The organism is Tigheibacillus halophilus (assembly GCF_042683165.1).
GTDB lineage: Bacteria > Bacillota > Bacilli > Bacillales > Amphibacillaceae > Tigheibacillus > Tigheibacillus halophilus.
In genome coordinates, this window is the sequence record NZ_JBHUIZ010000003.1 from 1 (window position 1) to 57671 (window position 57671).

Consider the following 57671-nt stretch of genomic DNA (forward strand, 5'->3'; position numbering starts at 1 on the left):
GATACTAATGGATCGAGGACTTAACTATAGTTTGCATGTCGGTTATCTCTTATTTAGTTTTCAGGGTACAAAGTTTAAATTTACACTTGATTTTTTATCAAAAACGATTATAATATATATTGTTGCGTTAAAAGATCACTTGGTTGAAACTAAATATTCATTCCATTCCACAGTAGCTCAGTGGTAGAGCAATCGGCTGTTAACCGATCGGTCGTAGGTTCGAATCCTACCTGTGGAGCCATGGAGAGCTGTCCGAGTGGTCGAAGGAGCACGATTGGAAATCGTGTAGGCTGCGACAGCGGTCTCGAGGGTTCGAATCCCTCGCTCTCCGCCATTCATATTCAGAATGGCCCGTTGGTCAAGCGGTTAAGACACCGCCCTTTCACGGCGGTAACACGGGTTCGAATCCCGTACGGGTCACCAATTTCTATTTAAAATATTAACTACTCAGTGCTGGAGGATTAGCTCAGCTGGGAGAGCACCTGCCTTACAAGCAGGGGGTCGCAGGTTCGAGCCCTGCATCCTCCACCATAAACAATTTTATTTTAATATTATCGCGGGGTGGAGCAGTCTGGTAGCTCGTCGGGCTCATAACCCGAAGGTCGTAGGTTCAAATCCTGCCCCCGCAACCAAAAAATCAATAGTATACATATATGTAATAGATTTATAAAATGGTCCGGTAGTTCAGTTGGTTAGAATGCCTGCCTGTCACGCAGGAGGTCGCGGGTTCGAGTCCCGTCCGGACCGCCATCAATCATTTGCATATTTCCTGGCTCGGTAGCTCAGTCGGTAGAGCAAAGGACTGAAAATCCTTGTGTCGGCGGTTCGATTCCGTCCCGAGCCACCATTTAAGGAATTCTCTCATGGAGGGGTAGCGAAGTGGCTAAACGCGGCGGACTGTAAATCCGCTCCCTCAGGGTTCGGCAGTTCGAATCTGCCCCCCTCCACCATTAAATGTTCTTTAAATAGGGGTATAGTTTAATGGTAAAACGAAGGTCTCCAAAACCTTTGATGTGGGTTCGATTCCTACTACCCCTGTCAGTTTTATGGCGGCCGTGGCGAAGGGGTTAACGCACCGGATTGTGGCTCCGGCATTCGTGGGTTCGATTCCCACCGGTCGCCCCATTATTGGGCTATAGCCAAGCGGTAAGGCAACGGGTTTTGGTCCCGTCATTCCCAGGTTCGAATCCTGGTAGCCCAGCCATTTCGCGGAAGTAGTTCAGTGGTAGAACACCACCTTGCCAAGGTGGGGGTCGCGGGTTCGAATCCCGTCTTCCGCTCCAATCTCAAAATGGCGGCTGGCGGCATAGCCAAGTGGTAAGGCAGAGGTCTGCAAAACCTTAATCACCGGTTCGAATCCGGTTGCCGCCTCCAAGAAAATTATTTGCCGGTGTGGCGGAATTGGCAGACGCGCGGGACTCAAAATCCCGTGTCCGTTAAGGACGTGTCGGTTCGACCCCGACCACCGGTATCTACTTATTCTAAAACATTTAGACAGGACATAGCCTGTCTTTTTTGTTATTGAATAATATGGATAAGTAGACGTATGTTGCCCTGGTAATTCCCTTAGTTTTTCCTCCCTCTCAACTTTAAACCAACTATCGTAGATTAGCATCCCATGTCATTTTCTTATACCTTTCAAGATAATCAATGCGCTTGTTACGTATTGTTTTTATTTTCTTGGTTAGGGGTAATACTAATTTGAAGCGGAAAGTAGGTGAAATATATGATCCGTCAATGGAACTTTATTATTAACAATAAATTAATCACTGTGCATGCTAAAAATTTAAAAGGTGCCCAGAAAAAAGCTCAGCAAATATATAATGATTTACAAAAAGAAGCTGTCTAATAAAAGTACTGGCTGTTTGAAAGCCAGTGCTTTTATTGTAGATGGAAATTAATGGTCTTTCTATATACCATCGTCAGACAGGTTAATTGCTTGTCTATTTTTGTTTATATAAATAATGGATCGTAGCACTCTTGAAGGTATTCATATTAGCAGCAATATTTTTACCCCGCTACAGCTTATCGCAGAGGCAGGTCAGGTAAAAGAGGGATGCAATGGGAAGTATTGCTTTCAAAATACACTACGTGTGGCCGTCTAAAGGGCCGGGAAGAATGGAGAAGAAATTGGTGTTCTTTCAAGTTTTTTGGCTATGGGTTTACTCTTCCAGATAAAAGGAAATATAAGAAGAGATTAAGAAAGAAGGTGAAACATTGATACGTCAGTGGAATTTTATAATCAATAATAAATTGATAACTGTACAGGCGAAAAATCTGAAGCATGCTAAAAGAAAAGCATGTCAGATATATGATGAATTGCAAAAAGAAGCTGTTTAACAAAGCACTGGCTGACGTAAGGCCTGTGCTTTTGTTATTTGTATGAAGGAAAGGAAGATTATACATACATCATCTGTTGTCCAGTGTGTGACCGATATCTGAGCTCCTCCTATGTAACAAGAATTATTTATATTTATGACTTGACGTAGATAGGAGATAGTAGGATAATAATTACTGGTTTTAAAAACATTTCTTTCACCTTGCCGGTGTGGCGGAATTGGCAGACGCGCGGGACTCAAAATCCCGTGTCCGTTGAGGACGTGTCGGTTCGACCCCGACCACCGGTACTAATAATGAGGTTACCCCCTTACGACAAGGCTTTCATCGTTTCTGCTGAAGGTCTTTTTTGTTACTTTTATTGCAAATTCAGAATTGCTGGAGCTAGCTGATTCTCCATTTAAAAATTATTCATTGGCTCCCATATTAATATTTGCCATTGCTTTGATCGTCATAGTACTCTCTATTTGATTCCTTCTCTTATTTAGCCGTATGATGGATACAGTGATGATCATACATATGAGGTATAAGGAGTGGCACAGATTGAAGCTTATCTTTTCTTCCCTGCAATGGGCATTATTTATATTGATGAGCAGCGTGGTAATCCCTGTTGCTATTGCTTCCGACTATGGACTTCATTCGTTTGATACGATTGAATTTGTCCAACGGTCGTTATTTGTACTGGGATTAGCAGGACTTTTACAGACATTTTTGGGACACCATCTACCTATTCAGGAAGGTCCGGCTGGTCTGTGGTGGGGTGTCTTTTCCCTTTACGCGGGATTAGGTGCCATTTTGTTTGGTTCCCATATCGAAACATTGCGGGTCTTGCAATATGCCTTTTTGTTAAGTGGAGTTATCTTTATTCTCTTAAGCGTATTTGGTTTGGTTGAAAAAATAGCAAAACTGTTTACCCCTGCTGTTACAGGTATATATCTGATACTCATGGTCATTCAGTTAAGCGGTTCATTTGTTCAAGGGATGTTTGGACTCGAAGGGCCGGATGATATGATACATACCAACGTGCTTTTGCTATCATTCATCATTATTATCACATCTTATGGGTTTAGGAAAATCCCGAAAATCGGTCATTATACCGTGTTATTTAGTATTTCTTTTGGATGGGTGTTATTTTACATATTTGGCTTATCCCAACAGGTTACCAAAGTCGATACATTCATTAACCTGCCAAAAATCTTCGCATTTGGTTTGCCGCGATTAGAGCCTAGTATAATCATTATGGTTATCTTTATCACTTTGTTGTTGCTTGCCAATATGCTTGCTACCGTCAGGGTGGTCCAGCAGGTGTTAAAACGCCATGAGGTCGCCTGTGAAACAAACAGATGGAAACAAACCGGCATTGTTTCCGGAGTGAATCAATTGTTGGCTGGTTTTTTCTCGGCAATTGGCGCTGTCCCTGTATCCGGTTCGGCAGGGTTTATTGCTACGACCAAAATAACCAGTAAGCTGCCCTTTATCATTGGATCCTTTATCATTATTTTTATCAGTCTGTTTCCGCCCTTTACTGCGTTTGTTGCGGCCATACCCAAGGCTGTCGGTTATGCAGCAATATTTCCGATTTTTGCCAGTATCATCGGCTTGGCCCTGCAGGAATTTGAGGCTGCAGAAAATAAGCGTATTCTATTTCACGTTGCCGGTATATCGCTATTTGCTGGTATTGGTACCATGTTTATTCCTTCAGACGCATTTTCTGACATGCCACCAACGCTTGCATCGATACTAAGTAATGGACTGGTATTTGGCGCCATTGTTGCTGTGGTTACAGAGACCATTTTAATGAAAAGGGGAAAGGAATTTAAAGAAAAAAACACTTCATCTCTTTGAGATATAAGTTTCACTGTATGATAAAATAAAAGGATAAACGGGTGGCAGGACAATCAATAGAGTGCAAGATTTACCTTTCAAAATTTAGCCCTAGCTTTCCAGACTAACACCGACTAAGGATGGGACACTTATGAATAAAAAAGACATAGCAAATATTCGCAAACAATTCAAACCAGATAATGATTTATTGAAAATCACTGATATTTTTAATGTGTATATTCTAAAGGAATCAAGTGAGATTTATCATGCGCAAAACCAACCATTTGAGATGTTGGAACAGGAGCAGCAAGAGCTATTCATGAATAACTTCAAAAAGGTACTTACTGGACAGGTGGATCAAAGGTTGTTTGAATTGAAATTTCAGCGTGACATAGAACGCAGCAGCCAGCTTATTCTTCACCAAGGTCTGCTGAGCAGCGATACGCAGGAATGGAACGAGCAAATGCTTCTTATTGTAGAAAAAATGCTGCAGGAAAAAGAATACGAAATGGATATCGTGGTGACTTTTATTCGCGGCGAGTATCTGAAGCCAATGAAACCGCGTAATGATGAGGCGGAGGAGAGCGAGCGGGATGCCGTTTATTCCCATTCATTTATTCTTTGCAGTATCAATAAAACGCAGGATCCCAAAAAAGAATTGCTTTTCGACTATGTGGAGAAGGAGTTCAAATATAATATTGTCGTTGATCCGATTATCAACCTCAATGCACCATTAAAAGGTTTTTTATTTCCTTGTTTCACAGATAACGCAGCAGATGTCAATCATATTTTGTATTCAGCAGGGAAAGAGAAAGAGCTGGATTTCGAGTTCATTGAAAATGTTTTGAATGCACAAGATGTGATTACAGCGGAAGAGGATAAATTCGTTTTTGAAGAAGTTGTCAAAGATGTAACTGGTAACCAGCTAAATACATCCACGCTTGCCAATGTATATGAGGAGATCAACCGGGTTATTGAAGAAAACGAGGACGAAGAAGAGCCGCCAAAACTGGGTCACAAAGAAGTGGAACGTGTTTTAAAGATGAGTGGTTTGGAAGAAGTAAACCCTGAAAAGGTAGAAGCGGCTTTCCATAAAGTTACAGATGATGGAAAATATGAATTGAAGGCAAACAATATTATGCCAAAATACAATTCTAAATCTATCAAAATTGACACGAAGGTAGCGAAGATTTCCGTCAGCCCGGAAGATTTAAGGTATGTTAAACAAGTCAATTATGGCGGCAAACGCTGTATATTGATCGAGGTGGAAGAAGATACGGTGATAGAGGGCTTTACAATGATTCCCGAGTCTTTAACTAGTGAGCGGACCACTAGCTGATAGGAGAACGGAATTTGATTGTTTTTTCTTCCTCTTTTTCGTCGCCTTTTTGGTGAAAGTAAGAAGAAAATGGATATCGTTTTCCAATTAAATCAGAACCCCCGGTAAATGGGGTTTACCGGGGGTTCTGTTGTATACATAACCTATCTGAAGGTTGGCATTCGCAGCATCAATTATTAATCGGTATAATGGTTACATAGCAACCGCAAGAAGGAGTGGATATTATGGGCAAGATCAACTGGATGGAAGAAGTATCAAAAAGAAAAGATGCTTTCATCAAGGATTTACAAGGTCTTTTACAAATCAAGAGTGTCTTGGATGAAGAACATGCGACAGCAGATGCCCCGCTTGGACAAGGTGTGAAAGACGCTTTGCAATATATGCTTGATCTTGGTGAGAAAGACGGCTTTGAATCCAAGAATGTCGGAAATTTGGCCGGACATCTTGAAATGGGGGAAGGGAAAGAATTACTTGGGATTTTAGGACATGTCGATGTCGTTCCAGAAGGGGATGGATGGAGCGTTGATCCCTACAGTGCGACCATCAAGGATGGTAAAATTTACGCACGTGGTTCGAGTGATGATAAAGGACCAACAATCGCTGCTTATTACGGCATGAAAATTGTGAAAGAACTTGGGGTCCCGCTTGCTAAAAGAATTCGTCTGATCATCGGTACAGATGAAGAAAGTGACTGGCGTTGTGTAGAACACTATTTTGCCAATGAGGAAATGCCGGATACGGGGTTTGTCCCGGATGCTGACTTTCCGATTATCTATGCAGAAAAAGGGATATGTGATTTCGACATGGTGCTGGAGCCGGCTACTGCAGAAGGAACAGCTGATGTGGAATTGTTATCATTTCAATCGGGCCGACGATACAATATGGTACCGGATTTTGCCAAGGTACGTATAAAAGCTGCTAACACGGGTAACTTGATTCAAGGTTATCAAGGATTTCTGCATCATTCAAATATGGAGGGCGATGCTTCCATTGCGGATGGGGAACTGATATTGACATTAGCTGGTGTGAGTGCGCACGGTGCCGAACCGAATGATGGGAAAAATGCTGGTGTTTTAATGGCACAATTCCTAAAAGACGTTGATCTGGATGTGGCTGGAAAGCAATTTGTAGATATCATTGCGCAATTTTATCAGCAAACACGCGGCGAAGTATTTGACATTGCCTATAAAGACGAATCTGGTGATTTGACCATCAATGTTGGGGTGATGAGCTATAGCAGTGAGAAAGGCGGCCGCATCGGGATGAATATGCGTTATCCGGTAACATTCGATAAGAACAGAGGGGAGGAAAAAATAAAAGAGGTTTTAGCTGCTAAACAATTGCTGCTGGAAAATTTCTCGGATTCCACCCCGACTTTTGTGAAAAAGGATGATCCGCTCATTCAAACGCTGCAAAAAGTCTATGAAGAACAAACCGGAGAAAAGGCTGAGCTGCTGGCAATCGGCGGTGGGACGTATGCCCGTGCATTGGACCATGCTGTTGCATTTGGCGCACTCTTCCCTGGAAGCGAAGATGTAATGCATCAGAAAGATGAATACGCTCCTGTCGAAGATCTATTGAAAGCAACCGCAATTTACGCTCAGACTATTTATGAATTAGCAAAGGCAGACTGATGTAAGCCGCTGTCTGTACGGAAACATAAAGCAGACAGCGGACTAAGTATAGAATACGCTTCATCCATAAATGGAGGAAAGCTTACGATTTTTCAAATCCATATAAAACGGTTACAATAAAAAGAAAAGAGGGGGAGTTGCAAGAATGAAATATAACGATACTTGGGATTTGGACAGCATTTTTCCTAGTGGTACGAAATCGGAAGAATTACAGTCCAAACTGGAAATGGTTAAAGAGGAAATCAAGAATTATAAGCAAGTACTGAAAAATACAGATTTAGAAAATAAAGCATCCGCTGAGAATTTACAGGATATTTTGCGGAAACAGGAAACAATCGGCAAGGGATTGGGACAATCAGCGACTTTCATACAGATGTGGCATGATGCATATATGGACGATGAGCACGCAAATGTGGTTATGGGCCAGGTTATGGACTTGTACAGTGATATGCAAAAGCTTTCTAACACATTCACGAAAAAGCTGGTGGCTATTTCAGATGCCGATTGGGAAAAGTTGCTTGCAAGTGAGGAACTACAGGTAATTTCCTTTGCACTAAACGAAATTCGCGATCAGGGGAAACGCCTTTTGTCAGAGGAAGAAGAAAAATTGATCGCTGAACTGAATAAAGACGGATTGGCAGCATGGAGCAATCTGTATGATACAGTAGTTTCCATCATGACTATACCGTTCACTGATAAAGAAGGTAAAACAACTGAACTGTCAGTAGGCCAGGCAATGAACCGGATGTATGCAGATCCGGATCCTGAAGTGCGCAAACAAATTTTTGGAAATTGGGAAGCAGCATGGAACAAATATGCCCCAGTTTTCGCTGATACGATAAATCATTTGGACGGCTATCGGCTAACGTTACAAAAAGCACACAAGCGAAATGGTCATTTGGAAGAGCCACTGGAATACAACAGGATGTCTGAAGAGACATTGCATGCGATGTGGAGCGCTGTTGCCGCTAATAAACAGCCATTCCTGGACTTTTTGAATCAAAAAGCCAAGCTGTTGGGGATGGAAAAACTCGGCTGGCAGGATGTAGATGCACCTGTAGCACTGGAGGACGTGAAGCCGACGGAATTTACATATGATGAAGCATGTGATTTCGTTATTGATCACTTTGCATCTTTTGGACCAAAGTTATCGGGCTTTGCTAAGCATGCGTTGGAGAACCGCTGGGTAGAAGCTGAAAACCGGTCTAACAAACGTCCAGGCGGTTATTGCACAGGCCTTCCGGAATTCAAGGAATCCCGCATTTTCATGACTTTCACTGGTTCACCGAGTGACACGAGCACATTGGCACATGAATTGGGGCATGCCTTCCATAGTCATGTGTTGAATGATTTGCCTGAGTTGAACCAAGAATACGCAATGAATGTAGCTGAAACGGCAAGTACATTTGCAGAAACGATCATTTCCAATGCGACGGTGGCTAATGCAGCTTCCAAGGGAGAAAAAATTGCACTGTTGAATACCAAGTTAGAAAATGCAACCGCGATGTTTTTGAACATCCATTCCCGCTTCCTTTTTGAAAATGCTTTTTATACGGAACGCGCAAAAGGTATTGTTTCGGAAAAAAGATTGAATGAATTGATGGTCGAAGCGCAGAAAGAAGCATATGGTGACAGTTTAAGCAGTTATCATCCACATTTCTGGTGCAGTAAATTGCATTTCTTTATCGACAGTGTTCCGTTTTACAATTTTCCATATACATTCGGATATTTATTCAGCTTGGGTATTTACGCAGAATATCTTAAAAATCCAGAGGAATTTGAAGATAAATACATTGCATTGCTGCGAGACACAGGCAGCATGAAGGTAGAAGACCTTGCCCAAAAACATCTGGATGCCGATATTACCAAGCAAGATTTTTGGACTGCTGGCATCCGTTTGATGGCAAAGGATGCAGAAGAGTTCATTTCGTTGACCAAATAACGAAAAACGGAGAGAGGGTGGGACAGAACTATCCAAAAACAGCTATAAAGTGCCATTTCACATCTAGTTGATTGGAGCGAAAGGCGGCTGACTCCTTGAAAAAGAAATTCGCTTTTTCTGCGTGCGATGTGAATGCTGCCGAAGCGTTCCTTGTCCTGCGGAAACAATGGTTTTCGATGGGAAGCGTAATCGCAGTCCCAGCACGAGTCTGAAGCCCCCGCAGGAAGTGATTTTCTTAGAAAGTCATGAGGGAAGGCAAGCTGCATACGGCCTTTGCGGCCAACGCTTGCACACCCCTTGTCGGGGCGCCTGGCGTGCAAATCAACGAAATTACGAAGCTAGATAAAAAAAGTTGGGCGGTTCCATGTCAAGATGGTACCGCTCAACATTTTACATTTCCTGGGGTTTTGTCTCCCCCTCTTTTTTTCATCCGATACATTTCTGCTGCTAGCGATGCGATTTATTTTTCTCCAGTTTAGCTGATAACCAAAGATAGATTACAACTCCGCCAAAGGTAATAAGTGTACTGATTAGTAACTGTTGCCCCTGCTGTAAATGTGTCAGTTGCAAGAAATAATCCGGCAGTGTTAACAAGGATATGATGATGAGGAGGGTCCATGTTTTTGCCCAGAAGGACATGCCGATAATGAGCAAGGCGGTAATTACTCCGATTATAATGCTTCCAGCGGCTCCAAACTGAATGACTGGCGTATCGATGACTCTGTTCAGGTAAATCAAGCCAATGAACAGGGCGATTGGCAGCAGCATAACTAGAGTAAGTGTGATTGTTTGTTTTTTTACGGATTGAGGCGTTGTGGCGGTCAATTTGAATCCTGTAAGTACTGCAGCGATAAATATAATGCCAATGAGAATGTGACCAAAGATCTCCAAGATAGAGTAGGAAAGGTTTCCATTTAATAAATCAGGAAAAATAGTGAAAGAAAAGGACCCGAAAATGATCAGACAAATGTATTTCATCCATGTACGATAGTCGATGACCATTTCATTGGAAAGCATCTCCATATATTCTTTTGGAGATTTTCCAATGATTTTTTCAATCGATTTCCCATCTTTTTCTGCTTCTAATAGATGAATTTCCAATTCTTCTGTAATTTCTTCGATTTCTTTTGGATTTTTTCCATTAGAAAATAGATAGACTCGTAAATTTTCTAAAAATGTTTTGCTCTCATGAGAAAGCTGCCATCCATTATTCAACCACTTCATCTCCTTTTGTTTCTGATTCATACTCCAAGACCCTGTTTACATTGGCTTGCAGATGAGCCCAACGTTTCAGGAACATCACCAATTCGGCTTCTCCCTTTGCGGTAAGCGAATAATATTTCCTTCTGGGTCCCGCTGTCGATTTTTTTAGTGTGGAACTGACTAGTTCTTCTTTTTGCATCCGCATTAACAATGGATAAATGGTACCTTCACTGAAGGAGTGAAATCCGTAACTTTCCAGTTTCTCTGCCAGTTCGTAACCGTATACTGCTTTATTTTTGATAATTGCCAGTAAGCACCCATCAAGAATTCCCTTCAGCATCTGTGTTGTAGACAAATTCCGATCACCTCTTTCAATGCCTTGCTTTGCAAGGGTTATACCTATAGAAAATACCTTGCATTACATGATATATAAAAGTATAACTGACGCTGCCTTGCTATGCAAGGTAAATTTTATGAGGAAAAAAAGCCATCCTGTAATGCAGGATGACTCAATGGGCATCAAGATGTTATTAGAATATTTTTGTTGTCCAATTTTCACCATTCCATATATCCGTCACGATGTCTTTATAAAAGGCAGGTTCATGGGATATAAGAAGGACACTTCCTTGATAAGCTTTAAGGGAGCGACTCAATTTTTCCTTTGCTTCATGGTCCAAGTGGTTGGTAGGCTCATCCAGAACAAGTAAATTGGTTTCCTTGTTCATTAACTTACAAAGGCGGACCTTTGCTTTCTCTCCACCGCTTAATACCTTTACTTTGCTTTCTATATGTTTGGTGGTCAGACCGCATCTTGCTAGTGCGGCGCGGACTTCATACTGATTCATGTATGGAAATTCTCCCCAGATTTCTTCAAGACAGGTATTATTGCTGTCTGTTTTCAATTCTTGTTCAAAATAGCCGATCTCCAGATGTTCTCCAAGCTCAACAACACCTCCTATAGCAGGGATTTCGCCAAGTATGCTTTTTAGCAATGTTGTTTTCCCGATACCGTTTGCCCCGGACAGGGCAATTTTCCGACCGCGTTCCATTACCAAGTTTAAGGGTTTCGAGAGAGGTTCATCATAGCCAATCACCAAGTCTGTCGTTTCAAACAAATATCTGCCAGGGGTGCGCGCCTCTTTAAAGCTAAATTGCGGCCTTGGTTTTTCTGCTTCCAATTCGATGATATCCATTTTATCCAGTTTCTTCTGTCTGGACATCGCCATCCTGCTTGTTGCGGCATTTGCCTTGTTTCTTGCAACAAAGTCTTTTAAATTGGCAATTTCTTTTTGCTGTTTTTTATAAGCTGCTTCGATTTGCTGTTTTTTCATTTCATGGACACGCAGGAATTCATCATAATCACCTGGATAGCGCGTGATTTGCTGGTTTTCCATATGGTAGATTAAATTGACCACACTATTTAAAAATGGAATGTCATGGGATATAAGAATGAAAGCATGTTCGTAAACCTGCAAATAGTTACGCAGCCATTCGATATGGGCGACATCCAAATAGTTTGTGGGTTCGTCCAGCAGCAGTATATCCGGTTTCTCAAGAAGAAGCTTGGCTAGCAATACCTTAGTTCGCTGGCCACCGCTCAAATCATTTACATCCCGTTCCAATCCAAACTCGTCCAGACCAAGTCCGTTGGCCACTTCCTCTACTTTGGCATCAATAATGTAAAAGTCATTGTTCGTGAGGATATCTTGCATTTGTCCGGTTTCCTCTAAGATCAATCCCAGCTCGTCAGCATCCACCTCTGCCATTTTGGCAAAGAGCCCATTCATTTCTGTTTCCATATCATACAGGTATTGAAAAGCAGTACGCAGCACATCACGGATTGTCATACCTTGTTTTAGAACGGCATGCTGATCCAAATAGCCAACTCGTATTTTCTTTGCCCAATTTATTGTTCCTGCATCTGGCTCCAGTTTATTCGTAATCATGTTCATGAAAGTCGACTTGCCCTCACCATTGGCACCAATCAGGCCGATATGTTCCCCTTGAAGCAGCCGGAAGGACACATTGTCGAATATGGACCGATCTCCGAATCCGTGACTCAAATTTTTTACTGTTAGTAAACTCATGCTTGAAAACACCTTTTCTCTTATTAATTCATTCTTGTTTTTATTATAAAGGGCAGGGTTCAAAAAGGATAGTGCAGAAAAGAGGACACACTGCTTTGTGTCTATTGGCGATCCAGCAGAGATCCCTCAGATATTTTTATGCGGCCTTTTGAAGCCTTCCTGCTCCAAATAATCCCTTGCTGCATCATATGTGGCAAACGTTGCTTCAAGCATATCTCCGGTATACACATTCCAAGAGTCAAAGTCATGCCTAAGCAATAGTTCTTCGTTTTCGCTATTCCTCCATACCTCTATGAAAGTTTCCTGCTTTGATAGCGATGAAATGGACGACGCTATGACTTCTTGCAGCTCCTCTTTCGTGAATTCACGAATGTTGACCATTCCTTTTTCATCAACAGGGTACGTGCCATCTAGCTGTTCTGCATAAACAAATCCATTGCCGTTTGGATGAAGCCGATATACAACGATTTTTTTATCCAGGACACTATCTTCAAAATGATAATTCACACGGCCCATAGAAATATCATGTCGTGTCAACTCAGGAAAGGTTTCTATAATAGCCAGTTTTTCTTTGAATGTTAGCATATTGCCTCCAAATAGAAATTTTAATTTGATACGAAGCCTATTATAGCATTGCTTACAGTATGTTTCTAGCAGAGGAAGAGTGTACAAGGAATATGTAGTGGAATATGACAAAACTGTAAGTTGTTTTACTGAAACTGTAAGAGAAATCGATTTTTGCTGCCAAGTTTTTTCCCTATAATAGAGTTATCGTTAGAGAAGAGCCAAACAAATAAAGAGCATGTTTGTCTTGATGAGTATCTGGAAAAGAAGATTTACCCAATTCCGGTTACTGAATAAATACCCAATCTATATTAGGAAAGGTTGTGTGCATGATGAAACAATTGCTTGGCATATACATGATTCTCATTCTGGGTTTGCTGCTCGCTGCTTGTAACCCGGAGTCAATCAAAACAATTGGGGCGACTAAATATTATGTGGAAATCGATCATAGCGGGGAGAAATATAAGGAACAGGGGAATACCAGATATAAGTATGAACTTGCAGGTTTCAATGAAGATGGTAAAGGGAAAAATCTTACCTTTACAGCGAACCATTCATTAAAAAAAGATGCCTATTTACAGATTGATTATAAAAAAGATGAGGTAATCACCTATGAGGAAGTCAAATACGAGGATATTCCCAAAAAAGCCCGAAAGCAGCTGGATGACAATCATGACAATTCTTAACATATCATCAGGAGGTGTGTTGTATGAAAGCAGATAAGATTTTGTCGTCCCTATGCTATTTCAGTGTGTTATTTGCACCATTTTTATTTCCAATCATTATGTATATTCTGGCATCAGGGGATGTGAGAAGCCACGCTGGAAAAGCATTATGGACACACTTGGTTCCTTATCTTGCTTTATTTTTTTGTTTGGGAGCCTTGGTGCTTAACACCAGAGTAAGCACCGGCAATGGAACAATAGCGTGGATCATCATTGGTGTTGGTGTAGCGATTGGCGTTTATTATTTTATTTTAAACTATGTAAGAGGAATTAAGTTATTACTAGAAGCCTAAAATATGAAGCCAGAGGGCCGTTGTGAAGTGACCCCCTGGCTTTTCCTTAACTAAATAAATACAATCACTGACGCAAGAATGCATTGATTATCCGCAAGTATTCTTGTGGTTCCTCTACATAAGCCATGTGTGCGCTTTCTTCGAACACATGAAACTTGCTGCCGGGTGTAATGCTTGAAAAAAATTCAGTCGACTCTGGCGTGGCCTCATCATATCTGCCACAAGTGAATAATGTCGGGATACCAATACGTTTAAGACGAGAGGTGAAATCTATTTCCTTTAAATTTCCCTTTACATGAAATTCGGAGGGCCCCCACATAAAATTGTAGACTTCTGGATTGGCATATTGCTTCCCTTTATTCAAAAAATCAGGTTTTGGATCAAGACGACAAACAAAGTGTTTGTTGAATACCTCGGTTGCATTTTTATATTCCTGGGTAGATGTTGTCCCGAATTTTTCTCCGGTTTTCAATGCGATGCGGACATCTATTGGCAGTTTTGCAATATTTTTTTCCTGGTCATTGGCCCAAATCGGAGCGCTTAAGCATGGACTGGAAAAGATGATTTTCCTGACGCCTGCTGGTGATGCAAAATAGTATGCAGCGGCAAGCGTGGTGCCCCAGGAGTGCCCTAGGATATCGAATTCTTTCAGGCCGATTGCGTCTTTTACCTGGCCTAGTTCTTGCACGAAGCGATCGATATGCCAAAGAGATGTATCAGCAGGACGGGCGGATTTACCGCAACCAAGCTGATCGTAAAAAATGACAGTACGTTCAGCTGCCAATGTTTTCAGCCCCTGCATTGAATAGTGGGATGAGCCTGGGCCACCATGCAAAATGATTACGGGGGTTTTTCCAGAATCATTTTCATGCAGCTCATACCATACCCTACCACCAGTTACCTCTATGTAACCTTCTTGTACGGGCATTTTATTTCCCTCCTCGTGCCATTTTTCAGTAATTCGTATGTTCATTATAACACGTATGTGATTATTGTGATGGAAGCTGACCATCTATGCGGTACTATCCCCAAGTTTGATAGCTTTTCTATTCCTTTTTTGGATAGCGGGTATCTTCCATGCGGTGTGCGCTCCCGCAGAATTAAGCTGCCAATAAACAAAAAAGCCATGGGCCTGTCCCATGGCAGCTGTTTCAATACTATTGTTTATTTTTCTTTATTTCCCATAAAGCGCTTTTATAGAAGGAACCCATCATGAATAAAATAACCACCGAAAAAGGTAAGGCAGCGATGATGAGCATATTCTGCAGACCTTGGGCGCCTCCGAAATAAACGATGATGGCTGCTACCGCGGATTGTACAAGCCCCCATGTGATTTTCACCGAATTTTTCGGGTTGAGCAAACCGTTTGTGCTAAGCATACCCAATACGAATGTTGCCGAATCTGCTGATGTGACAAAAAATATGGCTACCACAAAAATGGTCAGAATAGACATCAATGTACCTAAAGGATATTCCGCTAGGACACCGAATGTGGATGTCTCCAAAGAAAAATCAGATATTTTTGCGATACCTTGTTGTTCAAGATTCAATGCTGATACACCGAATACGGCGAAAAAAATAAAACAAACAATTGCCGGGACGAATAACACGCCTAGCATGAATTCTTTTACGGTACGTCCCTTTGATATTCTTGCTATGAAAATTCCGACAAACGGGGACCAAGATATCCACCAGGCCCAGTAGAATAATGTCCAGTTGTTGATCCAGGAGCGATTCTCACTATTGAGAGGCTCCAATCGAAGACTCATATCAAAGAAGTTAGATATATATGAACCAAGTGTGTCCGTGAACATATTCAATATATATAATGTTGGACCAGCAATAAATAGCATAATCAAAAGTACAAATGCGAGTCCCATATTGATGTTACTCAGATATTTGATGCCGCGTCCAATTCCTGACCATGCTGACCAAATAAACAGCGCGGAGGCAACCAATAGCACAATAATCTGTACGGGAAAGGTATCTGGGGTATGGAATAAGAAGGCTAATCCCCCAGTAATCTGACCGGAGCCGAAGCCTAATGTGGCAGCCACACCTATTACTGTGGCAAAAACAGCCAATGTATCAATTAGTTTCCCTGGAAGGCCAGCCATGCTCTTCTTTCCAAATATGGGGATCAATGTGGCACTGATAAGGCCTGGTGCATCTTTGTAGAATTTAAAATATGCTAACACTAAGGCGACAACACCGTACACCGCCCAAGCATGGATTCCCCAATGGAAAAAGGAATAACGCATTGCTTCGCTAATAGCGGTATCCGATCCAGGTTTGGCACCAGGCGTTTGGGTAAAAGCATGTGAAATTGGTTCGGCCGTGGTCCAGAAAACAAGCCCCATACCCATTCCCGCACTAAATAGCATGGCAAACCATGTAGGCAAGCTGAATTCAGGCTTATCATCTTCTTTTCCTAGCTTGATTTTTCCGAACCTGGAAAAAATCAAGTATACACAAAAGATCAGCATAAGGAATACGATCAGTAAATAGTACCATCCAAATCGGCTTGATATAAACGAAGTGACCGTTTCAGTAAGTAATGCCAGTCGTTTAGGCATGAGTGCTCCCCATATCACCACAACTGTGCAAATTGCAAGTGAATACCAGAACACTCTAGTTACACTTTTCATTATTTCACCTTCTCTATGTATTTTCATTACCTTAAGGTATACCCATTACGAAAGAGACTCAATCCTGAAATGGAATCGATTAATCGGTAACAATATATACTGACCATATAAATATGAATCATGCAGGAATTCTCAAAAAATATTTTTTATATTTGGCCCTCCAGGCGTACGATGATTTGGTTGCAAGTCAACGCAGTAAAGGAAATACATGATGAAATGAATAATTTTATGGAAAAAGAAGAAAAATAATGGTAGTTCGATACATTAAGGAGGTATTATACATGGGATTCATTTGGTCTATCATTATTGGTGGAATTCTTGGTTGGTTAGCCAGCCTGATTGTAGGTAGGGACATACCTGGAGGAGTGATAGGGAATATTATAGCCGGATTCATTGGTGCATGGCTAGGCTCCGTTTTGTTAGGTAAGTGGGGGCCTGTAATAGGGGGCTTTCATATTATTCCAGCTTTAATCGGAGCCATTGTTTTGATTGTCATCGTAAGCGCAATCCTGAAAAGTATGCGGGGCAGAAACAGAGATTGATTTTTTGATACAGCCAACTAATCAACGTGCCTTAAAGGATATTTATAAAATTTAATTGCCAATTTACACTATTTGGGCGGAAACATTGGTATAAAAATAATCCCCTGGCTTGGGATGACTCTGAGCCAGGGGAATTCTGTTCATTCACGCTTGCTTTGTGATTCAATCCATCGAAATACTTAATCAACTGTCACTGCCAGGCTTCCAATCCTCAGGGAGGGGGATCCAATGTATCCGGCTATAGTCATCGGTGTGAATTCAAGATCAGATGCAACTTCCTTTACGTCCTTTAGCAAATCGAAAAAGTTGCCGGCAACTGTCATTTGATTGGTGGGTCCAGCTATTTTGCCATCCTTAACAAAAAAACCATCCGCAGCCAGTGAAAAGTCTCCTGATATCGGATTGGCCCCTGAATGCAACCCGGCTAATCCGGTGATGATGACACCTTCATCCATGTCTCCATATAACTGTTCGTAGGCAATCTTCGACGGCACGATAAAGAAATTGGAAGGGCTGACCTCCAGCGTACCTTTATAGGTTTGCTTGGTACCATGGCCAGTCGACTTTATCCCGTCTTTCTCCGCAGTCTTCTGGTTATGAAAAAAGGTTTGTAGTTTGCCGTTCTTCACAATGGAACATTTTTTTGTCGGAACACCTTCTGCGTCGAAGGTAGCACTGCATAGACCATCTGACAGAAAAGGATTGTCTTCCAAATCTATTATTTCAGAAGCAATTTGCTCACCCAGCTTTCCTTTAAGCATGGATTGCTCATACTGCACCGTTTCTGCTGAGAACGAGGAGACAAACGTTGCCAGAAGTGAAGCAGCCGCAGTGTGTTTTAGAATGACTGGATACGTTTTGTTCGGATAACTTTTCGCTCCCAGATAGCTCAACGCTTTCTCGACAGCTTTTTTGGCGATTCGGTCAGCATCCAGCGAGGTGAAATCCTTGGTTGTCTCATAATGATACGCTGATTTCACTTCACCGTTCTCTTTGACAAGCACGGAAACAAACACAGACAAGAAGTTATTGTGTTCATTCAATGCCAGTCCTTTACTGTTAAATAATGCTTTTTCAGTTGTTTCATTCCGGATGGCTGCATAATCTGCTTGGATGACCCGGGTATCAGCGTCGTAAACCTTTTTTTCTACTTCTTTGATAAAGGCGATTTTTTCAGCTATCGTTACTTCATCCAAGAGCGGGGAATATAATTCCACTTTTTCATAGGAAGCTGCTCCAGAAAATAAAGTTTCAGGCTCAGTTTCGCTGAGAGATGCATTTTCCTTGGCATTTTCCAGCAGGAATTCAATGGAATCAGCGGTGATTTTTTCCGTGTAAGCATATCCTGTCCTGCCATCATACATCCCTCGAATGGATACACCCTGAACGGAAGAAGACTGATAGCCATCTACTTCACCTTTAAAAACCTCACAGGAAAAGTTATCCTGTTTTTCATACGAAAGTTCCAGATTGGAAAATCCCATTTTTTCACCTTCCGTAAATAAAGCATTGCGAAATTGTGTTAACTCCATTATTATGCCTCCCTTCCGCCGACAGTTATTTCACTGACCCGTACCATTGGCTGACCGACGTTAACCGGCAAACTCCCGCTGGAGGCGCCGCACATTCCAGCACCATGACCGAGATTATTGCCAACCATATCGATATTTTGAATGGTTTTGGCACCATTTCCAATCAAGGTCGCTCCTCTAAGTGGTTTATCCAATTTACCGTTTTTGACTAAAAACGCCTCATTGATGGCAAAGTTATAATCTCCTGTTCCAGGATTCACTGAGCCGCCGCCCATGTATTTCGCATAAATACCATGTTCTGTGTTAGAAATGATCTCTTCAGGAGTTGACTTTCCTGGCGCAATGTACGTGTTGGTCATGCGCGAGGTCGGTGCAAATTGATAGGACTCGCGTCTGCTGGATCCAGTGGTGGCCATGCCCATGCGTTTTCCATTCAGTTTGTCGATCAAATATCCTTTCAGGATGCCATTCTCAATTAGAACATTTTTGCGGGAAAGTTCTCCTTCATCATCGATGTTCATGGACCCCCATTCATTCTTTAGTGTGCCATCATCAATATATGTGACAAGGTCTGAAGCGACTTTTTCACCGAGTTTATTAGCAAATACAGAGCTATCCTTAGCGACAGCTGTTGCTTCCAGTCCATGTCCGCAAGCTTCATGGAAAATGACGCCGCCAAATTCATTGTCAATGATAACCGGAAATTTTCCACTGGGCGCCGGATCAGCGTGCAGCATATTGAGAGCCATACGGGAGGCTTCCTTTGCATAAAATTCCAGATCGAGATTTTCCAGAAATTCAAAGCCTTGATGCGCGCCAGGGCCATAGTGTCCCGTTTGCATATCTGATCCATCCGAGGCAACGGATACAATCGCTAATCTCGTTCTTACCCGTTTGTCTTCTGCTAAAGTCCCTTCCGAATTGGCAATCAGCACATGCTGTTCCTCATCCATCAGGCGAACCATCACCTGGGAAATGGCTGGATCATAATTTTTGGCGATTTCATTTGCTTTTTTCAACAGAGCGAGCTTGCGTATTTTTTCCACTTGATTTGGCATTTGTTCAATCGGATTAACAGTTTGAATCGTTTTTCGCATTAGCGGCAAGATGGCCGTTACGCTATTCTTTTGTTGCTGAATAGCCAGCGCGGCTTTTTTTGCCGCTTTGAGCAATCCTTCCTTGGTAAAATCATTCGTATAGGCATACACACTTTTCAGGCCGTGGAAAACACGGATGCCAACCCCGAAGTCGCGGCCTGACAGGTTTTTTTCCAGGCGTCCGCTTTGCAAAGTCATGTGGTTAGAAAGTCGGTCTTCCACGAATACTTCTGAAAAGTCGCCGCCTGTTTCTAATGCAGCATGCAATACATCTTCAATGAGTGATTGATTTAGCATATCGTTCCCCCTACTGATAATATGTAACTCTTTTACTGCAACTTCATTATACTCTTATTTTTCTAAAAATAAATCGGCATTTAAAAGGAGCTGTTCTCAGTCTAAAGTCTTAGAAGGTGCATTGTCCCAGATATGGCTGGTCATACTCATCCTTGCATTGACGAATCAGATTAACTACAATGTTTATAAATGATGCAAGCGCTGGTGTACACAGCCGGAATCTGTGGTATAGTATAGATAGAAGCATCATAAAATAGAAAAACCGCTCCATGCTGTAACATGGAACGGCTCCAATAGACCAACCCCAAACAAGAGGGGTTCGGCACCAAGAGATATAATCCCTCAGGTAACCTAAGCCAAGTTAGCATGAGGGGTTATTTTTTGTCGTTGATTGCCGACATAATGATTGCAATCAGCGTACCGAAAGAAATCATGATTGTCAGCGCACTTTCAACGTCCATAGGCAACACCTCCTTCGTGGGACGTATCCCTGGCGAAGGTACAGATTAACTAAAAGGTGAGCCGAACCCCTCATGTGAAGCTTGTCTATTGTGACTCCAGTTTAACATAATTAACTGCTTATTTTACATTTTAACTGTCAATCCATATTTATTTGAAAGGTAGCCGCTGCATCAGAAACAGGAATGGCAATATCACATAGGGGTGTTTTTTTGTTCCTCATTACTTAGGGATATGAAAAATAAAATGTACTCTAAATGGGTAATCTATTTTTAACTGGGTAAGAAGGTGAGGGAAATGATGGATAAATTATTTACTGTTCTTGTTTTGATCGGTGTGCCAATTTCTATCATTGGATCCATCTTTCATTGGCCCGCTGTCATCATGTTCATTGTATACTGTTTGACAATTGTTGCTTTGGCCAGCTTTATCGGTAAAGCGACTGAAAGTTTGGCAATCGTAATGGGACCGAGAATTGGCGGGTTGCTTAATGCAACTTTTGGCAACGCTGTGGAACTTATCATTTCTATTTTTGCACTTAAAGCAGGACTAGTCAGTATTGTGCTCGCATCGTTGACTGGCTCGGTGCTTGGGAATTTGCTTCTTGTAGCAGGACTTTCTTTTTTTGTCGGCGGATTGAAATTCAAACGCCAATCATTTGATATCAATGAAGCACGGCATAATGCAGGACTCCTGATTTTTGCAGTGATTGTGGCCTTCGTCATACCCGAAGTGTTTACCCGTACCATGAACGATCGGGAAACGATGATTCTTAGTATAGGTATTTCGATTACTTTGATCGTATTGTATTTGGCGGCACTTCTATTCAAATTTGTTACACATCGGGGAGTTTATCAGAGCGAGCATCATGCGGATCTAACCAAACAAGATGAAGAACCAGAGTGGGGAAAGGGAAAAGCATTACTTGTACTGACAGCAGCTACAGTTGCTGTTGCTTATGTCTCTGAACACTTGGTCGATACCTTTGATGTAGTTGGAAAAACATTTGGCTGGTCTGAGTTATTTATCGGGATTATCATTGTTGCAATCGTAGGAAACGCGGCTGAACATGCTTCAGCGGTTATCATGGCATATAAAAATAAAATGGATGTAGCAGTGGAAATTGCAGTAGGCTCGACGCTTCAAGTAGCAATGTTCGTGCTGCCGCTCCTTGTTTTGTTATCCCTGTTGTTCACAGCATCAATGCCGCTTATTTTTACTTGGCCTGAATTGATAAGTATGGTTACAGCAGTACTATTGATGATTATGCTTACGAATGATGGAGATTCCAATTGGTTTGATGGGTTAGTCCTATTGGCAGCTTACGTCATTATGGGGCTTGGCTTTTATTTTGTTTAGGTGCTGTCACTTCCCGATTTTCTATATGGGAAGTGACTTTTTTACGGTGTATGTTAACTGACTTTTATCCCATCATGGTACGAAACATCCCATTTGCCACATTCTCTTTACAAGTGCTATCCTTTCATAAAGGGAGACGATTTGATTGGTAAGGAAAATTTTCTTGAATGATAAGGTCATCTATGTGGAGCAATATAAAGAAGAAGAGGTCCAAGGTTTTAAAAAAATCGCTGTGTCATTTAAAGTAACCAGTGAAGCATACCACGATATCGCGACCTTGTTGTACGAAGAGGTTTTTGATGTGGCGGTTCCGGAAAAAAAGCTGGCATTCCAGGGGAAAATTCAGACCTACTCTACTTCGATAACAAATCTTTATAATCCTGGAAATATCGGAGATTATCATGTGACATTGTTGGAAATGCCATTGAAGGAAAAGGTGAATTGAAGTGAGACTAAGCATATTGGATCAATCTCCAATCTCAGCTGGTCAAACTGCATATGAAGCGCTGAATCAGTCGCTTAAATTGGCTCAAGCTGCGGAACAGTTTGGTTATACGCGTTACTGGCTGACGGAACACCATGATTTACCAGGAATCGCTTGCTCTGCACCGGAAGTGATGATTAGTTATATTGGTGCCCATACACAACGAATCCGTATCGGAAGCGGAGCGGTGTTGCTGCCGCATTATAAACCTTATAAAGTGGCGGAAATATTTAATATGTTAGCGACATTGTTTCCAGATCGGATAGATATCGGTATCGGCCGGGCGCCTGGCGGATCAGCCGAAGCAACGAATGCATTATCCGATAATTTCTTGCAAAGCGTGTATGATTACCCCCAGTTGGTAGATGAACTGGTTCACTTTTTAAACAATGCACATGCCACTTTAAAGGCAGCTCCTATTCCAGATGTCTCACCCATTCCATGGATGCTTGGTACGAGTAAAAAGAGTGCGGTGCTGGCAGCAGAAAAAGGAATGTCCTATGCATTTGGCCAGTTTATGAGTAATGTAGATGGGGCTCCTATTTTGGAAGCTTATCGGAGTGCCTTTCGGTCAAATGTTAAAGGAGAAAAAAACCAAGTATTGCTTACTGTTTCGGCGTTTTGTGCGGATACAGCAGAAAGAGCGGAAGAGATCGCTTTGAGTTCACTCATTTGGCATTTGCAAACAGAGAAGGGTGGAGGCCAGTACATACCATCCATTGAACAAGCGAAAGATTTTCAATTGGATAAACAGGATAAGGAAAAGCTGCAAAAAATGAAACAGAATATGGTCATTGGGGACCCAATGCATTTAAAAAAAGCACTTCTTGACATGCAAAAACAATATCAAGCAGATGAAATCATGATTTTAACGACTGCCCATTCTTTGGAAGACCGCATACATTCTTATCAATTGATTGCTGATGCAATAGGTGTAAAACAAACTTGAGACTTTACCTAATATAGGATGGCAGGAAATAGCAGGAAGAAATGCAGCGACTCCCTAACAATTGGGCGCATGTATCAACCAAAGGGAGGTTAAAGTGTCTTCGGGCATAGAAGCGCAATGGTTATCATTAAAAAAAGCCACTCTAAATTCCTCTTTTTGGTATGTAATCCACAATCTCATTGATCCTTCCCAAGTCCAGTCAGTTTTCAATCGATATCTCCTTTTCTTTACATATAATATGGTTTTCATTCTTTCTGGCGATATTGTGCAGTCATACAAGAGCCAAATAACTAACCTTGCTGGGAGTGGGTTCAGCTAACAGCATTTTATTTTGTTTCAGGTTAAGAAAACACCAGGCATTTCTCAATTGATGCCTGGTATTTTTCGTATATGTGTACATTATAAGGATAAGTGGTATAAGAAATCTGACTGTCTCAAAAAGGAAAATATAAGAAATATCTTGTTTCGCGGAGGATATATATGAATTCAAAGTCTCACGGCACCGAGCAAAACAAAGTAGACCAACAAGAAAATATGGAAGAAGACAGACGATATTATTCATATTCGCCTCCTGTACCTAAACCACCAGAGTCGGAGCATCGTTCATTTTGGGCAATTTTCCAGCTCCGTTCCGCTGGCTATCCATGGAAAAAGGCGACTTTAGCTGCATTAAGCATGGGAATTCCATTGATGGTCGGAGCCGCAGCAGGAAATCTATCGCTTGGACTGCTTGCGGCGATGGGGGGACTGACAGCAGCATATACCAATAATGAACCATATGCACAGCGTGCGGTCCGTTTATTTCTAATATTAATTGGGTTATCCGTATCCATGGGACTTGGTATTTTGTCTGGGAGCAGTCTTTGGTTGACGACTTTTACCATTGCTGGGGTCAGTACATTGGCATTTTTTCTTTGTGAAACGTGGCGGGTACCGAAACCATCTGGTTTTTTGTTCACGCTCGTTTGTGCGGTGGGGACTGGACTGCCAATACCAGTATCCAGTGCTCTGAGCAGTTCAGGGTTGGTAGCCTTGGGAGGGTGCTGGGCATGGGTTTTATCGATGTCAGGTTGTATCGTAAAACCACGAGGACCGGAAAATACCGCTGTAGAGAATGCCTATAAGGAAGTTGCGGGATTTTTGTCTGCGATCGGTTCTTTTGAAGCAGATTATAAGGAACGCAATGCAACCGTGGCTTTAAGAACAGCGCAAGAGGTTGTGCAGGCGGCTGAAATACGGCGCCTGCCGCGCACTGGAAAAACAGCCCGGCTGCAACAATTGACATACCGTGCGAATGCACTATTTTTAGCAGGTGTGGAATTGTCCGCCGAAGAAAGTGGAAAGTTGGTCGATGAGCTGGCCAGTACAGTCCGTTATCTGGCTGATGCCATTTCTGACCCCAAAAAAGCACAATCTATCCATGTACCCCGTCCTGCTAAAGAGACGGCTGCCAGGAAACGGGTTTTTCGAGAACTTTCCACTGCAGTTTGTGTTGCAGCAGCTGATAAATATGAATCAGAACAGAGAATCCAGTTAAGAAAACAGACGTTTCTTGACACGTTTATGGGGGCGTTTAACCGGGATTCTCTCGTTCTTCCGACAACCTTCAGAATAGGAATTTCACTTGTGGCTGCAACATTGATTGCGGCCGCTTTTGGGACCGAACGGCCTTACTGGGTACCTTTAACTTGTGCAGCTGTATTGAATGGGACGACCCCAGTAACGATTTTTCATAGGTCCATTCAGCGGGCCGCTGGAACAGCAGTTGGAATATTTATCGGAGCGGGACTTGTTGCTCTACAGTCGTCCCCTTTTATTATTGCTTTTGCTATCATGGCACTACAATTTTGTATTCAATTCACCATTACACGTAATTATGGATTTGGGGTGACCTTTATCACACCGCTTGCTTTGCTCATGGCGGAAAGTGGCAGGAGCGGTGTCACCGCTGATAGTCTAATCTCTACACGTCTGTTGGATACGATAACAGGTTGTATCATTGGTGTAATTGGGGGACTTTTGTTATGGCGGCATGCCTCCTCCACTAGATTGCCGGCAGTTCTTGGGCAGTTGATTGAAAAAGAAGGAAAGCTGCTGCTTGTCATGCTCACGTCTCCCGAGGGTTTCAAGGAAGAAATAGACAAAGAGAAATTTGAAAAAATGCGGCGCAACGTCGAAACTGCACTGGTCAATGTGAGGTCTGTTTATGATAATGCTACTGGGGAATTAAAACAACAGCGTAAAGCACTTGAAACATACTGGCCAGCAGTTGTTGCAGCGCAAAGGATAGGCTATCTCGTGATCGCTGGGTCTAAGCACCCAGCAATAGAAGACCACCTTGAGGCTGATCAGCTGAGACAATTGGAAACTGCTTTGAAAGAATTTGCAGAAGCAGCAAAATCTGCCCGGCCACCAAGCCAAATCGAGTTTCCTTCTATTCATATATATCCTTCCCTTAACCAAGAAATGCAGGCACTTCAAGAAGGACTTCAAGCTGGCGGGTCAGCAAATTTGAAGATAGGAGCGAGATGGGCCCATAACATGCACTGAACAGGTAGAAATAGGTCTACGAAAGGTGGAAGTAAGTTATTCATTAGATGGATCTGGGATAAAACTTTGGGTTTTGTCCCAGATCCTTTAGGTATGAACCGCCTGTCCTATCCCCACACTTCTTTCGCAATTTCTACAACAAAACGCAATTTATGCCACTGATCTTCTTCGGTCAGTTCGTTTCCGTGATGGGTGGATGCAAAACCACATTGTGTGCTCAGGCATAGCTGGTCAAGTGGCACATATTTGGAAGCCTCTTTTATTCTCGACTTGATCGTTTCCTTGTCCTCCAAATTTCCGTTTTTGGAGGTAAGAACCCCTAAAACGATGGATGGGCCCCCCTCTGGAATATAGCTAAGCGGTTCGAAATCCCCCGAACGCTCGTCATCGTATTCCAAGAAGAATCCGTTCACTTTCTCATTTGCGAAAATGTAAGGAGCAATCGGCGTATAACCCCCTTCGAAAGCCCATTTTGAACGGTAGTTACCGCGGCAAAGGTGGGTAGTAATGACTAAATCTGCTGGTTTATCCTCCAGAATTCGATTGACGACGCTTAATGCCAGCTCTATTAGTTCTTCTCTTGTAAATTCACCATCGCTATATGGCATTTCAGAGGAGGATAGGCCGGCCAGATAGACATCATCGAATTGCAGATATCGACAGCCTGCATCATAAAAGGACTGAATTGCATCCCGATAGGCTTGAATGATATCTTTGGCATAGTCTTCTATATCCGGATAAACGTTTTTATTCCGAATACCGGCAGGAAATAACTGGTTTGGACTGGGAATAGTCTGTTTGGCGACAGCACGGTCACCGACAATTTTCTTGAATTCCTTGAAATCTCTAATGAAAGGGTGGTCAGGTTTAAAAGTTATTTTACCGGTATTGCGGATGTTATATTTTTCTGTCTGGATCCCTTTGAATGGGCGGCCTTCTTTGGAAACATACCCCTCAACACCGTCCAGTTGTTCCAGAAAGTCAAAATGCCACCAGTTTCTCCGGAATTCTCCGTCTGTCACAGCTTGAAGGCCAATTTCAATTTGCTTATCCACTGCCCGTCTGATTTCTTCCGTTTGTATCTCGTGTAATGTTTCGGCAGAAATTTTGCCTGCTTTATATTCTTCATTTGCCCGATGAATGCTTTTCGGACGCAAAAGACTGCCTACTTGGTCTGCACGAAAAGGTGCCTTTACAGTAATGGTTGTGTTTGTCATTAGATCATCTTCCTTTCATGTGTTGACTGTAAATAAATTTGTATAACCCTGAACAAGAAAAACCCGCTTCCAGAAAAAAGAAGAGGGTTCTGCATGAGGCTGCTCGCTCTTCTTATCTTCTAGTTCTCACTACTGGAATTAGCACAGTACTGCATTTATGCGTTTTTACGCCAAAATGTTTGTCTGTTGCTGAGGCTTCGCAGGGCCAGTCCCTCCACCTCTCTGGATAAGAAAATGATTACTATGCAATTTTCTATTAATTCATACTTTACTGTTCGAAAATTAAAATGTCAAGAAATAGATTGTAACTGTTAATAGCGTGACAGCTTTCGGAAAGAAGTGCCAGGGCAGATTCTCATTTTTTTGTAATATTGCTTGTTTACATACATAAATTTGAACTAGACTAGATTATTTATATTTGCAAGGGGAGAAGTAGATGTTTAATTCCCTGGGGACAGTTTTTAGTATATCGTTCCATGGCCTTTTTTTGGTTGGCTCTGGGTATTATCATGTATTCATCAAGGATAGGGATGATAAATTAAAGGATAAGGAGAGGAATGAAAAGTGAGGTTGGATGTTGTCATTTTTATCCTTTATTGATTAATCCTCTCCTGCATCGGGTTAAATTTTTCCAAAAAAGCTTCCAAATCACCAGATTCTTATTTACCTGGTGACCGCATATTGTCCCGCCGTTCTGCGTTAACTATGCAAAGCACATCCATGTGCGTGTTCATGTTCTCAGGGTCCCCTTTAGCCTTTTCAACAGGGATGGTTTGTTATCATGTATGTGATTGGCGATGCCGCCGGTGGGATTATCAATTTATCTGTTCTAGGAAAACATATGAGAAAAATGTAGGAAATACTGGGCGCGCTGTCACCGTTTGAATACTTGGAAAAACGTCTGAAAGTGCTGCAGTATGGGATTGTAGGATCAATCATCGCTACTGTTTTTTATTTGCGGACGTGTGGATGCCGTGACAGGAAAATTTCATCCAATATAATGTCTTTGCAAATTTTAAATCGCTACAAAGTGCCTAATAATGATTGTAATGATGTTACACTATGTCAATTATATAATTAATTCAAAATCATTATAATAGCGAGTAAATAATGCAAACGCTTACTTTTTAAGCATTGCATAAAATAGATGAGATAAATTATGTTCAAATATGTTCGATTTTTAGGGGGTGATTTCAACATCCAACCAGAATCGATAGTCATGGTTTGTAAAAATAAACATGAGATATGATTTGCTAAATAATAAGTCCATAAGTTCTGTAAGGAGGCTTTTCAGTGGAAAATTTACTGCAAAATTTACTGTCAGCAGAAGCGCTGGCAAAAAATTTTGATGAGTCCAGGCCTAGTTTCAATGCACAAGAAGCGTTAGACGAAGCCCACAGATGTCTTTACTGTTACGATGCACCTTGTATCAAAGCCTGCCCCACAGGGATAAATATCCCAAGTTTTATCAAAAAAATTGCATCCGGGAATCTGAAAGGCTCGGCAACAACAATCATGGAGGCAAATCCAGTGGGAGCCAGTTGCAGCAGAGTTTGTCCGACTGAGGAATTATGTGAAGGAGCTTGTGTGCTGAATCATGTTACCAAGCCTATTATGATTGGTGACTTACAGCGTTTTGCCACCGATTGGTCTATTAAAAACGAAAAGGTACTGTTTAAAGCTGGAGAAAAAAACGGAAAAAAAATCGCTATTGTCGGCAGTGGGCCGGCAGGATTGTCATCAGCGCGTGAACTTGGACTGTTGGGGTATGACGTGACGATTTTTGAAAGCAAGGCTGAAGCAGGTGGACTAGATACGCATGGTATTGTTCCATTCCGACTGCCGAAGGATATTTCATTGTGGGAAGTCAAACAGGTCGCGGATTTGGGTGTGAAGATTCATACAAACACGGAAGTGGGCAAGGATGTATCTGCTGCAGATCTGATGAGTGATTATGACGCGGTGATTCTTGCAGCGGGCATGTCAAAAGTACCGATGCTGGGCATTGAAGGAGAAGAACTGTCAGGAATTTATGATGCCATTGACTTGGTGGAAGAAGCCAAAAACGAGCGTTATACAACTGCGTTTATCGGGAAACGTGTGGCTGTTATCGGTGCCGGCAATACAGCGATAGATGGTGCCACTACAGCAGTGAGACTCGGTGCCGAAAATGTTAAAATTCTTTATCGCCGGACGGAGGCAGAAATGTCGGCATATGATTTTGAATATGAATTTGCCAAACAAGAAGGTGTTGAATTCAGATGGTTAGTGGCACCTAAACGTTTGATCGGTGATGAAAATGGTCGTATCCGGCAAATGGAGTGCGTGCGCATGAAGTTGCAATCGGCGGGCTCTGATGGGCGTGCGCGGCCAGTACAGATAGAAGGATCTGAATTTTTAATGGATGTTGATATCGTGGTGAAAGCAATTGGTCAGACGCGGCATCAGCAGCTGATTGATGCATTTGGTCTTGAACACCATGGTGGTGTTGTGAAGGTAGATAGTGAAACGTTCTTAACCTCACACCCAAAGGTCTATGCTGCCGGTGATGTCGTTTTTGGAAAAGGAATCGGTGAAGCAATGGTAGTAACTGCGGCACAGCAGGGGAAAGAGACGGCATACGCAGTACATCAGCAATTAAAAGAGACTGAAACTGCGCATGTCTAGCAAAAAATGTAAAGTAACCGTTTGGGAGGATGAATATGGCAGATATAAGCATCGATTTTGCAGGAATCAAATCCCTTAATCCTTATTGGCTTGCCTCTGCACCACCAACAAATACAGGATACCAGGTACAGCGCGCATTTGAAGCTGGATGGGGTGGCGTTGTATGGAAAACACTCGGTGAACCCGTACTGAATGTCACTTCACGTTTTGGTGCGCATCATTTTAATGGGCAACGGGTAGCCGGATTTAATAACATTGAGTTAATTTCTGATCGACCGATTGATGAAAATTTAAAGGAAATTTATGAAACAAAAAAAAGGTTTCCCGACAGGGTTATTGTTGCATCATTAATGGTAGAACCCGAACGTAATAAGTGGCACGAAATAGTCAAACGGGTGCAGGACGTGGGAGTTGATGGTTTTGAATTAAATCTTGGCTGCCCGCATGGTATGTCTGAAAGGGGGATGGGGGCGGCAGTCGGCCAGCATCCAGACTTAGTAGAAAAATCAACTTTATATTGCAAAGAGGCCGCAGAGGTGCCTGTCATCACAAAACTGACACCCAATATTACCGACATCACTGCTACTGCCCGCGCTGCACAGCGCGGAGGTGCTGATGCAATCAGCATGATCAATACGATCAATAGTTTAATAGGCGTGGACCTGGATACATGGAATCCAATGCCTAATGTAAATGGGATGGGAGCCCACGGGGGTTACTGTGGTCCAGCAGTTAAACCCATTGCCCTGAATATGATTGGAGAATGTGCGCGACAGCCTGATATCCATATCCCAATTTCGGGTATAGGCGGTGTTTCAAGCTGGCAGGATACAGTCGAGTTTATGCTGATGGGTGCGGGCGGTGTGCAGATTTGCACTGCAGCAATGCATCATGGATTTAGTATTATTGATGATCTTACGGAAGGTTTGCGCAATTATTTGGATGAAAAAGGAATTGCATCTGTCAGTGAAATCATTGGAAAATCAGTCCGAAAATATACTGACTGGAGCAATTTGGACTTAAACCATAAACTTGTGGCTCGCATCAATAATGATGTTTGCATCAATTGCAATAAGTGTCATATCGCCTGTGAAGATACGTCTCATCAATGTATAGATATATTGATGGATGAAAAAGGCAACGATTATTTGAAAGTCAGAGAAGATGATTGTGTCGGCTGTAATCTTTGTTCAATTGTTTGCCCGGTCGAAGGAGCGATTGACATGGTGGATCTCGTTACAACTGAATCACCAATGTCATGGAATGACAGACAGGCTGCTTTGCAAACAATGAATCATAACTAACCATTTTCTGGGGAATTTACAGGAATTAGTCTATGTATATAGGGGGATTCATCATGAAAAAAATTATTAAAAATGGAACGATCGTAACCGCCACAGATACTTATACCGCAGATGTACTGATTGAAAACGATAAGGTGCAGGCAATTGGCCAAAATATCAGTGATATTTACGCAGAAGTGATTGATGCATCAGGTTGTTATGTCATGCCTGGAGGGATTGATCCACATACACATATGGATATGCCGTTTGGCGGTACCGTTACTTCAGATGATTTCGAGACCGGTTCCATTGCTGCGGCCCACGGCGGAACGACGACATTTATTGATTTTTGTCTGACGGAAAAAGGTAAATCACTCAAAAGCGCGTTAAAAAAATGGCATGCTAAATCAAAAGACAAGGCTGCTATCGATTATGCATTCCATCTGCAAATTGTTGAAGCGAACGAAAATATTCTTCATGAATTGCCTGAAGTGATTGAAAAAGAAGGCGTCACTTCCTTTAAAGTGTTCATGGCTTATAAAGATGTTTTGCAAGCAGATGATGAGACATTATTTCAGACATTAATTACTGCCAGAGAACATGGCGGTTTGGTGATGGTCCATGCGGAAAACGGTGATGTAATCAACTATTTAACTGAAAAAGCGTTAGAAGAAGGGCGTACAGAACCAATCAACCATGCGTTGACTCGCCCACCCGAGCTGGAAGGAGAAGCCACAGGACGCGCTGCTAAATTGACTGCCCTCGCAGATTCACAGCTGTATGTGGTTCATGTAACTTGTAAAGAAGCGGTGGAACAAATTGCGGCAGCACGAAGTAAAGGATTCCGTGTTTATGGGGAGACATGTCCGCAATACCTTGTACTGGACCAATCTTATTTGGAAAAACCAGGATTTGAGGGAGCCAAATATGTTTGGTCACCTCCTTTACGTGATCGTTCCAATCAGGAGATTCTGTGGAACGCATTAAAAAGCGGTGAATTACAGACTATTGGCTCCGATCATTGCTCCTTCAATTTTAAAGGACAAAAAGAACTTGGAAAGGGAGACTTTTCCAAAATACCGAACGGTGGGCCTTTTGTTGAAGACCGTTTCAGTATTTTATTTTCAGAAGGGGTCAAAAAGGGCAGAATTTCACTGAATGAATTCGTTAACCTTGTTTCCACAAATGCTGCAAAGCTGTTTGGATTGTTTCCACAAAAAGGAACGATTGCGCCAGGCAGTGACGCAGATATCGTATTATTCGACCCGAATGTGGAGCGGACCATCTCGGTAAATACGCATCATATGAATGTGGATTACAGTGCGTTGGAAGGGATGCAGGTAACAGGTGAGCCTGTGACAGTGCTCTCCAGAGGGGAATATGTCATAAAAAACAAGCATTTTGTAGGAGCCCCTGGAAAAGGTAAGTATTTAAAGTGCAGTAAATTCAATCATCATACAGCTGCTGAAGCGAAAAAGGCGGAGGATTTGGTGAAATGATCTTATATTAACCGAGGTAATAGCTGCTTGGCCATTTGTCAGGCACTCATAACTCTCAATAAATAAAAAGGGGATGAATGATGGAAAAGACAAGTGAAAACAACTCGTATCTAAAGTCACCGGATTTACTTCCAATTGGCTATGAACAGCGGAAGATAGGAATCGTGGGATTTTTTGCAATGTGGGTTGGGATGGCTATACTTTTGGCAACCTTTGATATCGGCGCTTCGGGTATACAGAATATTTCCTTACCCTGGGTTGTATTGGCTACATTGATTGGCTGTATCGCGGTTGGGATCTTCATTTCAATCGTCGGAGATATCGGGGTTGAGCATGGCTTGTCTTTTCCAGTTTATATGCGGGCGCCATTCGGTATTATCGGTACTCATATCCCCTCCATAACTCGCGCAGTAACAGCATCATTTTGGTTTGGGTTGAATACGTATTTTGGTTCAACTGCAATCAATTCTATTATTCATACTATCCATTCAGGTTTCGATAACTGGCTGCTATGCTATGCCATATTTGCTCTTGTCCAGCTGATCAACACAGCTTCTGGCATCAAGTGGGTAGAGCGATTTGCTGATTTTGCGGCACCGATCATCATCATTTTATCCCTGATTATCTATCAAACATTGACGGCAGACATTGTAGAACGGGGGAGCAATGTTTGGGCTTGGGCGGAAAGTCCGGTTACAGGTGGTGCAGCATTTACGGCATTTATCATTGTCATTTTTGCCAATATGGGATTTTGGGCAACATTGGGTTGTGATATACCGACAATCTCGCGTTTTTTTAAAGCACCTAAGTTCGAAAGGAATTGGTTTAAACGTAACCGGACAAATTTAATTGGCAGTCTGATTGCTATGCCATTGACTGAAGCATTTATGATCATGATAGGGGCGGCTGCATTTATGGTGGCGGGCACTTCCAATCCTGTTGTCGCTCTGCAAGAAACCGCCTCAGGATGGATGCTGGGAATGCTGCTGCTTATGATTGTGCTGACGCAGTGGTCCACCAATACAGCGGCAAATATCATCCCTGCTGCGGCTATTTTTTCCAATGTTTTGGGGCCGAAAGCATCTAATGTCATTGCGGTATTTGTTGTGGGAGTAGTAGGAACCATCATTCAGCCATGGAGTGTTTATGAGATATTGACTCAGGCGCTGTTGTTCATCGGAGCAGTTTTATCATCGATAAGTGGTATTCTCGTTGTCGATTATTACCTTTTGCGGAAACGCAGAGTAAATGTACAGGAGCTCTATCAACATAATGGGCAATACAGATTTCATGGCGGAATAAATATTGCAGGCTTTCTTGCATGGGTGGTCGGCGGCATTGTCGCTATTCTTTTGATGGATTATTCGTTTATCGTCGGTTTTGTTTTAGCTGGTGCTCTCTACTATGTTTTAGCGAAATATTGGTATTTTAAAAAATTCCCGCAGGCGGAAATGTTGGATCCAAGTGATGACAAATATTTGGGAATTACTGTGGGACGCGACTGGATTATCGATGGGGAAGTTACGAAGCAACAGGAAGAAGTGCAAAGTAATGTATAAAAAAAGCAATCCTTTCAAATTACTCTTGCAGAAAGGAAGGATGAAAGATTGTCAACCTATGATGCGTTTTTGGAAGAAAAATTGCAAGTGGACAGTTTATTGAAACAAGGTTATACCATTATTGGTTTAAATGGCACGCTTGACGGAGATGTGGTGGAATTTGAGGATAAATTGAGAGCTGATAAAAAAACACTGCTGTTAACGAATCCTGACAGTCGAAAGTACTTTGCCACGCGTTATATCAAACAACGGGAGCTGGAGAAAGAATGAAGTTTGTGGGGACAGGTCGGAATTCAGGGAAGGGATGAAGAATGGAAAAACAAAAAGTATTAATTAATGGTGAGAGGCTAAAGCAGACAATCGAAGCATTTGCTGATTTTGGCAGAACTGAAAATAATGGGGTTACCCGCTTGTCATTATCCAATGTAGATATCCAAGTAAGGAAGCATTTCCAATCCGAGTGTGAAAAGCTCGGAATGACAGTCGTATTGGATGATATGGCGAATATGTATGCAAGATTGCCGGGGACGGACAACGATCAGCCCCCGGTAGTGGTTGGGTCTCATTTGGATTCTGTGGAAAAAGGCGGTCGTTTTGATGGTGTGCTTGGTGTGCTGGCGGGGTTGGAAGTAGTCCGGACAATCGTCGAAAATGGCATGAAACCGAGATTGCCTATCGTTGTAGCCAATATTACCAACGAAGAAGGTGCAAGATTCGAGCCATCCATGATGGCGTCTGGTGTCTTATCAGGTTGGTTTGATAAAGCGGCCATGTTACAGTCCAAGGACAAAAATGGCGTCACATTCGGCGAAGCGCTTAAGAACAGCGGCTTTGCTGGAAATGAAGCCAACCGTTTAAAGAATGCCACTGCTTTCCTGGAACTGCATATTGAACAAGGCCCTGTTTTAGAAAGCGAGTCGCTCCAAGTTGGTATTGTGGAGGGTGTTGTCGGCATGGTGTGTTATGAAATTGAAGTTAGCGGGGATTCTGATCATGCTGGCACGACGCCAATGCCGATGAGAAAAGATGCATTGTTTACAACGAACGATTTAATTTCGATCATACGCTCCCGTATGAGTAAATTAGATAGTGAGCTCGTTTATACGATTGGAAGAATGAATGTCAGTCCAAACATTCATACTGTTATTCCAAATAAGGTGGTCTTCACCCTGGAGGCAAGGCATTATGATGCCAACGTCATCCGCCAGGTAGAGGAGATCATTGAGGTGCTGCCAGTTCATTTTGCAAAGGAAAAATGCAAGGTACAGATAAAAAAATTATGGGATAGAAATACAGTATGGTTTGATCAGAATTTAGTGAATTTATTAGAACAATCGGCAAATCATCTGAAGTATTCCATCAAAAGAATGCTGAGTGGCGCTGGACATGATTCACAGTTTATTGCGTCTTATATCCCTACTGCGATGATTTTTGTACCAAGTGTAAAAGGTAAAAGTCATTCAGAAGATGAATTGACGTATTGGAAGGATTGCGAAAACGGGGTCAATGTGATGCTGCATACAGTATTGGATTTAGCAGTGGATCAAGCTTGACACCATCAGATGATAAATGATTGAAAGAAATATGCAAAGCAATTTCTTTCAATCATTTTTAATCGCATCTTTCATATAAAATGCCTTGATAGCCATCTCTAAAGCGAGACGATTATCCGGTTTCATGAAATCACTTCCAATCAATTCTCCTATTTTCTTTAGGCGATGATACAATGTTTGCCTTACAATGAACAATTTCTCTGCTGTTTCTTTTTTTGAACCGTAACAATCCAGGTAAACCTCCAAGGTGCGCAGCAGTTCACTATGTGTTTCACGATCGTACCTTATCAATGGTTCCAGGCAGTCATCAATATATAATTTTAAATGCGATTTCTGATGCGTTAGAAGCAATTGATACACTCCAATTTTTTCATAAAAGGCAGAAGATATGATGTTTGCATTCTGTAGAAAAAGGACTCTTTTCGCTTGCTGATAACTGTTTGCCAAAGCGTTTATATCCTGATTAACTCTACTGATTCCAAAAACACATTTGCTGCCATCTAAGATATTCCTGGCAAGTAATTTTTTTATCGATCGCATAACCTGTGTAAATTGATTCCTTCCCTGTGTTTCGCTGCCTTTCAATTTGAACGAGGCAATGACAGCAATGTCATTTTTCCTGACAGATACAGCTGGATATAATCCATGCTGCTTAAATAGGGTGCGAAATATAACTGACCGTTGCAGTTTTATTTCATTCCAGTCCCCTTCCATTGCGTTTATTTCGGGTTGATTGGTTTGTATAAGAACTAATCTGTAATGAGAACTGTTTGCAGATAAAGGGATGATTGCTTGCAGCTCATCTGTATCACACGCTTTACCATGAAGCAGGTTGCGAACCATTTTGTCTTCTATATTTTGTTTTCTTTCTTCCACAGTTCTGTTTCGTAACATGATTTGTGCAATCGCAAGTGCGGCACGATCCATAATGGAAAACAAGAAATCTTTCAGAATACTTTCCTCAGCCTGCAAACATAAATAGCCCCAGATCTGTCCCAATCCTTTTACTGGCACTACGGCAAATTGTTTATCATCCAGTGAAATGAATGTTTCTTTTGCAGGCGAGGGTGTGTATTCTGATAGGCATTCGCGCATTTTTTCTTCTATGTATTTTATTTTAGGCGGGTAGTAGTAGGCTTTTGCTTCATCTGTCAGATATAAAATGTCTTTTTTTAGGTAGGTATGCAGCTCCTGGAGGATCTTTAAAATGCCGTTGGGCAGTAAAGAAAGTTCATTAAATCTTGTAGAGAGTTCATACAGCTGATGAAGCATCTGATGGTGTTGATTGATGATCAGAGAATGAAGATCCTGTGTAATATCCACAAATTTTACAAAATGGTCAAATATAATGATAGGGAATTGGTGTTGATCTGCTAATTCGATTATTTCATCTGATATGTATGTGACATGTGTGCCAATCTCTATACAAATTCCAGCTGCATGTCTATTGATTAAATTCTGGATATAAGTCAATTCCGTGGAGGATTCGAGTTTTAGACCCGAGCCGGTAGTTAGAATCAGTTCACCGCCATTTATCAGGGACTCAAATTGATTTGTCTCCAGAATATGAGTCCACCTTACTTGTTTGTTCAATCCATTTTTTCCAGCAATGACTTTGGCGTGTTGAAAGATTTTTCTTTGCAGGATATCCTTCATGGTTAACTCAAAGTTATTGACCAATATGCTTCCCTCCGCATTGTTAAGAGAATCCATTCATCATGTTACACAGTGTGAAATTACAATCTTTATAATTATTTGTAAAATAAATTATGAGGCAATATCCGGAGGTTGTCAATAAAGAGAAGATGTTGGTTGTATAAGGTGCTGCTCTGAACAACAGTTGTGCACGTAAAGATTAATACATGGTTTGGAAAGGAGAAAATTGAAATGAAAACTGCTAAAGATGTAAATCAGTCGCCTTCTATTGTGGACCAAGATCGCGAGAATGTGTGGCATCATATCTCGCAGTATAACAATGAGAAACGACCAATGGTAGTAACAGAAGGGAAAGGGGCATGGATTACTGATCATGAGGGTGGCAAATATTTAGACGGTATGTCAGGATTGTGGTGTGTGAATGTTGGCTATGGTCGAAAAGAGTTAGCCAAAGCAGCGTATGAACAAATCCAAAAACTGGCTTACACATCCATGACACAGAGCCATATGCCTGGGATTCAGCTTGCAGAAAAAGTAAACGAACTGCTTGGAGATGACTATATGATTTTTTACTCCAATAGTGGTTCTGATGCCAATGAGGTTGCTTTTAAAATTGCTCGACAATACCATCAGCAGAATGGAGAACAGGCGCGGCATAAATTCATTTCACGTTATCGTGCCTATCACGGCGGGTCAATGGGGGCTTTATCTGCTACGGGTCAGGCATTAAGAAAATATAAGTATGAGCCACTTAATTCCGGATTTCTGCACGTTTCACCGCCCGATAATTACCGGCGTCCGGATGGCATGTCAGTAAAAGCATATAATTTACAGCGGGCACAGGAACTGGAAGATAAAATCATCTGGGAGCAGAAAGAAACGGTTGCAGCAGTCATCATGGAGCCGCTAATAACAGGTGGCGGTATCCTCATTCCGGATCGCGTATATGTTGAAAAAGTACAAGAGATTTGCAAGAAACACGGTGTGTTGCTAATCATTGATGAGGTGATTTGTGGTTTTGGCAGAACAGGTAAAATGTTTGGCCATCAGCATTTCAACATCAAACCCGATATGGTGACAATGGCGAAAGGATTGACCAGTGCTTATTTACCTTTATCTGTTACTGCGGTCCGAAAAGATATATATAAAGTTTTTGAGAGTAACGGAGAAAACAATCATTTCCGTCATGTAAACACGTTTGGTGGGAACCCTGCAGCATGCGCAGTGGCACTTAAAAATATAGAAATCCTGGAAAAAGAAAATTTGGTCGAAAGATCGGCATTGTTAGGAGAACGATTACAAAACGAGCTTGCAGAATTGAAGAATCATCCGTTTGTTGGCGATGTTCGCGGTTTAGGTTTTCTATTGGGGATTGAAATGGTGGAGGATAAGAAAACAAAGCAACCAGCCCTGCCAAAGCGAGTAAATAAAATCATCAGTGATTGTAAAGCAAAAGGACTGATCATCGGCAAAAATGGTGATACAGTTGAGGGATACAACAATATATTAGCGCTGTGTCCTCCACTTTCTTGTACAGATGAAGATGTAGCATATATTGTTTCTGTTATGAAAGAAGTATTCAAGGAAAACACGCCTTGATGACAGCAATGATTTGAGTGATATCCGTAACATAGAGGGCATGAAGAAGAGGAACGCTGCATGATACAGAGCACTCTTCTTCATTTTAATTTCAGTATGAAAATGGAAAAGACGTCTTTCCATATATTGAAGTGATAGCACCATACTTAAAGAAACTTTACGAAGCTTGATTCGGATATTGGCTAGCCCCCTTTTTCTAGTGTTCTTGCATTTTCGCTTCTTCTTTCGTTCTGTGGATGGTACCAAATGGATGCTCGGGAGGAGCGTAGATTGAATACAGTTTCAGCGCTTCGTTTCCTGTATTTGTCACATTGTGCCATGTTCCTGCCGGGACCATAATCGCATCGTCCTCCGAGACGTTTTTCTGGAATAAGAGATTATTTTGGGCATTTCCCATCTGCACCAATCCATGGCCGTCTTCAATTCTTAAAAACTGGTCGACATTCCGGTGGACCTCCAAGCCGATATCCTCGCCAGGACGAATACTCATCAATGTAACCTGGAGATGTTTGCCGGTCCATAGCGCCGTGCGAAAATAATCGTTTTCTTCAGCAGCTTTTTCGATATCGGTTACAAATGGCTGCTGACCGTAATCCTGTGCCATCATTTTTCTTTCCGTGGCTGGTGCAGCTGGATAAAATTGATGCCATCCATCTGTGTAGATGTAAGGATCAATACTCCTGTTCCATCCGGAAAACGGAACAGGGTTGAAGACCGGATAAGCATTGACATAATAATATGGGTACATATTTTCATCCTTTCAAAGAGTACTGCGTTACTGCATTATCCTATGCTTGGAAGGAAAATAGGTGAATGTACAGGGCGCGTTATTAGTTCATGCTGTCTAAATGAACAAGCCGGTTCGGTAAAGGTTTCATCTTTTATAAAAAGAAAGAATCATTGACTTTTCCCTTTTTTTTCGTTAAATTGAATAACTAAGATTGCTTTAGCATTGAAAACTGAATAGAAGTGACATCTCTTATGAAGAGTAGTGGAGGGAATAGGCCCAATGAAGCTACAGCAACCTTTCATGTAAAATGAACTGGTGCTAAATCCTACAAAATGACTATTTTGAAAAATAAGAGAGGCTGTTTTGCTAATGTGCCTCTCTATGATGGAGAGGCTTTTTATTTTTATGCCGTTATAGGAGACAGGGGAGAGGCAGAGTGAACGAAGAAAAAGGAAGTTTTATCGCATTATTACCATTGGTTGTATTCGTACTGCTGTTTATTGGGACAGGTATCATTTCCAAAGACTTTTCCAATATGCCGATTAATGTGGCGCTGGTTATTGCAGCTGCCCTGGCGTTAACGATGAATAGAAAGCGAACGTTGATGGAAAAAGTGGAGACATTTTCAAAAGGTGGCGGGAATCCTAATATTATTTTAATGGCGATGATTTTTATTTTGGCAGGTGCTTTCGCCGAGGTTGCCAAAGGGATGGGTGCAGTGGAGGCTACAGTCAATCTGGGGATGTCTTTTCTTCCAGGCAATATGCTGATGGTAGGGATGTTTGTCATCGGCTGCTTCATTTCCATTTCGATGGGCACATCGACAGGAACTGTTGTAGCGCTGGCACCAATTGGAATAGGTATTGCGGAGCAGACGGATATCTCATTGGCCCTCTCTATGGCGACAGTGGTCGGTGGAGCTATGTTTGGTGATAACCTATCCATGATCTCCGATACCACCATCGCGGCGGTGCGTACACAACATACTAAGATGAGAGATAAATTCAAGGTAAACTTTTTTATTGTGCTGCCAGGGGCCATTGTGACTGCTGTCATTCTAGGTCTTATTACGATGAATGCACAAGCCGCGGTTTCCCAGGAGTACTCCTTTGAACTCTTGAAGGTGCTGCCTTATTTAGCGGTTCTGATTGCTGCAATCGTTGGCGTGCATGTGCTGGTTGTATTGTTTGGCGGAACGCTGTTTGCCGGCATTATTGGATGGATGGATGGGAGTTACAGTCTTTCGACGTTTTTTAAAGCAGTTTCAGAAGGTATCATGAGTATGGAAAATCTCGCTATCATTGCTATTATTATTGGCGGCATGGTAGAGCTTATCAAATTTAACGGTGGCATTACTTTCCTGTTGCACGTTATTACGAAACGAATCAAATCAAAAAAAGGTGCAGAAGCAGGTATAGCGGGGCTGGTCAGCGCGACAGATATTGCAACATCGAATAATACTATTTCTATCATCATTACCGGTCCGTTGGCCAAAAGCGTCGCTGATGAATACGATATCGATCCGCGGAAAACGGCCAGTTTGCTTGATATTTTTTCCAGCTGTTTTCAAGGAATAATTCCTTATGGCGGCCAGTTACTTGCTGCCTCCGGACTTGCTGCCATTTCGCCTGTGACCATCATGCCGTACTCCTTTTACCCTTTCATGCTTGGCATTTGCGGTATTGTCGCCATCTTGATAGGTTATCCAAAATGGAAAAATTTAAGAAAACCGGAAAAACAAGTGAAAACAAAGGCAACTTCAAAAATGTGACGAATGGTTTCTCGAAAGTGATGGGGAGAGAAGGAATGAAAAATGAATCAGCAAGAAAGCTCTGGGAAGTGACTGTAAGAAAAATCCATGCACAACGATCAGATGTGAAGCGCCCTTCAAAGAAGGGGATCGTTCATTAGCTTATTGGCAAATGGAGTATAAACAGTGCTTTGCAGGAGAATGAAAGAGGATGGTCAAGGAGTTCAAAGATGATATGCTGATAGTCTGTGAAAGGTTTAAGGTTGTTTATCTGTAAAAATGTATATGTTGAAAAAGCAAGCTCCATGAAAAAAGGCACCTTTCCCAGGTGCCTTTCTTTATGGGTACCGAACTTTTTAAAACTATTGTTATGCTTCTTTTGTCGCTTCAAGTTCAATGGAAATTTTCACATCATCTCCGACAAGCACTCCGCCAGTTTCCAATTTCGAATTCCAAGTAAGCCCGAAGTCTTTGCGGTTCAACTTACCTTCTCCGCTGAAGCCGGCAACTTCATTACCCCATGGGTCTTTTCCGGAGCCTTCGTAGGTGACGTGGAATGTTAGCGGCTTTGTAGTTCCGCGTATCGTCATGTCACCAGTAATATCATATTCGCCTTGCCCTTTACGGACGATCTCCGTTGCCTTGAATGTCATTTTAGGATGATTTTCAGTATCAAAAAAATCAGCCGAACGCAAATGTTCATCGCGTCCTTTGTTACGTGTTTCAATACTTGCTAAGTCCACATTGAATTCGATTTCCGCGGTTGTCAAATCTTCCGGATCCGCTTCAACCCGGGCCTCGAAATCTTCGAAAGTGCCTTTCACTCTCGAAACCATCATGTGCTTTACGGAAAATTCCAAGCTAGTATGTGCAGGATCAACTTTCCATGTCGTTTTTGTCATTCGTCATACCTCCATTTTAATAACTTTTAGTAACCTTGTAACTAAATTATACTTATGACAGAATGGAATGTCAACATAAAAACACGATTTTTCTAACTATTTTTCTTAGGAATATGCAGTCCATTATATATTCCACATTATTCCCTAATAGCTATGATAGATAAACGTTTTCAGCAGATTTAAAAAAGTGTCAGACACTGAGAGTGCCTGACACTTAGGGGATCAAAAAGCCCAATCGCCATTGCGAAAGATTGGCATAGCCGTCCCATCTTTTTTGATGCCGTCGATATTCATTTGTGCAGAGCCAATCATAAAATCAACATGTGCAGTAGAAACATTCATACCGTGTTCCATCAGTTCTTCCTCACTCATCTTTGTACCGCCTTGAATGGTTGTTGGATAAGAAGCGCCGATTGCAAGGTGGTTTGATGCATTCTCATCAAACAATGTTTCAAAAAAGATGATCCCAGATTGAGATATAGGGGACGGATTCGGGACAAGCGCCACCTCGCCTAGCCCTGTTGCCCCTTCATTGTCATGCACCAATTTTTTAATGGTGGCATCGCCCTTTTCAGCAGAGATATCTACAATTTTGCCGTCCTTAAAACGGACTTCGATCCCCTCAATCATGGTACCTGCATAGCTGAGCGGCTTCGTACTCCGCACTACACCATCCATACGACGCGTATCCGGGGCGGTAAATACTTCTTCTGTCGGCATATTGGCAATGAATTCAGTCCCATTCGGATCATAGCTTTCCGCGCTTTGCCAGATATGGTTCTCCGGCAGTCCAAGAGTCAAATCAGTGCCTGGAGCTGTGTAATGCAGGGCGTCGAATTGTATTTCATTCAATTTGGTTGCTTTTTCGTTCAATGTTTTTTTATGTTCGTCCCAGACAGCAATAGGGTCGTCGTTATAAATACGGCAGGTTTTGAAAATTTGATCCCATAGTGCATCGACCTGTTCTTCGGAGGTTTTTAAGTCTGGAAAAACTGTTGCTGCCCAGGCGGGACCGGCAGCTGCCGCTACAGTCCATTTCAAATCATCATTTTGAGTTGCATTTCGTTGTGCTTTGAATGCTTTGCCAGCCACTTTTTGATATGCGGCGACTTTTTCGGGGTCCACTTCATTCAATAGTCCTGGATCGCTTGAAAGAATAGAAAGGCGGCATACACGATGGTTCAGGACATGATCTTCTGATTCAGCAATCTCATAATCAGGTATATCAGTCAGCACTTTCGTCGGCTGATGCAGGTAATGCTGTTTACTGATTTCATCATCAGACCATTTTACAATTACTTTTTCGGCACCAAGTGCATACGCTTCTTTTGTGATTAAGCGGGCAAAAGGAGCCTGCTCAACTGATACAGTCATTTTAACCCAGTCTCCGGGCTGTACGTTGATTCCTTTTGCAGTTAACAGTTTTGCATATTTTAGTAAATTTTCATCAAAATTTTTAAGCATGCTTGTTTCCTCCTTGAAATACTGTAACCCACGTGGGATTACTTTTCTCTATCATTATATACCACTCGGTCATTCATATCCTCCCATAACTATTTGAAAAAAATGAAGGTTCTCTTAAACTGTGGTAACATCGTAACTTTGACAAGGGGATGATCATGCAATATCATTCCTTTTAAAAAGTGGTTGTAATGGTTTAGAATGGATAGCAATGAACGTAATACAAAAAGATAAGTAGAAAGAGGAATAGGTAATGGCAGATAAAAGTATTATTTTTTTCGATATTGATGGCACCTTGCTCAATCATGAAAAGCAGTTGCCTTCATCAACAAAGACTTCGATTTCCCAATTGAAAGAGAAGGGACATGAGGTAGCAATCGCGACAGGGCGGGCACCTTTCATGTTTAAGGATTTGCGCACGGAATTGGATATTCACCATTTTGTCAGCTATAACGGACAGTATGTCGTATTGAATGATGAGGTGATTTACACAAATCCACTTGACGGCCAAGCACTGGAAAAATTAACGGCAATGGCACTTGAACATGAGCACCCAGTCGTGTTTATGGACCATGAAGACATGAGGGCTAATGTTCCAGAACATGATTATATTATTGAAAGTCTGCGGACGCTGCAAGTCGAAATGCCAGCCGTGGATCCCGCTTACAGTCAGGGACGCCCATTGTACCAGACGCTTTTGTTCTGTCCGGAAGGTGAGGAAGAACAATATGAAGAAGCATTTCCAGAATTCGATTTCATCCGCTGGCATCCGGTTTCTGTGGATGTGATTCCCAAAGGAGGCTCGAAGGCGAATGGTATCGAACAAATTGTTCGCAGATTAGGATTTGCAAAAGAACAGCAATACGCTTTTGGCGATGGCCTTAATGATATCGAGATGCTATCAGAGCTTCACCATAGTGTCGCCATGGGAAATGCGCTCCCGGTTGTAAAAAAGGCAGCGAAATATGTAACTGCATCCGTGGAGGATGATGGTATTTGGCGTGGCTTGCAGCTAGTAGGGCTGCTGTAGTGAATCGAGGGGAGAGGAAACATGATCATTGCAGTAACAGAAAGGCTCTTTTTGCGGCCGTATGAAGGTGCTGATTTAAAACAGCTTCACAGGATCTTTTCTGACGTGGAAACGATGCGGTTTTACCCCGCACCGTTTTCATTACAGCAAACCAAAAAATGGATTGATAGAAATAAAGAAAGATATTTGGTTGATGGTGTAGGGCTATGGGCGGTGTGCTTGAAAGATACTAAGCAGCTGATTGGCGATTGCGGTATCGTTAAACAAATCGTGGATGGTCAGGAAGAGATGGAAATTGGCTACCATATCCATAAGCATCATTGGTCAAAAGGGTATGCTACTGAAGCTGCAAAAGTATGCAGGCAGCTAGGTTTTGAACGAATGAAATTGTCAAAATTAATCAGTATCATCGATCCGTTGAATGTGGCATCTATTCGTGTGGCTGAAAAGATTGGATTTAAGAAAGAAAAAGAATCTGATATCTTCGGTAAAACGCACCTGATTTATGCCAGGTACAGGGGATCATAAAAAGGGGGAGCGGTAGTGAGGAGGGTGGAAGTCGTTCCATATCATTCAGCATGGCCGTGCATATTTGAGAAAGAAGCGGAACACATCACGGAAGTTCTCAGCAATCTGCTTGTTTGCATTTATCATATCGGCAGCACCTCTGTCAGCGGTTTGAAAGCAAAGCCGATCATTGATATCATGCCAGTGGTGAAACATATTGAAAGTGTGGATACCTGCAATTTGCAGATGGAACAGCTCGGGTACGCAGCCATGGGAGAATACGGCATTGCAGGCAGAAGATTTTTTAGAAAGGGTGAAAGCAGGCGCACCTGTCATGTCCATGTTTTTCAGGAAGATAACAGGTCGGATATTCGCCGTCATCTTGCAGTCAGGGATTACCTTCGTGCTCATCAAGAGACGGCAAGAGAGTACGGTGACTTGAAAGAAAAGTTGGCAGTTCAGTTTCCAAAAAATATTCAAGCATATATGGCCGGAAAAAATGCTTTTGTGGAGCAGCTGGAGCGCAAAGCGATAGAGTGGTATGGGAATGAATAGCAGGTCACGGGGCTCCTGTTTGCAGTTACCCGGTTAAAAAGGTAATTGCGCTGTAAAAACAAGGGGGGGTCTTTATTTGCGTTGAAAGAAAATTCGTAACAAAATGGGAATGCTGCACTATAATAGGTAGAGGATATGGAGGTGGGATAATGGTAAAGCTGATACGCTGGTCCTTCTTTATTTTCGGATTAATCATTTTCAGTCTGGGTATCAGCCTGACGATCAATATGCAGCATTTAGGCGTTCATCCATGGGATGTACTGACTGTGGGACTATTTGAAAAAATGGGTCTCACGATCGGCACATGGAACATTTTAATCGGTTTAACCCTTATTGGCATAACATTGGCACTTGATAAGAAATATATTCGTATTGGAACATTGATCAATGCAGTGATGGTAGGTATGTTTGTGGATTTTTTTCTATGGATGGATTTTTTGCCACAAGCACGTAAGGCCTGGACGGACATATTGCCAATGTTGAGTGGTATTTTGCTCATGGGTTTTGGGGGAGGGTTATATAACGCTGCGGAAATAGGAGCAGGTCCTCGTGACGGCTTTATGCTGTCCATATCAGAGAAATTATCTGCACCAATTGCGCGTGTGCGTATTATCACGGAAAGCAGTGTGCTGGTTTTTGGTTTTTTACTAGGTGGGCCAGTGTTCATTTTCAGCATTATTTTCACGTTTATTCAGAGCCCGATTTTTCAGTCTACATATTTGCATTTTAACCGCATTATTGAAAAGATTACTGCAGGCAGGATTAAAAAAAGCGTCTCATAGGATGAAATATAGTCACGGGTTTCCAGGCTTTTTCTATACAAGATGGATATGAAAGCAGAAGGAAGTTGGCATGCCGCCCGTTCTCTTCTGCTTTTTTCAATATAAATTTGCGGCTGCGAAAGTATCGTCGGCAACCGTGAGGGTATTGTACGATACTTGTCCTGAGGAGTGCAACTGATGTTCATCCTTGATCATTGTTTGCAACAGCCAATAGCTGAAAGCCACAGCAATCAAAATAACGACCACAATAATTAAGATAAGCAGCTTTCCTTTCATATCTACCGCCTCGTTTCCTGTATGATTTAACGATATCAAACCAATCTGATGATGTAAAGATACTGCGTAATGAAAAAGCAGCAGAAACATGGAAGGAAATTGGTTTTCGGGAAGTGCCTAAGCTCGAGTTATACCCATTTTTGTAACCCTTCGAAATTATTTGGTACGGATGGCCCCGGCTGTCGTATAATCGTCCACATTTATGGCAGGCCGCTTACCACGCACAATATCTGCTAGCGTTGTCGCAATGAACGGCCCGGTTGTCATACCTGATGCCCCCAATCCATTTGCGATGAACAGTCCTTTCAGTTCTGGTATTGGACCAAATATTGGCAGGAAGTCAGGTGTGAAGGGACGAAATCCATATTTTGTTGTCGTAATTTCAGCTTGTGCCAGACCAGGAGCAAACGTTAACGCCTTTGTCAGCACATCTTGCATCGCCCCTACAGTAATTCGTGCATCAAAGCTGGCATCATTTTCATGACTGGCCCCAATAACAAGGTGATCATCAAAGCTGACGATCGACTGTCCGCTGGGTGGTAAAACAACTGGCCAGTCGCTTGTATCCGACTGCGATGTTCGCAAGTGTACTAGCTGTCCTTTTTGAAAGCTGCCCAAAAAATCAATTCCGATTTCTGCTAAAAGAGGGCGCATCCAAGCACCGTTTACTGCAATCACAGCATCTGCTTCAATTGTTTTTTCATTTACTTCCACACCCCAGACTGTATCTTCTTTTTGCTGCAACATTGCTTGTCCCTTTATGATACGGGCACCGTACATTTTGGTTGCTTCCAAAAGACTGTGCACCAGTCTCCCGCCATCAACCCGAGCTCCTCCAGCAATGTGAACAGCACCGTAAGCTTCCTGTAAGGGTGGGAATATTGCTGTGGCCTGCTGTGGGTTCAGGAGGGTTATTTCCCCGATTTCCGGAGCTTCTTCCCGCCGAACAAGAGCGCTTTGTTTGAATGCTTGCAGTTTTTCTTTTGAATTGCGCAGGAATAAAGCACCGGTGCGTTTGTATCCAGTGTTCTTTTGTCCATCCTCGGTCAATTCTTTCACCAGTTCCGGATAAAGCTTAGCCCCATGTTTTGCAAGTTTATACCAAGCCTGGTTACGCCGTTTGGATAACCAAGGACAAATGATGCCCGAGGCGACCTGAGTTGCCCGGCCCGGGATCTGCTGATCAATGATGGTCACATCCTCTCCCGCTTTGGCCAGCCTATATGCTGTGGTGGCTCCGAGAATCCCGGCGCCGATAATGATTATTTTTTTCATATGTTAGAACACCCTTTTTAATGGAATGATGGATAATGGATTGGAATGAGCTTCCAAATAAATGAAAACATAAAACTGAAAAAATGCATACGTTTGACACGTATTTATATCCGCTTACTTCATTTATGATAGAAAGAAAAAATGGAAAAGTAAACGGAATAGATGCGATGGGTTTACTAAACTCGCGAAAAGTGACAGGACCCCCTGCAACATGCTAAAATATTTGCAGACATACCTATTTTAAAGGAGAAATGATTCATGACTAAGATATTGATTTTTGGACATAAAAATCCCGATACGGATACTATCTGTTCTGCTTTGGCCTATGCGCACTTGAAGCAGGAACTTGGTTTGAACGCCGAGGCTGCCAGACTCGGGGAACCGAATCAAGAAACACAGTTCGCATTGGATTATTTTAAAGCAGAGGCACCGCAATACATTGAAAAAGTTGGCGATGACGTAGAAAGTGTCATCTTGGTAGACCATAATGAGTTTCCACAAAGTGTCGATAACATCAAGGACGTTCGCATCTCAGAGGTGATCGATCACCATCGCATATCCAGCTTTGAGACGAAGGAACCATTGCTGTTCCGTGCCGAGCCAGTAGGCTGTACAGCAACAATCATTTACAAAATGTATAAGGAAAACAATGTTGCTATACCGAAGCAGATTGCTGGGCTGCTATTGTCTGCAATCATTTCCGACTCATTGCTGTTCCAGTCACCGACATGTACGAAAATCGATGTCGATACAGCGCATGCATTGGCTGAAATTGCAGAAGTCGATGCCGACAAGTATGGATTGGATATGCTGAAAGCCGGTGCCGATTTAAGTAAATACACTGTTGCTGAGCTACTGACAATGGATGCGAAGCCATTTGTCATGAATGGTGTCAATGTGCAAATCGCACAGGTGAATACCGTTGATTTGGGAGAAGTGTACCAGCGTCAGGCAGAGCTGGAAGATGAGATCACAAAAATTGTTCATGAGAAAGACCTCGGTTTATTCTTGTTCGTAGCGACTGATATCGTTCATAGTGATTCAGATGTTTTGGCGATCGGTAAGGATCAGGATAAAGTGGAAAAAGCTTTCAATGTTATACTTAAGAATAACCGCGCTTTACTGAAAGGCGTCGTTTCACGTAAAAAACAAATCGTTACCAATCTGACTGATGCTTTTAAAGGATAAAATATTTTTTTGAAAAGCCGTTTTGCAACATTTGGTTGTGGAACGGTTTTTTTGTGGTGCGCCTGAAGCTAGACTCTTACCTGTAATTGGACAGTGCTAATTTTTGTAAATTTGGTATATAGGGATTGCCACATAAAGAAAAGAGGACTCAGCATATCATTAAAAAGACTGCCAGAGGACCCAGAATGTCATTTGCCAAGCAAAAGGGAAATTGTAAAGAAGCAGCGGCCTTAAAAACTGGAGGATAATTGTGTAGCGCATGGAAAGCCGGAAGAGCTGAAGGTGGTCCCTCAGGTGAAAAATCCGCAAGTTACGCTAAGTCAGCTGCTCTATCAACAACAAACATTGAAATAGAACGTTTTAATTGCTGATAGAGCAGTTCTATCAACAACAAACATTGAAATAGAACGTTCTAATTGCTAATAGAGCAGTTCTATCAACAACAAACATTGAAATAGAACGTTCTAATTGCTAATAGAGCAGTTCTATCAACAAAATACGCCAGTTTCAGGATAAGCTTGATGCAAATGTTGCCAAACTATGCTCATATACAAAACAATATATAGCACGATCTATAGAAGAATAGAAGAAGATATCGCACACCTCTTTACTTCATGTATCCATTCCGTTATATTCAAAATAGGTACAATAAAAAGAAAAATGTTCTGGATGGGGGAAACATGAACGATACATTGTGGGAACTAGTCAGAAGAAAAAAGAAAATGCTTTTCAGCATATTGTTGGTATTTTTCGTTTTTTATTTCGGGCTGCCGTTTTCATTGGCTTTTTTTCATGAGGAGATGAACAGTCCTTCCTCACTGATGCATATTACTTGGGGATGGCTGTACGCGGCTGTCCAAATACCATTAACATGGTTGTTAGCAGGAATCTATTATTATAAAATGAAGCAATTTGACAGGCGAATGAAAGAGCTGAGGCAGGGGGATGCTGCGTGAATCTCACATATTTTCTGTTTTTCATTTGTATTATCGTCTGTACGATGATCATTACCTATTGGGCAGCAAAACGCAGCAACACGACAAATCATTTCTATACCGCAGCAGGCAGTCTGTCTGGCGTGCAAAATGGTATGGCAATTGCTGGTGACTTCATTAGTGCGGCATCTTTTCTTGGAATCGTCGGAGCAATTGCCTTGCATGGCTATGATGGTTTTTTATACTCTATCGGTTTTCTCGTCTCGTATTTAATAGTGATGTTTTTTATTGCGGAGCCTGTCCATCACTTGGGAAAATATTCATTGGGAGATGTAGTCTGTTCGCGTTTTTCCGGGAATAAAATGCGTTGGACAATGGCAGGTGGAACTTTTTCTATTTCTATCCTTTATATGATTCCGCAGCTTGTCGCTTCCGGATTGCTGATCAGGCTGCTTTTAAATATTAACTATTCTGTTTCTGTGTTCATTATCGGACTTTTGATGACGGTTTATGTTGTGTTCGGAGGCATGATTGCCACATCTTGGGTGCAAATAGTCAAAACAGTCGTGTTATTGGCTGGGACATTTCTGTTATCATTGATAGTCCTATCCCGTTTCAATTGGAATATTTCCGCGCTAGTCACAAGCGTCGCCTCTAATACACCGATAGGTAAGCAGTTTTTCATAACGGGCCAACTGTTCTCTAATCCTCTGGAACTTGTTTCTCTGCAGCTGGCGCTCGTGCTAGGCACAGCGGGGTTGCCGCATATTTTGATACGTTTCTTAACGGTCCGCAACACTACCGAGGTACGCCGTTCACTGGTAAGCGCTACATGGATCATTGGATTTTTTTATATTATGACACTTGTTCTTGGGTTGGGGACAATCGCTTTTTTAGGCTACGACAAGCTGGTAAAGGCTGATGAAACAGGAAACCTGGCGGCGCCATTGCTGGCCAGGGAGGTCGGTGGTGATTTTTTGCTGGCTTTCATTTCAGCGATTGCTTTTACGACAATTGTTGCCGTGGTTGCCGGTCTGGTGATATCGGCTACAACTGCATTTTCTCACGATATTTATCATCATATATGGAAGAAAGGCGAATCCACTGAGAAACAGCAACTGAGAGCAGCTAGGTGGACAGCGCTTAGCGTTGGACTGATATCCACATTATTTGCCCTGCAACTGGAGAATATCAATGTGACCTTTCTTGTATCGCTGACATTCATCGTGGCAGCCTCCAGTAATTTGCCTGTACTATTTTTAACGATTTATTGGAAACGCTTTAATGAATCTGGTGCGGTAGCAGGCATGGTTGGCGGTATGATAGCTTCTTTGGTTACAGTGATGATGGGGCCAAACGTAATGGATCCAAATCACGGATGGATTCTGAAAAATGCAGTTGTTCCGCTTCACAATCCAGGAATAATCGCCATTCCAATCGGCTTTATCTGTGCTATCCTGGCAAGCCTGCTGACAGCTAAGAAGGATTCTGTACACCAGTGGCAGGAGTTCCATTACCGTTCGCAAACAGGACTGGCTCCAAAAAAACATTCCTGATAAATGGTGTTGTCACTGATCCCTGCTGCAAGGAGAGAGACGATGAAAGAAATGACAGTGATTCTATTTGAACGGCTAGGTTTATTACTTGTGGTTGCATTTGTCATGACACGGACTCCCGGCTTCAAATCGATGCTGTACAGGGAGTTCAGCTGGAAGATGGCATGCGTACATTCTTGTGTATTCGGTGCCTTTGGTATAGCGGGAACAGTGACCGGTATAGTAATCAATCATGGAGAAATCATTCAGGATTTTGTTTGGCAAGTCCCTTCAGACCAGCTAGTTGTCAGCTCAAGTTTAGTAGCAGTAGTAATCGCGGGACTGCTGGGCGGGCCGGTGGTTGGCTTAGGAGCAGGAATGATAGCGGGTATCCATCTGCTATTTGTTGGCGGAATCGGGGCACTTGCCAATGGTATCGTCAATCCTGTAACAGGACTTTTGGCGGGGTGGACGGCCCGTTTTTTCTCTGAGGAGCGGGTTATCCCACCCTGGAAAGCATTGTTCATCGGTGTTTTTCCGCCGGTATTGCATATGCAGATGCTGCTGATTATTCACTCCCAATCTGATGCGATGGTGGGGATTGTCGACAAGATCGGATTGCCGCTTGTCCTTTCCAACAGTGTTGCAATCGCAATATTCACAGCTATGATAACAATTGTGTTGCGAGAGCAGGAAGATGAAGCAGCACAGGCAACTAAACAGGCTTTTTCCATTGCTGAGGAAGCATTGCCGTTCATTAAGGATGATAATGTGACCAAAATGGCAGATGGGCTGGCTAAGCTGCTTTTCGAAAGATTGGATGTTGCCGCAGTAGCTATCACTAATCAACAATATGTGCTTGCACATGTTGGAGCCGGCCAGAACCATCATCAGCATGGTGATGTTATTTCCGGGAGGCTGGCGAAACAGGTGCTGGAGGGAAAAAGAATGGCGATTGCGGATTCCCATAAAGATATCCCCTGCCAGGATCCGGATTGTCAGTTGGAGTCGGCCATTATCATTCCAATTATTGAAGGAAATGAAGTCACTAGAATGATCTATTTCTATTTTCGTAAAGTCCAGCATATTCGCCCGGTTGAACGTATGGTCGCTGCAGGATTGGGAGAGTTTCTTTGCAACCAGCTTAAAATGCTTGCTGCAGATAAGTTGAAGGCACATATCTTGGACGCTGAACTGCGGAATTTACAGGCACAAATCAACCCGCATTTCTTATTTAATACATTGCATTTAATCGCTTCATCATTTCGAAAAGAGCCCGAACGTGCCAGGCATATCACTGTCCAGCTTGCACAATTCATGCGTTTCAATTTGAAGCTTGTAGCAAATCCGCTGGTTTCACTTGAAAAGGAATGTGAGCATGTGCGGGCTTATCTTGAAATTATCCAAGCCAGGTTCATGAACCGGCTTCAGACCACCTTTACTTATGAGGAAGATAAACTGGACGTATTGATCCCGCCCGCGACCATCCAGCCTCTTGTGGAAAATTGCATTCAACACGGGCTAAGTGACATGGTTCATGACGCCAGAATCATAGTCAACATAGCTGCCGTGGAGAAATACGTACATATCCAAGTTCGTGATAATGGCTGCGGTTTCTCAGAAGAAATATTGAATACAGTTACAAAAAGGCCTTTAACAAAAGAAACAAACCACGGTACTGGATTATATAATGTCAATCAGCGTCTGATCAGCTTATTAGGAGAAGATGCGAAATTGCTGATACGTAATTTGCCTGGTAAAGGTAGTGAAGTAAGGTTTTCAATACCAGCCAAAGAAGGAGAAAGAGAGGAGATTTCATGAAAATCCGTGTGTTGATAGCGGAGGATGAGCAGCTGGCAAAAGAAGAACTCGTATATCTTATAGAGGAGCAGCAAGATGTACATCTTTGTCCTTGTGCTGAAAATGGCCAACAACTGATTGATTTATATGCAATTCACAGGCCTGATGTTATATTTTTGGATGTCCAGATGCCGCAGTTCTCCGGTATTGAAGCAGCAAGAAGGATTATCACGCATGAGCGGGGGGACGCACCGTTATTTGTTTTTACGACAGCTTATGATGAGTATGCTTTGCAAGCCTTTGAAATCGAAGCGGTGGATTATTTATTGAAGCCCTTTGATGAGGCACGTTTCCAACAAGCTTTCAGCAGAGTTCGTCAGCAGCTTTCCCGGCGTTTTGTGCAAAATGCTGCCTCAGACGGCACCCGTTCCGCATCATCTACCGCTGTATCAAAACTACTTGTAGATGACGGTGAGAAAACTGTAGTGCTGACGCCCGATATGATTTACTATGCCGTACCGAATCAGCGTGCATTAGAAATTCATACGAAAGAAAAAGTGATCGTGAGTAAAATGACGTTGCAGGAATTCGAACAGCGGCTGGCTGGATTGACGTTTTTCCGTACCCATCGCAGTTACCTTGTCAATATCAACTATATCCAGGAAATAACACCATGGTTTAATGGGACAAGCAATGTGACGTTGTCGGACAAAGAGCAAACGCAGATTCCAGTTAGCCGCTCGGCTAGAAAGGAATTGTTCCGACTGCTGGAGAAACAGGCATAGCCAAAAAATGTCGGTTATTAGGAGATGATTGTATGGGAGAATCCGAGATATCGCGTTGTTTCAAACTTTTTGCCGAAAATGAATGCAAAGGATCATGCTCATTATACGAAAATTTATCCCAGCAGATTTCTGAAGATCAAGAACTGTTGGAGCTGGCTGCAAATGCCAGACAAAACCAGCCCGCCCCTAATTTATTTTTCGGGGCAGTTCAATATTTGCTATTCAAAGGTTCACGACATGAATTAAGTAAATTTTATAGCAGTATTGTGCGGTCTCCGGGACAGGGAGAGAAGTGTTTTCCCCATTTCAAAAATTTTTGCCAACATAACAGGTCGGAAATTATTGCGCTTCTGAAAGAAAAACTAGTCCAGACAAATGAAGTCAGGCGATGTGGGTACCTCTATCCAGTGTTTTGTTTCATTCATAGAAAAATGAGAAAGCCATTGGCGCTAATGGAAATAGGTACAAGCGCCGGACTGCAATTGCTATGGGACAAGTACTGTTACACTTATGGTGATGAGAGAGTTTATGGGAGCCATGATTCAGATGTAAAGATTAAGTCTGAAGTCAAGCATAATCGACTGCCACTTCTATTGAATGAAAGCCCTCAAGTGGCATCAAGGCTAGGATTTGATTTGCATGTGAATGACTTGCATGACCCGGAGGACTATTTATGGTTAAAATCATTGATTTGGCCAAACCATCATGAACGGAGAGCGTTATTTGAAAAGGCAGTTTATCACGTGAGATCACACAGGATGAATTTGATCCAAGGTGATGGTGTGCAATTGTTATTGAAAGCTGTGAAAAATATTCCACAAGAAGAATTAGTATGTGTTTTTCATACCCATACAGCAAATCAATTTTCAACAGAAACCAAGTCGAAATTGCTGAAAGATATTAGCACAATTGGCCAGGAAAGAGATATCTGCCATGTTTATAATCATATCCAGGACAGAAAACTTCATTTGGATTATTATGTAAGCGGAAAAGAGTACAACAGAATTGTGGGGGAGACTGATGGTCATGGCAGGTGGTTTTCTTGGTATTTGTCTGACGAATGATAGAATCTAAAATCATCAAGGGATATCAACTAGTGGTAGAATCATTAGATTCAAGATAAAAACTTTCGCGAAAGATAAAAAACATCGTGACTTTTTTACAGGAAATAGGACGAAATCTGTCATGATTCGTCCTATTTTGTATACTATTCAGAAAAATAGTAAATTTGGCATATTTATTTTAATAGATAGACCTGTTATGCTAATTACAATATTTACCATGTTGCTATTCGTTTGTGCTTTCAAAAATATCATGAGGAGGAAACAAAATGAGTGATCGGAAAAGGGTATGGTTTGAAGAAGCTGGCCAGAAACTTGATCCTGGGTTGGTAGAGCATCTGCATGAGAGACGAAAAAAAGATCCTTATGAAACGAGTGATGAAAGTATCCCAGTGATTATTTATTTTGCCAATGGTATTGAAGAAAAGAAAGTGGACGAAGTAGTGCATACTTGCCAAAAGGAGAGTAATAACGAAATTGGCAATGGACTGGGAATCAAAAACGCAGCTTGTGGACATTTGACACCCAATATGATTAAGCAGGTAAAGGATCATGATGCAATTGACCGAATATTTTATGATCGAAAGGTCAAAGCTTTTCTTGATATTGCAACAAGTGAGATCGGCGCTCGGGAGGTACGGAAGCAACTAGGGCTTACTGGAAAAGATATTGGCATAGCTATAGTTGATACGGGGATTACTCCTCACGCAGATTTAACGAAACAGACAAATCGGATTGTCGCATTTAAAGATTTCATTCAGAATAAGAACGAACCCTACGACGATAATGGGCATGGAACACATTGTGCAGGTGATGCAGCTGGAGATGGTTTCTTATCAGAAGGCAAATATGCGGGCCCCGCCCCTGAAGCTTCCTTAATCGGGGTTAAAGTGCTTGATCAGGATGGCGGTGGCAGGTTATCAACGTTGATTAAAGGGATAGCCTGGTGCGCTGACCATAAAGAGGAACATAACATTCGTGTCATTTCACTGTCCTTGGGTGCCACAGCTTATGAATCATATCGGGATGACCCATTGTCTCAGGCAGTTCAAAAGGCATGGCATGATGGCATTGTTGTTTGTGCAGCTGCGGGGAACGATGGCCCTAATGCGCAGACAATCAACACACCAGCTATTAACCCTTTTATTATTACGGTTGGTGCTGTGTCAGATCAAAACACGGAGAATCGCTCCGATGATGAAATAGCTAAATATTCCAGCCGTGGTCCAACAATTGATTCCCTGATTAAACCTGACATTTACGCACCAGGCACAGATATAATTTCTCTTTTAGCAGCAGAGTCAACGTTGGAAAAACAGCTTCCAGAGCAAGTGATCGAAAAAAATTATTTGCAATTATCAGGCACGTCCATGGCAACTCCTATTTGTGCAGGGGTAATTGCATTGATGCTTGAAGCAAATCCGGGTTTAAGTCCTAATGATGTCAAAAGTATTTTAAAAACCACAGCTCCGCCTCTACTGGATGACTATTGGGGATATATCGATGCTAATAGTGCAGTGGCTATGGCCAGGGAATATCATTTGAGTAAACAGGCAGTACAATAAAAGCCAAAGGGAAGGGGAAGAATGGTTTTGTAGTATTGCTAAAGGCTATTGCCTAAGCTGTCTTCCTCTTTCCGCATAAACATATTACAATGTAAAAAACTATCGATTTCTACAAGAATGACTTTCATATACTTTCTTCCGCCAGAAAAGAAGTATATTTATACGTTGATTAACTTACGTCTATGTCATTCAAAATTCCTTCTTCTGCAGATTAGTAACCCCCCTCTACTTTGCATAGAAGATGATAAGAATCTGCAAAAAGATCAAAAGTACAACATATGTCATCTCATACCACTTAACTGGGAACTATCCCCATCTCGATTTTCTTTCTATATTAATTACAAGCGTTAATTTAATAATATAAAAAAATATTATTTCTTTATTCTGATTAGTTGCTAGCGTATAATAAGAATAGGCATTGAAATCGGTGATTTGCAAAGGGAATTGTCCATTAAAGCTAACCGTTTCATCTAGTTCGGAAAATACAAGACAGCAGAGGTATTAAGCAATTTCTGTAGTGATTAAATAAAATGACGGATTAATTGAAAAGGGGGAAATTTTTATGGTGAGAAAACATCATGCACAGCAATTATATGATTATCATGTATGGGCAAATGATAAATTTTTCGCGCGTTT

At 42.1% G+C, this 57671-nt stretch carries 49 protein-coding genes, 15 tRNA genes and 2 riboswitches (1 of these 66 running past the window's edge); of the genes, 48 read left to right on the forward strand and 16 right to left on the reverse strand.

Going from position 1 to position 57671, the window contains the following annotated elements; genetic code table 11:
• From ACFSMW_RS00500 to ACFSMW_RS00600, 21 genes are all read left to right on the forward strand, one after another.
• Window positions 1-187: hypothetical protein (locus ACFSMW_RS00500; protein ID WP_390352110.1), on the forward strand; the 187-nt coding region annotated here is incomplete at its 5' end.
• Window positions 167-241, forward strand: a tRNA-Asn gene (locus tag ACFSMW_RS00505). The genes ACFSMW_RS00500 and ACFSMW_RS00505, both read left to right, overlap by 21 nt.
• A 1-nt stretch (window position 242) precedes the next feature.
• Window positions 243-334 (forward strand) — tRNA-Ser (locus ACFSMW_RS00510).
• A 14-nt stretch (window positions 335-348) separates the two neighbouring features.
• A tRNA-Glu gene (locus tag ACFSMW_RS00515) sits at window positions 349-423 on the forward strand.
• Between the two features lie 32 nt (window positions 424-455).
• Window positions 456-531: transfer RNA gene (locus tag ACFSMW_RS00520), tRNA-Val, on the forward strand.
• Window positions 532-555: 24 nt separating this feature from the next.
• A tRNA-Met gene (locus ACFSMW_RS00525) sits at window positions 556-632 on the forward strand.
• Between the two features lie 41 nt (window positions 633-673).
• Window positions 674-750 (forward strand) — tRNA-Asp (locus ACFSMW_RS00530).
• A 21-nt stretch (window positions 751-771) separates the two neighbouring features.
• Window positions 772-847: transfer RNA gene (locus ACFSMW_RS00535), tRNA-Phe, on the forward strand.
• A gap of 18 nt (window positions 848-865) precedes the next feature.
• Window positions 866-950: transfer RNA gene (locus tag ACFSMW_RS00540), tRNA-Tyr, on the forward strand.
• Between the two features lie 17 nt (window positions 951-967).
• Window positions 968-1038: transfer RNA gene (locus ACFSMW_RS00545), tRNA-Trp, on the forward strand.
• Between the two features lie 11 nt (window positions 1039-1049).
• Window positions 1050-1125 (forward strand) — tRNA-His (locus ACFSMW_RS00550).
• A gap of 4 nt (window positions 1126-1129) precedes the next feature.
• A tRNA-Gln gene (locus ACFSMW_RS00555) sits at window positions 1130-1204 on the forward strand.
• Window positions 1205-1208: 4 nt separating this feature from the next.
• Window positions 1209-1283, forward strand: a tRNA-Gly gene (locus ACFSMW_RS00560).
• Between the two features lie 17 nt (window positions 1284-1300).
• A tRNA-Cys gene (locus ACFSMW_RS00565) sits at window positions 1301-1374 on the forward strand.
• A gap of 12 nt (window positions 1375-1386) precedes the next feature.
• A tRNA-Leu gene (locus tag ACFSMW_RS00570) sits at window positions 1387-1471 on the forward strand.
• 255 nt (window positions 1472-1726) lie between these two features.
• Window positions 1727-1849, forward strand: a complete 123-nt coding sequence (locus ACFSMW_RS00575; RefSeq protein ID WP_390352111.1) for a hypothetical protein — start codon at window positions 1727-1729, stop codon at window positions 1847-1849.
• Between the two features lie 693 nt (window positions 1850-2542).
• Window positions 2543-2627, forward strand: a tRNA-Leu gene (locus tag ACFSMW_RS00580).
• A 253-nt stretch (window positions 2628-2880) separates the two neighbouring features.
• Window positions 2881-4182 (forward strand): purine/pyrimidine permease, encoded by a 1302-nt coding sequence (locus ACFSMW_RS00585; protein ID WP_390352113.1) that lies wholly within the window; start codon window positions 2881-2883, stop codon window positions 4180-4182.
• A 130-nt stretch (window positions 4183-4312) separates the two neighbouring features.
• The gene (locus ACFSMW_RS00590) at window positions 4313-5500 is read left to right on the forward strand and encodes a DUF4317 domain-containing protein (protein WP_390352114.1); all 1188 of its coding nucleotides are present in this window, start codon (window positions 4313-4315) and stop codon (window positions 5498-5500) included.
• A gap of 224 nt (window positions 5501-5724) precedes the next feature.
• Window positions 5725-7134 carry a dipeptidase PepV gene (gene pepV, locus ACFSMW_RS00595; protein ID WP_390352115.1) on the forward strand — a complete coding sequence of 470 codons (1410 nt, stop codon included), beginning with the start codon at window positions 5725-5727 and terminating at the stop codon, window positions 7132-7134.
• Between the two features lie 145 nt (window positions 7135-7279).
• Entirely contained in the window at window positions 7280-9076 is a 1797-nt protein-coding gene (locus tag ACFSMW_RS00600; RefSeq protein ID WP_390352116.1) for a M3 family oligoendopeptidase, read from the forward strand.
• Between the two features lie 447 nt (window positions 9077-9523).
• Here ACFSMW_RS00600 and ACFSMW_RS00605 read toward each other — a convergent pair whose 3' ends face one another.
• From ACFSMW_RS00605 to ACFSMW_RS00620, 4 genes are all read right to left on the reverse strand, one after another.
• The gene (locus ACFSMW_RS00605) at window positions 9524-10291 is read right to left on the reverse strand and encodes an HAAS domain-containing protein (protein WP_390352117.1); all 768 of its coding nucleotides are present in this window, start codon (window positions 10289-10291) and stop codon (window positions 9524-9526) included.
• Window positions 10284-10634 carry a PadR family transcriptional regulator gene (locus ACFSMW_RS00610; RefSeq protein WP_390352118.1) on the reverse strand — a complete coding sequence of 117 codons (351 nt, stop codon included), beginning with the start codon at window positions 10632-10634 and terminating at the stop codon, window positions 10284-10286. The genes ACFSMW_RS00605 and ACFSMW_RS00610 overlap by 8 nt, the downstream gene beginning before the upstream one ends.
• A 175-nt stretch (window positions 10635-10809) precedes the next feature.
• On the reverse strand, window positions 10810-12366 hold the full coding sequence (locus tag ACFSMW_RS00615; protein ID WP_390352120.1) for an ABC-F family ATP-binding cassette domain-containing protein: 1557 nt from the start codon (window positions 12364-12366) through the stop codon (window positions 10810-10812).
• Between the two features lie 126 nt (window positions 12367-12492).
• Entirely contained in the window at window positions 12493-12951 is a 459-nt protein-coding gene (locus tag ACFSMW_RS00620) for a hypothetical protein (protein ID WP_390352121.1), read from the reverse strand.
• 308 nt (window positions 12952-13259) lie between these two features.
• On the opposite strand from ACFSMW_RS00620, the gene ACFSMW_RS00625 reads away from it, so the two are divergent.
• Both ACFSMW_RS00625 and ACFSMW_RS00630 read left to right on the forward strand, forming a co-directional pair.
• Complete coding sequence (locus tag ACFSMW_RS00625) at window positions 13260-13616, forward strand: YxeA family protein (protein WP_390352123.1); 357 nt, start codon at window positions 13260-13262, stop codon at window positions 13614-13616.
• Between the two features lie 23 nt (window positions 13617-13639).
• On the forward strand, window positions 13640-13948 hold the full coding sequence (locus tag ACFSMW_RS00630) for a DUF4870 domain-containing protein (RefSeq protein ID WP_390352124.1): 309 nt from the start codon (window positions 13640-13642) through the stop codon (window positions 13946-13948).
• A 64-nt stretch (window positions 13949-14012) separates the two neighbouring features.
• Here the strand turns inward: ACFSMW_RS00630 and ACFSMW_RS00635 are convergent, their stop codons facing one another.
• Together ACFSMW_RS00635 and ACFSMW_RS00640 are read right to left on the reverse strand one after the other, a co-directional pair.
• On the reverse strand, window positions 14013-14876 hold the full coding sequence (locus ACFSMW_RS00635; protein WP_390352126.1) for a proline iminopeptidase-family hydrolase: 864 nt from the start codon (window positions 14874-14876) through the stop codon (window positions 14013-14015).
• A 229-nt stretch (window positions 14877-15105) separates the two neighbouring features.
• Window positions 15106-16596 (reverse strand): BCCT family transporter, encoded by a 1491-nt coding sequence (locus ACFSMW_RS00640; RefSeq protein WP_390352128.1) that lies wholly within the window; start codon window positions 16594-16596, stop codon window positions 15106-15108.
• A 281-nt stretch (window positions 16597-16877) separates the two neighbouring features.
• On the opposite strand from ACFSMW_RS00640, the gene ACFSMW_RS00645 reads away from it, so the two are divergent.
• Window positions 16878-17138, forward strand: a complete 261-nt coding sequence (locus ACFSMW_RS00645) for a GlsB/YeaQ/YmgE family stress response membrane protein (RefSeq protein ID WP_390352129.1) — start codon at window positions 16878-16880, stop codon at window positions 17136-17138.
• Between the two features lie 179 nt (window positions 17139-17317).
• Here ACFSMW_RS00645 and ACFSMW_RS00650 read toward each other — a convergent pair whose 3' ends face one another.
• The 3 genes from ACFSMW_RS00650 to ACFSMW_RS00660 form a co-directional block, all read right to left on the reverse strand.
• Window positions 17318-18670 carry a TldD/PmbA family protein gene (locus tag ACFSMW_RS00650; RefSeq protein ID WP_390352130.1) on the reverse strand — a complete coding sequence of 451 codons (1353 nt, stop codon included), beginning with the start codon at window positions 18668-18670 and terminating at the stop codon, window positions 17318-17320.
• Between the two features lie 2 nt (window positions 18671-18672).
• Complete coding sequence (locus ACFSMW_RS00655) at window positions 18673-20064, reverse strand: TldD/PmbA family protein (RefSeq protein WP_390352131.1); 1392 nt, start codon at window positions 20062-20064, stop codon at window positions 18673-18675.
• A gap of 374 nt (window positions 20065-20438) precedes the next feature.
• Window positions 20439-20525: a putative holin-like toxin gene (locus ACFSMW_RS00660; RefSeq protein WP_390353861.1), complete on the reverse strand. Its 87-nt coding sequence runs from the start codon at window positions 20523-20525 to the stop codon at window positions 20439-20441.
• Window positions 20526-20820: 295 nt separating this feature from the next.
• On the opposite strand from ACFSMW_RS00660, the gene cax reads away from it, so the two are divergent.
• The 4 genes from cax to ACFSMW_RS00680 all read left to right on the forward strand — a co-directional run bounded on the left by cax (window position 20821) and on the right by ACFSMW_RS00680 (window position 25865).
• Window positions 20821-21882, forward strand: coding sequence for a calcium/proton exchanger (cax, locus tag ACFSMW_RS00665; protein ID WP_390352132.1), 1062 nt, complete (start codon window positions 20821-20823; stop codon window positions 21880-21882).
• Between the two features lie 145 nt (window positions 21883-22027).
• A complete protein-coding gene (locus ACFSMW_RS00670; protein WP_390352134.1) occupies window positions 22028-22327 on the forward strand; it encodes a DUF3219 family protein in 300 nt (99 codons plus the stop codon).
• Between the two features lies 1 nt (window position 22328).
• A complete protein-coding gene (locus ACFSMW_RS00675) occupies window positions 22329-23315 on the forward strand; it encodes an LLM class flavin-dependent oxidoreductase (protein WP_390352135.1) in 987 nt (328 codons plus the stop codon).
• A gap of 480 nt (window positions 23316-23795) precedes the next feature.
• Window positions 23796-25865 carry an FUSC family protein gene (locus tag ACFSMW_RS00680; RefSeq protein ID WP_390352137.1) on the forward strand — a complete coding sequence of 690 codons (2070 nt, stop codon included), beginning with the start codon at window positions 23796-23798 and terminating at the stop codon, window positions 25863-25865.
• Between the two features lie 107 nt (window positions 25866-25972).
• Here the strand turns inward: ACFSMW_RS00680 and ACFSMW_RS00685 are convergent, their stop codons facing one another.
• Complete coding sequence (locus tag ACFSMW_RS00685) at window positions 25973-27082, reverse strand: 5-methyltetrahydropteroyltriglutamate--homocysteine S-methyltransferase (RefSeq protein WP_390352139.1); 1110 nt, start codon at window positions 27080-27082, stop codon at window positions 25973-25975.
• 109 nt (window positions 27083-27191) lie between these two features.
• Window positions 27192-27315: riboswitch (SAM riboswitch) on the reverse strand.
• Window positions 27316-28375: 1060 nt separating this feature from the next.
• Here ACFSMW_RS00685 and ACFSMW_RS00690 point away from each other — a divergent pair.
• The 6 genes from ACFSMW_RS00690 (at window position 28376) to ACFSMW_RS00715 (ending at window position 35643) form a co-directional block, all read left to right on the forward strand.
• The gene (locus tag ACFSMW_RS00690) at window positions 28376-29749 is read left to right on the forward strand and encodes an NAD(P)-dependent oxidoreductase (RefSeq protein WP_390352141.1); all 1374 of its coding nucleotides are present in this window, start codon (window positions 28376-28378) and stop codon (window positions 29747-29749) included.
• A gap of 35 nt (window positions 29750-29784) precedes the next feature.
• A complete protein-coding gene (gene preA, locus ACFSMW_RS00695; protein WP_390352142.1) occupies window positions 29785-31053 on the forward strand; it encodes an NAD-dependent dihydropyrimidine dehydrogenase subunit PreA in 1269 nt (422 codons plus the stop codon).
• Between the two features lie 53 nt (window positions 31054-31106).
• On the forward strand, window positions 31107-32531 hold the full coding sequence (gene hydA / locus ACFSMW_RS00700) for a dihydropyrimidinase (protein ID WP_390352143.1): 1425 nt from the start codon (window positions 31107-31109) through the stop codon (window positions 32529-32531).
• A gap of 80 nt (window positions 32532-32611) precedes the next feature.
• On the forward strand, window positions 32612-34090 hold the full coding sequence (locus ACFSMW_RS00705; RefSeq protein ID WP_390352145.1) for an NCS1 family transporter: 1479 nt from the start codon (window positions 32612-32614) through the stop codon (window positions 34088-34090).
• Window positions 34091-34138: 48 nt separating this feature from the next.
• Entirely contained in the window at window positions 34139-34360 is a 222-nt protein-coding gene (locus ACFSMW_RS00710) for a hypothetical protein (protein ID WP_390352147.1), read from the forward strand.
• A gap of 41 nt (window positions 34361-34401) precedes the next feature.
• Window positions 34402-35643, forward strand: a complete 1242-nt coding sequence (locus ACFSMW_RS00715) for a Zn-dependent hydrolase (protein ID WP_390352149.1) — start codon at window positions 34402-34404, stop codon at window positions 35641-35643.
• 48 nt (window positions 35644-35691) lie between these two features.
• Here ACFSMW_RS00715 and ACFSMW_RS00720 read toward each other — a convergent pair whose 3' ends face one another.
• Window positions 35692-37323 (reverse strand): PucR family transcriptional regulator, encoded by a 1632-nt coding sequence (locus tag ACFSMW_RS00720; protein ID WP_390352150.1) that lies wholly within the window; start codon window positions 37321-37323, stop codon window positions 35692-35694.
• 207 nt (window positions 37324-37530) lie between these two features.
• On the opposite strand from ACFSMW_RS00720, the gene ACFSMW_RS00725 reads away from it, so the two are divergent.
• On the forward strand, window positions 37531-38898 hold the full coding sequence (locus ACFSMW_RS00725) for an aspartate aminotransferase family protein (protein WP_390352152.1): 1368 nt from the start codon (window positions 37531-37533) through the stop codon (window positions 38896-38898).
• Window positions 38899-39094: 196 nt separating this feature from the next.
• Here ACFSMW_RS00725 and ACFSMW_RS00730 read toward each other — a convergent pair whose 3' ends face one another.
• On the reverse strand, window positions 39095-39646 hold the full coding sequence (locus ACFSMW_RS00730; RefSeq protein ID WP_390352154.1) for a cupin domain-containing protein: 552 nt from the start codon (window positions 39644-39646) through the stop codon (window positions 39095-39097).
• Between the two features lie 228 nt (window positions 39647-39874).
• A riboswitch (SAM riboswitch) is annotated at window positions 39875-39983 on the forward strand.
• Between the two features lie 81 nt (window positions 39984-40064).
• Here ACFSMW_RS00730 and ACFSMW_RS00735 point away from each other — a divergent pair.
• Entirely contained in the window at window positions 40065-41399 is a 1335-nt protein-coding gene (locus ACFSMW_RS00735; RefSeq protein WP_390352156.1) for a Na+/H+ antiporter NhaC family protein, read from the forward strand.
• Window positions 41400-41746: 347 nt separating this feature from the next.
• Here the strand turns inward: ACFSMW_RS00735 and ACFSMW_RS00740 are convergent, their stop codons facing one another.
• Together ACFSMW_RS00740 and ACFSMW_RS00745 are read right to left on the reverse strand one after the other, a co-directional pair.
• The gene (locus tag ACFSMW_RS00740; RefSeq protein WP_390352158.1) at window positions 41747-42280 is read right to left on the reverse strand and encodes a YceI family protein; all 534 of its coding nucleotides are present in this window, start codon (window positions 42278-42280) and stop codon (window positions 41747-41749) included.
• A 222-nt stretch (window positions 42281-42502) separates the two neighbouring features.
• The gene (locus ACFSMW_RS00745; RefSeq protein ID WP_390352159.1) at window positions 42503-43744 is read right to left on the reverse strand and encodes an aminopeptidase; all 1242 of its coding nucleotides are present in this window, start codon (window positions 43742-43744) and stop codon (window positions 42503-42505) included.
• Between the two features lie 250 nt (window positions 43745-43994).
• On the opposite strand from ACFSMW_RS00745, the gene ACFSMW_RS00750 reads away from it, so the two are divergent.
• The 4 genes from ACFSMW_RS00750 (at window position 43995) to ACFSMW_RS00765 (ending at window position 46615) form a co-directional block, all read left to right on the forward strand.
• Complete coding sequence (locus tag ACFSMW_RS00750) at window positions 43995-44771, forward strand: Cof-type HAD-IIB family hydrolase (protein ID WP_390352161.1); 777 nt, start codon at window positions 43995-43997, stop codon at window positions 44769-44771.
• A gap of 21 nt (window positions 44772-44792) precedes the next feature.
• Window positions 44793-45299 (forward strand): GNAT family N-acetyltransferase, encoded by a 507-nt coding sequence (locus ACFSMW_RS00755; protein ID WP_390352163.1) that lies wholly within the window; start codon window positions 44793-44795, stop codon window positions 45297-45299.
• 15 nt (window positions 45300-45314) lie between these two features.
• Window positions 45315-45833, forward strand: coding sequence for a GrpB family protein (locus tag ACFSMW_RS00760; protein ID WP_390352165.1), 519 nt, complete (start codon window positions 45315-45317; stop codon window positions 45831-45833).
• A gap of 149 nt (window positions 45834-45982) precedes the next feature.
• On the forward strand, window positions 45983-46615 hold the full coding sequence (locus ACFSMW_RS00765; protein ID WP_390352166.1) for a YczE/YyaS/YitT family protein: 633 nt from the start codon (window positions 45983-45985) through the stop codon (window positions 46613-46615).
• 96 nt (window positions 46616-46711) lie between these two features.
• Here ACFSMW_RS00765 and ACFSMW_RS00770 read toward each other — a convergent pair whose 3' ends face one another.
• Both ACFSMW_RS00770 and ACFSMW_RS00775 read right to left on the reverse strand, forming a co-directional pair.
• The gene (locus ACFSMW_RS00770) at window positions 46712-46891 is read right to left on the reverse strand and encodes a hypothetical protein (protein WP_390352168.1); all 180 of its coding nucleotides are present in this window, start codon (window positions 46889-46891) and stop codon (window positions 46712-46714) included.
• A gap of 156 nt (window positions 46892-47047) precedes the next feature.
• A complete protein-coding gene (locus ACFSMW_RS00775; protein ID WP_390352169.1) occupies window positions 47048-48166 on the reverse strand; it encodes an NAD(P)/FAD-dependent oxidoreductase in 1119 nt (372 codons plus the stop codon).
• Between the two features lie 258 nt (window positions 48167-48424).
• Here ACFSMW_RS00775 and ACFSMW_RS00780 point away from each other — a divergent pair, with 258 nt between their 5' ends.
• From ACFSMW_RS00780 to ACFSMW_RS00815, 8 genes are all read left to right on the forward strand, one after another.
• A complete protein-coding gene (locus ACFSMW_RS00780) occupies window positions 48425-49354 on the forward strand; it encodes a manganese-dependent inorganic pyrophosphatase (RefSeq protein WP_390352171.1) in 930 nt (309 codons plus the stop codon).
• A gap of 680 nt (window positions 49355-50034) precedes the next feature.
• Window positions 50035-50310 carry a DUF485 domain-containing protein gene (locus ACFSMW_RS00785; RefSeq protein ID WP_390352173.1) on the forward strand — a complete coding sequence of 92 codons (276 nt, stop codon included), beginning with the start codon at window positions 50035-50037 and terminating at the stop codon, window positions 50308-50310.
• Window positions 50307-51845, forward strand: a complete 1539-nt coding sequence (locus ACFSMW_RS00790) for a solute symporter family protein (protein WP_390352175.1) — start codon at window positions 50307-50309, stop codon at window positions 51843-51845. Before ACFSMW_RS00785 ends, ACFSMW_RS00790 begins: the two co-directional genes overlap by 4 nt.
• Window positions 51846-51887: 42 nt before the next feature.
• Window positions 51888-53645, forward strand: coding sequence for a LytS/YhcK type 5TM receptor domain-containing protein (locus tag ACFSMW_RS00795; RefSeq protein ID WP_390352176.1), 1758 nt, complete (start codon window positions 51888-51890; stop codon window positions 53643-53645).
• Window positions 53642-54409, forward strand: a complete 768-nt coding sequence (locus ACFSMW_RS00800) for a LytR/AlgR family response regulator transcription factor (RefSeq protein WP_390352178.1) — start codon at window positions 53642-53644, stop codon at window positions 54407-54409. The genes ACFSMW_RS00795 and ACFSMW_RS00800 overlap by 4 nt, the downstream gene beginning before the upstream one ends.
• A gap of 32 nt (window positions 54410-54441) precedes the next feature.
• The gene (locus ACFSMW_RS00805; protein ID WP_390352180.1) at window positions 54442-55473 is read left to right on the forward strand and encodes a DUF2332 domain-containing protein; all 1032 of its coding nucleotides are present in this window, start codon (window positions 54442-54444) and stop codon (window positions 55471-55473) included.
• A gap of 266 nt (window positions 55474-55739) precedes the next feature.
• Entirely contained in the window at window positions 55740-57035 is a 1296-nt protein-coding gene (locus ACFSMW_RS00810) for a S8 family peptidase (protein ID WP_390352181.1), read from the forward strand.
• Window positions 57036-57597: 562 nt separating this feature from the next.
• A protein-coding gene (locus tag ACFSMW_RS00815) for a DinB family protein (RefSeq protein ID WP_390352183.1) crosses the window boundary here: on the forward strand, window positions 57598-57671 show its beginning. Its footprint extends 448 nt past the window's final position; only the first 74 of its 522 coding nucleotides appear in the window; its start codon is at window positions 57598-57600; its stop codon lies off the right edge, out of view.

Coding starts and splice junctions, on each gene's coding strand:
- ACFSMW_RS00575 (WP_390352111.1), top strand. CDS start 1,727: ATGATCCGTCAATGGAACTTTATTATTAACAATAAATTAATCACTGTG.
- ACFSMW_RS00590 (WP_390352114.1), top strand. CDS start 4,313: ATGAATAAAAAAGACATAGCAAATATTCGCAAACAATTCAAACCAGAT.
- pepV (WP_390352115.1), top strand. CDS start 5,725: ATGGGCAAGATCAACTGGATGGAAGAAGTATCAAAAAGAAAAGATGCT.
- ACFSMW_RS00600 (WP_390352116.1), top strand. CDS start 7,280: ATGAAATATAACGATACTTGGGATTTGGACAGCATTTTTCCTAGTGGT.
- ACFSMW_RS00615 (WP_390352120.1), bottom strand. CDS start 12,366: ATGAGTTTACTAACAGTAAAAAATTTGAGTCACGGATTCGGAGATCGG.
- ACFSMW_RS00620 (WP_390352121.1), bottom strand. CDS start 12,951: ATGCTAACATTCAAAGAAAAACTGGCTATTATAGAAACCTTTCCTGAG.
- ACFSMW_RS00625 (WP_390352123.1), top strand. CDS start 13,260: ATGATGAAACAATTGCTTGGCATATACATGATTCTCATTCTGGGTTTG.
- ACFSMW_RS00630 (WP_390352124.1), top strand. CDS start 13,640: ATGAAAGCAGATAAGATTTTGTCGTCCCTATGCTATTTCAGTGTGTTA.
- ACFSMW_RS00635 (WP_390352126.1), bottom strand. CDS start 14,876: ATGCCCGTACAAGAAGGTTACATAGAGGTAACTGGTGGTAGGGTATGG.
- ACFSMW_RS00640 (WP_390352128.1), bottom strand. CDS start 16,596: ATGAAAAGTGTAACTAGAGTGTTCTGGTATTCACTTGCAATTTGCACA.
- ACFSMW_RS00645 (WP_390352129.1), top strand. CDS start 16,878: ATGGGATTCATTTGGTCTATCATTATTGGTGGAATTCTTGGTTGGTTA.
- ACFSMW_RS00650 (WP_390352130.1), bottom strand. CDS start 18,670: ATGGAGTTAACACAATTTCGCAATGCTTTATTTACGGAAGGTGAAAAA.
- ACFSMW_RS00655 (WP_390352131.1), bottom strand. CDS start 20,064: ATGCTAAATCAATCACTCATTGAAGATGTATTGCATGCTGCATTAGAA.
- ACFSMW_RS00660 (WP_390353861.1), bottom strand. CDS start 20,525: ATGGACGTTGAAAGTGCGCTGACAATCATGATTTCTTTCGGTACGCTG.
- cax (WP_390352132.1), top strand. CDS start 20,821: ATGATGGATAAATTATTTACTGTTCTTGTTTTGATCGGTGTGCCAATT.
- ACFSMW_RS00680 (WP_390352137.1), top strand. CDS start 23,796: ATGAATTCAAAGTCTCACGGCACCGAGCAAAACAAAGTAGACCAACAA.
- ACFSMW_RS00685 (WP_390352139.1), bottom strand. CDS start 27,082: ATGACAAACACAACCATTACTGTAAAGGCACCTTTTCGTGCAGACCAA.
- preA (WP_390352142.1), top strand. CDS start 29,785: ATGGCAGATATAAGCATCGATTTTGCAGGAATCAAATCCCTTAATCCT.
- hydA (WP_390352143.1), top strand. CDS start 31,107: ATGAAAAAAATTATTAAAAATGGAACGATCGTAACCGCCACAGATACT.
- ACFSMW_RS00705 (WP_390352145.1), top strand. CDS start 32,612: ATGGAAAAGACAAGTGAAAACAACTCGTATCTAAAGTCACCGGATTTA.
- ACFSMW_RS00715 (WP_390352149.1), top strand. CDS start 34,402: ATGGAAAAACAAAAAGTATTAATTAATGGTGAGAGGCTAAAGCAGACA.
- ACFSMW_RS00725 (WP_390352152.1), top strand. CDS start 37,531: ATGAAAACTGCTAAAGATGTAAATCAGTCGCCTTCTATTGTGGACCAA.
- ACFSMW_RS00730 (WP_390352154.1), bottom strand. CDS start 39,646: ATGTACCCATATTATTATGTCAATGCTTATCCGGTCTTCAACCCTGTT.
- ACFSMW_RS00740 (WP_390352158.1), bottom strand. CDS start 42,280: ATGACAAAAACGACATGGAAAGTTGATCCTGCACATACTAGCTTGGAA.
- ACFSMW_RS00745 (WP_390352159.1), bottom strand. CDS start 43,744: ATGCTTAAAAATTTTGATGAAAATTTACTAAAATATGCAAAACTGTTA.
- ACFSMW_RS00750 (WP_390352161.1), top strand. CDS start 43,995: ATGGCAGATAAAAGTATTATTTTTTTCGATATTGATGGCACCTTGCTC.
- ACFSMW_RS00755 (WP_390352163.1), top strand. CDS start 44,793: ATGATCATTGCAGTAACAGAAAGGCTCTTTTTGCGGCCGTATGAAGGT.
- ACFSMW_RS00765 (WP_390352166.1), top strand. CDS start 45,983: ATGGTAAAGCTGATACGCTGGTCCTTCTTTATTTTCGGATTAATCATT.
- ACFSMW_RS00770 (WP_390352168.1), bottom strand. CDS start 46,891: ATGAAAGGAAAGCTGCTTATCTTAATTATTGTGGTCGTTATTTTGATT.
- ACFSMW_RS00775 (WP_390352169.1), bottom strand. CDS start 48,166: ATGAAAAAAATAATCATTATCGGCGCCGGGATTCTCGGAGCCACCACA.
- ACFSMW_RS00780 (WP_390352171.1), top strand. CDS start 48,425: ATGACTAAGATATTGATTTTTGGACATAAAAATCCCGATACGGATACT.
- ACFSMW_RS00785 (WP_390352173.1), top strand. CDS start 50,035: ATGAACGATACATTGTGGGAACTAGTCAGAAGAAAAAAGAAAATGCTT.
- ACFSMW_RS00795 (WP_390352176.1), top strand. CDS start 51,888: ATGAAAGAAATGACAGTGATTCTATTTGAACGGCTAGGTTTATTACTT.
- ACFSMW_RS00800 (WP_390352178.1), top strand. CDS start 53,642: ATGAAAATCCGTGTGTTGATAGCGGAGGATGAGCAGCTGGCAAAAGAA.
- ACFSMW_RS00805 (WP_390352180.1), top strand. CDS start 54,442: ATGGGAGAATCCGAGATATCGCGTTGTTTCAAACTTTTTGCCGAAAAT.
- ACFSMW_RS00810 (WP_390352181.1), top strand. CDS start 55,740: ATGAGTGATCGGAAAAGGGTATGGTTTGAAGAAGCTGGCCAGAAACTT.